This is a genomic window from Photobacterium frigidiphilum, from assembly GCF_003025615.1.
GTDB lineage: Bacteria > Pseudomonadota > Gammaproteobacteria > Enterobacterales > Vibrionaceae > Photobacterium > Photobacterium frigidiphilum.
This window is the reverse complement of the sequence record NZ_PYMJ01000031.1, coordinates 1-57,671: the sequence shown is the minus strand read 5'-3', so window position 1 is coordinate 57,671 and position 57,671 is coordinate 1. Positions and strand designations below refer to the sequence as shown.

Sequence of the window (57,671 nt, the reverse complement as noted above, 5' to 3'; positions counted from 1 at the left end):
ATAGGAATATCGTGATCATCAGGCAATGCAGGGGGCATACTCGCAGCCCACATCGACTCACTCTCATTCAACTTAGCCGCAACAAAGTGGTGTAAAAAAGCCAGTGTTTCAAATGTCTCACTTCTCTCATTAACCGCAGGAGTCACTAACTCTTGCTGCGCTTCTGAAAAATCGGTGGTGATGTACGGGAGAGTAAGTGCAGAGCCCAAAGATACAGGGTGTGGTCGTTGAGAAAGCGCCCCATTGGGTGTAATTCGAACCATTTCACGTTCAATTCCACGGCGAACATCACGCAGGGTTTCTTTCGCTTGATCGCTTGCTAAAAATTCCAGCATTTCTATAACTGGTGTCTTAACCTCAGAGGGGATAGCTTCATTTCTCATTTGTCTTATTCGATAAAAATGTTATTCATTCTATTAAGACGCAGAGAAATGAAAAAAGACGCAATTTTTTAAAAAATTCCCCCAAAAAATTAAAATATAGATAGAGGCAAGGTGAAGACGCTCTTCTAAAAGAAGAAAACAACCCAGAAAGTAAGTCGATTTATAGAAAAAAACACCAATGAAATGTTAAAGCTCAGGCTTAACCCACACCGTTACTTTTAGCGAATTCAGCACACTCTGCTTTGGGATAGAAATCAATGATACCTTCGCGTCCCATTTCCACATTACAGCAATTCGTTAGAATTTCTTTAAGCTTAACTCGGCCACGTTGAACCCGACTTTTCGTTCCTGATAATGACAACCCTAATTGTTCAGCGACTGCCTTTTGAGATAATCCATCTAATTCAGAAAGAATCATTGCTTGACGATATTTCTCTGGCAAACAATCAAACATCGGGCGTAAGCACTGCCCCATAGTTTGTAAATTGACAACTTCAGCAGGCACCTCTTCTTCTATTTGGTTATCCATCAGCTCTTCATGGCTTTGGTGCGATCGGTAGAAATCTATAATCGTATTATAAGCAATGCGATACAGCCAATTTTTAAGTTTATCTTTAGCTTCTAGCTGGTGAATTTTCTGGCTTGCTTTAATGTATACCTCTTGCAAGATATCGTCAGCTAAGTCTAGATCACCTGTTTGTTTCACTATGTAACTTCTTAATTGGTCTTTGTGTGTTAACCACTCCGCTAGCATAGCCTTTCCTCAATTTACGATACTTACTTACTATATTTCGATAATAATGGAATTGTAAGTAAATTTAAAGTGTCAAAGACCAAGTAAGTCGATTGTTAGTCTTTATGCAGGTATGGCGGTTACCACCCATCGCAAAGGACCATTCACGCTAACAGTAGTAAAGGGGTAACACGTAATTAAGGTTAACTGCGACCACGGCGTTTGTGCGGCTAACTTTGTCTCTTGTTGATTCACTACCTGTAAACTTGTGACAATGTAACGTACTGTCTTTCCATGCTCACCTTGTACTTCAATGCCATCGCCTATTTTAGCTGTTTCTAACGACTTAAAATGCGTATCGTTATGCCCGTAAATCACCACATTGCCCTGCTCATCTGGCTTTGCAGTGAATAACTGTAAAGTAGGCCCAAAAGCCAAGTTACGCCCACTAACACCCGCCAGTACTGTTTGTTGCTCACCGTTAGGTAAAATCAATTGCGCAATGGGGGAAGTATCTGCCCACGGCCATGGTTTAGTTGGAATACCTGTTGCTGTTTGTTGTTGCCAAGCCTGAGCAATTAACACTTGTGCGAGCCACGCCTTCGCTTGGATATAGCCCCCTCGCCCCATCAGTAACAAGCCAACACTCAATACAACAACCATCAAAGCTGTACGAACATTAGAAAGCGTTAACATCGTTTTACCCTTTTCGTTTTGAACTACGATCTCGTGCGGCGTATCGTGATGCGATTCTTAGAGGTACACCCTATTAATAAAGCAAACAGTGACAATAATGCGCCGAAAAAAATCATGACTTCACTGTTAGTACCCGTTTGAGCCAATTGGTATGGTGCGGGCTGTAAAGACGCCTGTTTCGACTTCCACCCTTTTGGTAGATGCGGTTTCACGTTGGCATCATTAACCTCTTCACCTTCTGCACGGGCTGGGGTTTTATCAACAGCAATCAAACTGGTATACCGCGTTACAATATGGTGCTTCATTCCTAATAGCTCGATATGTTTTTTCTTCTCTTCCATTGATATGTCAGGGTTCATTTGTATGCTGCTAATTTGATTACGCGCCCATATAATGTCTAACCCAATACGCAGTTGAGGTTGTTTTTCGTCTATCGCCAAACCTTGATATACATCTACTTCGTTACGCCATTCATGATCAACTTGTTGGCCTGTAATTATCAAATTAGCGGCATTTTCAGGGATCTTAAATGATACTTGCAGAGGTTCTTGTTGATATAAGTCCGGCATCGGATTTGGCCAATAATCAACAGATCTACCATCAGACCATGTCAGTTTAATATCACGCATTACGGGTTGGCTGATTTTAGAAAACAGTAACCGCATTTTGGTATCAACCTCTTTCACATCACCAATGTAGGTATACGTACCTTTGCCTTTCATTGCTGCACGGGTCATAAAATAACTGTTTGGTGCAGAGCCAATACCGACGGTAAATAAACGACGATCAACCAATTGTTGCTCAATCAAATCAAACAATGCAGTTTCGTTACCAACGCTGCCATCAGTAATAAACACAATTTGATTGAGCCAACGTGTGCTATTCGGTTGATCATGTGTTTTTATTGAAAACGCAGCCTTTAAAGCAGCTGTCATTTCTGTTCCACCATCTGCATCTAACCCATCAACAAAACGTAATGCACGAGCGATTGTTGCCGGGGTGACTGCCAGTAATTGCTCAGAATAGAGCATAGTTTCATGATTAAACGTTACGATATTAAATGAATCTTCAGGCTGTAGTTGCTGTAAACCGTACTTCAAGGCTTGTTTCGCTTGCTCGATAGATTCGCCGTACATCGAACCTGAAATATCGAGCACAAAAATGACAGACTGGTGAAACAAGGCACTGTTCGTCGTACTATTAGCTTGATGATTCACTTGCGGTGGCATGGTCAATAATAATCCATAGCCTTGCCCTTCGACATGTTGAGTAAATAAGGCAGTAGAAGGTAAATCCGTTACTTTCGGTCGCCATGATAAAACCACATCACGATCGGAAATATCAGGCTGCATCAAAGACAGCGTGTAATGATCGTCAGATAACTTCTGCCGAGTAAAAGCATGAGATGGCGTATTAATGACTTCGAGAGGTAACCCAGCATTCAGATCAATATTGAGTGAAAAAGGTAATGTTGGATCATCTTGTGAATCACGTAGAAAAGGAGTAATTGCGTTCGCATCGGGCACTTTATTTAATGGCACAACGGGAATATAACGAGGTGCAATCACTGTGGGGAAACGCAGGCTGAATTCGCCATCGCGGTACAACACAGTTTCTTGGTATTCAATTTCAACAGTGACAGATTCATCAGGCGCAATATTGGCTACCTGAGTTGAAAAAATATTTGGACGATGTTGTTCAACTAAGCTGGCTTTCACGCCTGCCTGTTGCGCCGCTTCATATTGTTTTTTCGCAATAGCTTTAGGCTGAATATCCCCTTCTATAAAGCGTTCACCAATCCACAACCGCAAATGGTCGACAGCCGCTTTATCAGGTAAAGGAAATATGTAGCGACCATGAATCCAATCTGTGCTCGTATTCTTGAATGTCTGACGTACTGTGACCCGATTGACCAAGCCATTCACCGTCATTGTTACATCAGTCGACAATAATGGCGCTGTTTGAGTGCCATGTTCATCACGATATACCAAGCCTAAATCGTCCGCTTGCACAGCCAATGAACACAGTGCCAATATGCCTGTTAGCCCACCCATCGCTAATTTAAACAACCCTTGTTTGGGAAGTCCTTTTTTTAATGGCTTAGACCTATCCCTAAATGCGCACCAATAGGCGGTAATCACCCACGTTTTCATACTTACTCTGATCATGACGTCGCCTTCGCTTAACCCATTAATCGCAAGGAACTGTTTCCTGCTAATAAGGGCATTAAAGCAAACAAGCATGGCGTGAACAGGCAATAAAAGTGATTAATTATGGATGAAAAGTGGCGAAAAAAGGCATTCCCTTCGAAAGGTAGCAATTAATATCTTCTTACAAACAGGTAGAGGTAGGGTTAACGTTAAATATTAACTATAAAGAGGTTTATAATTGTTGATGATGATCATAGCCCACCACTCTGATCTGCGAAAAAACGGAATCTGGTTTTATCATTTTACGTTATCGTCTTCGTAGTGCAAAAGTCAGTTTGTTGTTGCCAAGCCTGAGCAATCGCCTTAAAAAGTAGGCCTTTGGGATAAGTTATGAAGCAGTATATGTCACGTGCTTCATAAGGGCTTTCAAAGTCAGGAGTAAACTGTCGATATTTATTAATAAGTGCAAAAAAAATAATACCCAGAAACAGAATTACTAATATATTTTCATTAGCGTTTTTCTTCACGTTTTTTTATCACTAAATTATTTATCTTTATACTCCCCCCACTTTTATTGTCTAACAACTTATACATTGAATTTTAATATCTATTGGTCGGCTCAAATTATTCTATAGCAATTTAATTTATCAAAGGTGATAAAAGTTACACAAAGAAGACAAAATGGCTAAAAAAAAGTTGTGTCTCATATCTTAACAATCACACATTGATTCAACACTTCAACCCCGATGCAAACCTTAGATTATTACAACTTTTGAGAATCCTTCCAACGCCATTCACCCTATTTTATTTATGACAGCAACTTACAAGTTGACTGGGACTTCAAGCAATTAATGGAATCAAAACTATCATGCTTGAACAACATGAATCATTACATGCAAAGGTGCACAATAATGACTCGATCAAAAATCACAAAAATGGCATTTAAAATCAGTGCTAGAAATAAAAGCAAATCGGCAATGTTAATTGCTTCCGTCGGGTTAGCTATTGGAGTATCTGTCATTTCCAATACCGCCAATGCAAAGTCTGGTTCGGGGGAGTATGATCTTACTTATTTAGAGGAGTTCGGAAAACGGTTATTTTTTGAAAACATTTCTGATCCGAAGCGAATGGCCTGTGCATCCTGCCATAGTCCAGATGCCGGTGGCACCAATGGTCATTCTCAAACTAACCAGACCCAAGTTGCCGTCACTGGTGCTGATCCTAATGGTCAAAATCATGGTCAAAACCCAGATAAAGAAGGCGGTAATCCAAACCCCAGACATCCAAATGCTGGTGCCCTAAAACCGCCGACAAACAAATACGTCCAGTTTTTAGATGAGTATGGGGAGCGCTCTGGCACCCCTAACTTTAGTAGTTCTTGCGCCCCATTTCGTTTACCTTGTGGTGGTGCATTCTGGAATGGACGGGCAACCGGAACCCAGATTGAAGAAGCTGGTATAAAAGTATTTGATGGATTGCCGGATGGCAATAAATACGAAGAGATGTATACAAAATATCTCGGCCCAGTAGCAGATCAGGCTCATGCAAGCCCTTTCATAAATCCAGTTGAGCAGGGTCATAAAAACAAGCAGGCAACCTGCGAACAAGTAGCAAAAACCAAGTGGGGTTCTGAACTGTACTATTTTTCATGGGGTAAAGAACTCGACTGTAAAAAAGATACCGATTCAGCTTTTGGACGGTTTGCTGTTGCCTTGGGCGCCTGGCAGATGTCAGCTGATAATAACGTATTTAACGCCAAGCGAGACACTGCTCTGGAATACGATACAATACACGACAATGGCAAATTTCCGCTCATGGGTTTGACCGATGAAGAAAACCTAGGGCATGATCTTTTCTATGGCGCTCCACGCCCCTTCGGTGGCGCTGGTGCTGGTTGCCTCTTCTGTCACCGCAGTGTCCGTAGTGGAGAAACGAGTGATGGTACGGATAAATTTGAACGCTATGCCGATGATTCCTACCATAATATTGGCGTACCCAAGAATTATGAAGTCCCGGGTATTACTGAAACAACAATACCAGATATGGGTGTAATGTTTTTAACTGATATTGAAAGTCACGAAGGGCTTCATAAAACACCGACCCTACGTAACGTTGACCAGCGGCCAAATAGTAACTTTACCAAAGCCTTTACCCACAACGGTTATTTCAAAACTCTTGGGCAATTAGTACATTTCTATAACACTCGGGATATAAAGCCAAACTGTGAAGTGGAATATGGAATACAAGCAGCGACCGTTGAAGAGGCCATTGCAAACAACTGCTGGCCAACTTCCGAATACCCAGGAACAACTGCAAGAGGTATCACTGGTGACCTGAGGCTGACACCCAAAGAAGAAGCTGCGATTGTGGCCTATCTAAAAACGCTTACTGACACAACGGTGGTCAAATCACCATTACCGTACCATTCATCAAAATATGATGAAAGTCGTTTAAGCCATACTTACCTTCCTAAACCTTGATAGTAACTACCCGATAGCCTAACAAACCAGCTATCGGGTTTTATTGTTATCTCAAAACCACCTATGCCGGTGGTGATTGCTCCTTGGGGCTATAGTCCATAAAAATGCCCATATTAGAAGTAACCTCATAATCACCACTAGTAAGAGGAAACAACGAACATTGACGACTACCGAAATTCATCACATGCCCACCTTGTCGCAACTATTCCACCCAAAGTATCAACTTCATCTTTAATGAGAACGTTAAAAGGAAGAAGTGCAATTCGACTATTTTGGCGGTTGAACTCTCCCCCCTTTTTTTCATAGCCTCGATACGCTAACTCATTCACTTTAGTTCACCATCACTATCACAAATTCATGATAGTGAGCATTTTTCATTATCTAAAAAATATCGTTATGCTTTTCCCACTTAACAATTACACAGCCTGTTTACCAGTAAACATCGTCATGATGTCTCTAATATTGGCATTATGCAGAGAAAACGTACCAAAGTGGAAATACACTATAGTATTCATTACGTTCGCTTATGTTAGCGTTCAATTGTTAAGTCTCACACTCTTATAAAAGGAATGCTCGATGAAAAGCATCAAACCAACTCTTTTGGGACTTATGATAATGACAGCACAATCTGGCTTAGCGCCTTCAGCAATAGCAGCACAGCAAACTGCTGAGACGATTCTAACCAATGCTGTTTTTTATACTGGTCAGCCCGTCAAAGCTGTAGCGATTGCTGACGGAAAAATAATTGCGATGGGCAAACAATCTGACATCAATGCTTACCGCTCACCAAACACTGAGGTTATCGATCTTGAAGGCGCTTTTGTATTACCTGGCTTCGTCGATAACCATAATCACGTTTTTGAAGCAGCATCAGAAGCGGGTGGTAATTGCGAACTGAGTATGGATGCATCACTTGAAGAGCAAATCCCGTACTTACTGCAATGTCGTAAAACCAGTCAAAAAAATGCGTCGTCAAAAAATGATTGGCTAATGGGGTACGGCTTTTCACTCGATATGACGTTGAGCGATGACAACACTCGTACACCGCTTGAAGTACTGGATGAGATTTTCCCCGATCAACCCGTTGTGTTGATGGAACAAACATCGCACTCCATGTGGGTGAACTCCCAGGCTTTAAAACTGGCTGGCATCACGAAAAACAGCCCAGAACCGCAAGGTGGCAAGATACTCACCGACCATGAAACCGGCGAACTTAATGGCATTTTGTTTGATAATGCGGGTGACGTCGTGATGGAAATGGCGTGGAACAGTTTAGCTGATAAATTTAACCAAAGTTACGACGGGCTCATGAACGGATTAGAAGAAGCCGCTGTACACGGTATCACTACCATTGGTGACGGACGCTTGTATTGGAAGCGCGGCTGGTATGACGTATGGAAAGCGGCAGAAAAAGATGATGCGTTAACAGCGCGTGTGTCGTTACGTCCGTGGATTTACCCATCAGATAGCATTGAAGCTCAACTTCCCTATTTAAAGCGTATTCAATCTCGGGATCCTGAATCACGCTTGATCGTCGATCAGGTCAAAATGTATAGCGATGGTATCTTGATCAATGGCACTGCTAAAACACTGGCACCGTATCTGTCTACTTACATCGAAGATGAACCATACGGCATTAACTACATTGCCCCAACGGTAATGAAATCATGGTTAAAAGCACTCGATAAAATTGGTTATGGGGCGCATATTCACGCTATCGGAGACGGTGCGATCAATGAATCTTTGAATGCCATTGAATCTGTAAGACAAACACATTCAAACCGTGATTATACGCTGACCCATGTCGAGATGGTGCAAGATGCAGACTTACCGCGTTTCAAAGCCCTCAACGTGACGGCTGATTTTCAGGTAGGTTCAGATTACATCGTTGAACATGACCATGAATGGGCTGTTCCTTTTATTGGCGAGAAACGTGCCAACAACATGATGCAAGTGAACCGTTTATACCAAACTGGCGCGAATGTCAGTCTAAGCAGCGATTGGAACGTGCACGATATCAACCCATTAGTGGGCATCAGTAATAGCCTTTTAATGGGAAAAACAGGCTTACCTGATATCAAAACAGCCATCGATGCTTATACGATTAATGCAGCGGTCAGTTTAGGCTTAGACGATATTACAGGCAGTATTGAAGTCGGAAAATCGGCAGACTTTGTAGTGCTAGATAAAGACATTCGCACCATGAAACCTAAAAACATTCCGAATGCTTTTGTTATGCTCACCATGCTACAAGGTGAAGTAGTGTTCAATAGTGAGGACGAATAACATAATCGGGAGTAACGCAATTAGGGGTAACAAATAGCTTACTACTCGACGAGTAAGGCATGTTCTGTTTTTATCAGTGATAATAACAGCTTGCCTTGCTCGGTTTGTGACAACCCATGTTGCCATACTGCTTCAACACGACGGCTCATCGCTGCTTGTTCAAAATCGGTCGATAATACCTGTAAGCGTTGATCTGCCTGATTAGTCGCTAGATATGGGGCGATCTGATCATACGGCAACATTGCATAACCCACACTGTTTTGAAGTACCGCCACTAAAGAAGCTAACTCGGTAAAGGTTGCATACGTTGGGCTATAACCGACTTCTTCATCATCAGTCATTGCTTCTCGAGTCCAGATCAGCTCTCGATAGGCTGACAAATGATCGGCTGTTACTACAGATTCAGACGCTAACGGGTGCGATATCCCTGCCACCAGCACATCTCGGTAACAGCCCAATCGACAATAATCAAAATCACTGTAATGCAGTGTGGTATGTTCGGTGAGCAATGTAATGTCTAGCGAGCCATCATCTAGCCCCACCAATAACGCTTTACGGCTATTGGTCGACACTTCAAGATTAACATTCAGTTGCTGCAACGCCTTCACCCACACCGCTTGCAAACACGATTGGGGAATATAATTATCAATACCAATCCGTAACAAGGTAGGTTCTTCAAGGGATAACGCTGATGCACATGCTGTTAGCTTGTCTGCTTGGCTCACGGTATGCACCATCATTGGCAGCAGCTCTTCCCCCGCTGCACTTAGGCGAATACTGTTACCTGTTCGCTCGAGTAAAGTAACCCCAAAATCGATCTCTAGATCTGAAATCCACTGGCTAACCTGCGACTGACGCTTCCCCATAGTGCGGGCAGCTGCGGAAATAGAACCCAGCTGGTGAGCAAGTACAAACGCTTTTAAATGTTGAATATTCATGACACTTTATTCCTACTCACAAACAGAACCATTCACACTCAGTAACGTCGACCTTTAGCGCGCGCGATAACGATCAAACGGTTCACCAACACCTTTTGCTTGGCATCATCTTCATTCTTGATCGCCGATTTCAAATCCCGTAAAACACGAGCCAGTTCGGTTTCAAGGTATTTAATGGTTTTCGTTTTAACCATTGAGCGAATAAGTTTTTCGCCATTAGCTGGAATAGGCTGTTCTATTGCCCATTTATAACTGTACCCTTCCTTGACTGAAGGAGCGGTTATTACAGGCTCTGGCGGTGCTTCTGCCATATCATCTAAACGGCCTAAATGTTTACAGTAACCCTGTGCGATCGGTGATTTATGATAGGGGATCGGTTGTGACTCATACAGCATAGGGCCCAAAGCTTGCGCCACTTTCATATTCGCTTCTAACACGAATTGGCTGGCATTTTTATCTGGCCTTACGTATGTGCCTTTTTTAACAGGTTCAACGGTATAGTAAATTTTAGCCTGCTCTTTAGCCCGCGTTATACCGACGTAAGCTAAACGGCGTTCTTCTTCAGTATCTGCAGAAATACCCGCCGACGAACGATTAACATACGGGAAAGCATCTTTATCCCAATACGGTAGATATACATGGTTATACTCGCAGCCTTTAGCACGGAAAATTGTGGTGAGCTGAACTGGTTGTACAGCTTCTTCTCCCCCACCGATTACACCTTGTTGCTGCTGTTGTTGACTTGAATTTGAACTTGGATTTTGATTTTGATACGAATTACTACGGGAGTTTGACGCCGACTTCTGAGAATAATACTCAAAGTATTGCAGTGCTTTACCACAATCTTGATCCATTGAATCTAAAACGGTTTCGATACTGTCTAAGCGCTCAATGGCTTCTTCAATTTCTGATGCGGTCGATTCTGTTTTCCAAATCCATGCATCTAGTTGGCTTTCAGCACGGTACTGACGGTATACACTAACCGCTTTCACGCTACCTTTTTGTTGTAATCGAGCCAACAAGTTCACTCGCTCAATAAGCGTATCTAACTTGCCGTCCCCTTTCGCTTTTTCCAACTTCTTAGCGTGTAATTCCCATTGCGTCGCAGGCATGTTTGCCAATTCATCACAAATCGGACGTAACTGCGCATTAGGTACATAGCAATGTGGAAAACACAGCAAATTAAACAATGATGTCGCACGAATATGAGGTTCGTTTTCATTGAAGCGCCCCGTTGCCAAGCTCATAACATCTAGTAACAGTTTGACCTCTCGGCTGTGGGCTAACACTGAAGGCACTGGCATATGATAAGGAATTTGCTTAGTCAAAAAAGCCAATTCAAATAGTAACGTTTGTGACCAACGACGTACTAAAATCGCCACTTCAGAAGGTTTTCCACCTTGCGCTAAATACTGCTGGATTGATTGTACGATTTCGCCCACTTGGCGTTCACTGCCAATCACTTCCACCAAGGTATCGTCAACATTATCGTGAGATACGGTTAAAAAATCATGGAAACGTTGCTTATTGTTTGAAATCAAATGGCTAGCAGACAGCGCTAAACTGTGCCCAAAACGGAAAGTTCGCGATAAGGTATAAGTTGTCGCAGGTGCGAAATCTTCATCGAAATTGAGCATAAACTGTGGTGCACTGCCGCGCCATTTGTAGATACACTGATCCACATCGCCCACCGCCACCAGCTGAGCGTTCGGTGCGAGTAAATGTTTTAGCAACCAATATTGCGCTGTGTTGATATCTTGAAACTCATCAACCACGATAAATTTAAAACGTTGATGATAGAAATCGCGAATATTGGTATTCGTTTTCAATACATGTACAGATTCAACCAACCAATCATCAAAGAACAACAGCTTCTGCTCTTTTCGTATGGTTTCAAACTGCCAATATGCATCAATAATAAACAGGTATTCGCGGTTAATGTCCGACATCTCGAACACTTCTTTAGGCGGTAACATGTAAGCTTTAACCAAACCAATGAAGCTCATTAAAAGCTCAATAGTTTTGGGATCTTTAATCAACTGCTGACGTTGATAACTTTTTTCACCCGCAGCGACAGTGCGTAAGATGGATTTAGCGATAGTTTTGTCGCGATCGCCTTCATTAAAACTGAGCTGAAAACCAGTTTCATTCAAATAGCCTGTTTGCTTAAGCAATTGCATACAAAAACTGTGAAAGGTATGAACAGGAACAGCACTGTTAATATCTTTCGCCTGCAACTTGGCTTGGAAATCAATTCGAATGTCACGGTTAAACATCATCACCAACATTTCGTTGGCAGGCACGGTATCGAGTTTATTTGCAATTAAGCCGACTAACGTGGTGGTTTTACCGGTGCCCGCCCCCGCAACACACAAGGCATTGCCTGATTGGTGATTAATGAAGGCTGTTTGTTCTGGGGTAAAACTCGTCATGCTTTGATTCAGCTCTTAAATATAATAAACAAAATGGACTCGATAAACGCGCTGTATTTGAACATGATATAACATTGAAAGCAGCAAACACCGCGTCTTTTATCTTCACACCACTCACCAGTGCATAATAATTAACCTTATTACACATACAAAACAAATCGCCATAGACGATAAACAAATATATCCCCTTACAAGATACTTCTTATTGTCAGATTTCGTTCAAAAATCGCTCAAGCTAATTCCAACGTTCATTTATGAAATCCTATAACTCACCCACAAAAGGCAAACGTTTGCTTTTTTACTGGCGACCGCTGTAAATTCTGGTATTATTCTCATCAGAATTCGGCTAAAGGGCTTATATCTCAGTCATTAGCCGCGAAGTGCTTTTATCATTATATTGATTATTGAAATAGGAATTTCACCATGAGCCTTGCTGATCAAGTTCTTGCCGTAAATGATGACCTACCAATCCGTACCGACAAACCTGTTCACAGTGGCAAAGTACGCTCTGTTTACTGGTTAACTGAAGCGGACAGTCGTCGCCTGATCGAAGAAAAAGGGTATAACGTTGCACCGGATGCACCGCTTGCCATCATGGTAATCAGTGACCGTATTTCAGCTTTCGATTGCATTTGGCATGGTGAAGGCGGAATGAAGGGCGTACCAGGTAAAGGTGCTGCATTAAACGCTATCTCAAATCATTGGTTTAAGCTTTTCCGCGACAATGATTTAGCAGAAAGCCATATTCTAGATATTCCGCACCCATTCATCTGGATTGTACAAAAAGCAAAACCAGTAATGATTGAAGCGATTTGCCGTCAATACATTACTGGTTCAATGTGGCGTTCTTACAGCAAAGGCGAACGTGATTTCTGTGGTATTGAAGTACCAGAAGGTCTAAATAAAGATCAGAAATTACCAGAACTATTAATTACACCGTCAACGAAAGGTATTCTGGAAGGTATTCCAGGAGTTCCAGCAGTTGATGACGTAAACATTACGCGTACAAATATTGAAGAAAACTTCGAAGCGTTCAATTTCCGTAAAACTGATGATATTAATCATTACGAGAAACTGCTAAAAGAAGGCTTCAATGTTATTAGCTCTGAGCTAGAAAAGATTGATCAAATCTTCGTTGATACCAAATTTGAATTTGGCTACGTAACAGATGCGAGCGGAAAAGAAAAACTCATTTACATGGATGAAGTCGGTACACCAGATTCATCTCGTATTTGGGATGCAGCAGCTTACCGTGATGGTAAAATTGTAGAAAATTCGAAAGAAGATTTCCGCCAATTGCTGCTTAACCATTTCCCTGATCCAGATATTCTTTTGAATAAAGATCGTATGGAAGAGCGTTCAGCTTTAGCACGCGATAATGCGCTACCTGAAGAAGTATTGATGCAAGTATCTAAAATTTACACTGATATTGCAGAAAAAATCACAGGTAAAAAAATCGTTCTGAGCAAGAACCCTAAGGCAGAAATTACCGCTATTCTACGTGACCAATATGGTTTAGTAGATTAACAGATGTAATTAAGCTTACAGTTACATCTTAGGGTAGCATTGCGCTACCCTTTTTTATTTATATGTATAGCCACGCTTTATAGCGTTCAGCATTCATTCAGGTAGACATGCTATTAATAATGAATACTTATAAAAAAGTTCAGTCGTCACCAGAACAGCTATTCATTACTTTTCTAAATAGATCTTAATATCTGTAGTTCCGTAAATTGTTACCGTATTTCTAAGATATAAATTACCATCTTGTTAATCATCGTGTTTCATATTTTATTTCAGCTGCAAAATAACCTTTTATTTACTGTGGATAGCAACACCTCGATACATTACCGCTACAAATAAAACAAACTGAAAACATTAAGCCACAAAAAGTCACTCTTCATATCTTTTCATATTTATTCTTACTTCTTATTATTTATATATAAAACAGCACATTAGATCGTATCGTATTAATAATTCTGTACAGCATCAAAAAACTTATTAAATATAAGGTTAACCCCTAAGTATTAATTGAACTATAGGGAGTGACTACTTTATGATCTGCGTATGAATAGTTTGTTACATTTTGAAATGCATTCTATTTAAATAAAAACATAAAAAATAGCAGGTGGTGTTTATGAGTAGTGTTACTAATAACGGTGATGGGGAAACGCGGTCTCGCGAGTGGAAATCCTTCCTTTTTATCACTGTCTTTTTATTTCCAATTCTTAGTGTGATGTTTGTAGGTGGGTACGGTTTTATTATTTGGATGCTGCAAGTGTTCCTTTTAGGTCCTCCTGGTCATGGTGGCTAAGCAACTTACCAATAAATATAACTGAATTAGTTTAGAAAGAGCACATTATGAAATCATTCTTATTAAAAGCTTGGAAGACGTTTGCTCGTCCAAGTGTACATATCAGCCTAGGTGTCCTAACCCTAGGCGGATTTTTAGCAGGCATTATCTTCTGGGGTGGGTTTAACACGGCACTAGAAGCAACTAACACCGAAGAATTCTGTGTTGGTTGTCATGCTGATAACATCGCACCAGAATACGCGGGCACTATTCACGATAAAAACCGTTCTGGTGTTCGTGCTACTTGTCCTGATTGTCACGTTCCTCACGACTGGACATCAAAGATTTCTCGTAAGATTCAAGCAAGTAAAGAAGTGTTCGCTCACTTTGCTGGCTTTATCGATACACCAGAAAAATTTGAAGAACGCCGAATAACACTTGCCCAGCATGAATGGGATCGCTTTAGCGCCAATAAATCATTGGAATGCCGTAATTGTCACGATTACGACGGCATGGACTTTACTAAAATGTCCCCTACTGCTCGTATTCAAATGAAGCAAGCGAAAGAACGAGACCAAAGCTGTCTTGATTGCCATAAAGGTATTGCACACCACCTTCCTGAAAATATGGATTCAAGTGGCGGCATGATCTCTGAACTAGAGCAATTGGCATCAAACACTAAATATGAAAAAGATGAAAGCTACACCAGTGTTCGTCATTTACCTATTTATGAAGATAAAGCGTTAACCGTTGAAGCAGGCCTTCTAAACCCTGCGTCTTCAGTAAAAGTTGTTGCTGAATCTGGCGATGTTATGCAAGTTGAAATTGCTGGCTGGCGTAAAGACAAAGGTTACGGTCGCGTCATTCAAGAAGACTTTGGTATGAACATCGCGGTTGCTTCTTTACTAAAAGAAAGTGCACAGAACGATGCGGTTGTTGATAAATTCGAAATTAAAGAAGACGACTTAACTGGTCTACCATGGCAGCGTGTAAACGTGAAAGTGTGGATGAAGAAAGATGCAATGCTAGCCGATGTTCAACCTATTTGGGACAAAGCTAAGCAATCTTACCAAACTAACTGTTCTGTTTGTCACACTCAGCCTGCTGAAGAGCACTTCGATGCCAACACATGGCCTGGTATGTTCAACGGTATGATGGCATTTGTAAACTTCGATACAGACAGCAAAGCGCTGGTATTGAAGTACCTACAAAAACACTCTTCAGATTTTTCTGATAACAAACACTAAGCGATTGATGGAGTAATTTGAATATGTCTGTTAGCAGAAGAAGTTTTCTTAAAGGCTTAGCGACAACAAGTGCAGTATCTGTAATTGGTCCTAGCCTACTAGCATCATCAAAAGCGATGGCAGCAGAAACAACAGGAACATGGAAAACATCCGGTTCTCACTGGGGCGCATTCCGTGCCCACGTTTATGCGGGTAAAGTACAAGAAATTAAGCCATTAGAAATGGATAAGTACCCTACTGACATGCTGAACGGCATTAAGGGAATTATCTACAGCCCATCACGTGTTCGTTACCCAATGGTGCGTCTAGATTGGTTGAAAAAACATAAATACAGTGGCGAAACACGTGGTAACAACCGCTTCATCCGTATGACATGGGATGATGCGCTTGATTTGTTCTACCGCGAGCTAGAACGTGTTCAAAAAGACTACGGCCCATGGGCATTGCACGCTGGTCAAACTGGCTGGCGTCAAACAGGTCAGTTCCACAGCTGTACTAGCCACATGCAACGTGCTGTCGGCATGCACGGTAACTTCATCACAAAAGTAGGCGACTACTCGACGGGTGCAGGCCAAACCATTCTGCCTTACGTATTAGGTTCGACAGAAGTGTACGCTCAAGGTACATCTTGGTCTGAAATTCTAGACCACAGTAAGAACATCGTACTGTGGGCAACAGATCCAGTGAAAAACCTACAAGTTGGCTGGAACTGTGAAACACATGAATCGTTCGCATACCTTGAACAACTAAAAGAGAAAGTTGCAAAAGGCGAGATCAACGTACTGTCTGTTGACCCAGTGAAAAACAAGACACAACGTTTCTTGGGCAACGACCACATGTATATTAACCCGCAAACTGACGTAGCATTCATGCTAGCAGTTGCACATACTTTGTACACTGAAGATCTTTACGACAAAGAATTCATCAAGATGTACTGCTTAGGCTTCGATGAGTTTGTGCCTTACTTCATGGGTAAGAGCAAAGATAACATCGAAAAAACACCTGAGTGGGCAGCGGAAATTTGTGGCTTACCTGCTGATGAAATCCGTGACTTTGCCCGTATGTTGGTTTCTGAACGTACTCAGATTCTATTTGGTTGGTGTATTCAACGCCAAGAGCACGGTGAGCAGCCTTACTGGATGGGTGCTGTAATCGCGGCAATGGTAGGTCAAATTGGTTTACCTGGCGGCGGTGTTTCTTACGGTCACCACTACAGTTCAATTGGTGTTCCATCAACCGGTTTCGCGGCACCTGGCGGCTTCCCTCGTAATGTTGACGAAGGTCAAAAGCCTAAATGGGATAACAACGATTTTAACGGTTACAGCCGTACTATTCCGGTTGCTCGTTGGGTTGACTGTTTGCTTGAACCTGGTAAAGAAATCAAATACAACGGTTCTAAAGTTATCTTGCCTGATTACAAAATGATGATAATCAGTGGTAACAACCCGTGGCATCACCACCAAGATCGTAACCGTATGAAGCAAGCATTCCAGAAGCTTCAAACAGTTGTGACTATTGATTTCGCTTGGACGGCAACTTGTCGTTTCTCCGATATCGTACTGCCAGCTTGTACACAGTTTGAACGTAACGATATTGATGTTTACGGTTCATACAGTGGTCGTGGTTTGGTTGCGATGCACAAATTAGTTGACCCGTTATACCAATCTAAAACTGACTTCGACATATTTACTGAGCTGTCTCGTCGTTTTGGTCGTCACAAAGAATATACCCGTGGCATGGATGAGATGGAGTGGGTTCGCTCATTGTACTCTGACTGTCGCGACGCAAACAAAGCCAAGTTCGATATGCCTGAGTTTGATGAATTCTGGGAAAAAGGCGTACTTGATTTTGGTGAAGGTACACCATGGGTTCGCCATGCTGATTTCCGTGAAGATCCTGAAATCAATGCACTAGGCACACCATCAGGTTTCATTGAAATTTCAAGCCGTAAGATCGACCGTTTCGGTTACGAACACTGTCAAGGCCACCCTATGTGGTTCGAAAAGAGTGAACGTTCTCACGGTGGCCCTGGTTCGAAGAAACACCCATTCTGGATGCAGTCTTGTCACCCTGATAAGCGTTTGCACTCTCAAATGTGTGAGTCTGAAGAAATGCGTGCAACTTACGCAGTGAAAGGTCGTGAGCCTGTCTATATCAACCCGAAAGATGCCGCAGAAAAAGGCATCAAAGACGGTGATATCGTTCGCGTATTCAATGACCGTGGTCAACTACTTGCTGGTGCAGTGCTTAGTGACAGTTACGCTCGTGGTGTTATCCGTATTGAAGAAGGTGCATGGTACGGCCCGCTAAACGAAAAAGTAGGTGCAATTGATACCTATGGCGATCCAAATACCCTGACTCAGGATATTCCGTCATCAGAGCTTGCTCAGGCAACCAGTGCAAACACCTGCTTGGTTGACTTTGAGAAGTTCAAAGGTGAAGTGCCACCTGTTACTTCATTCGGCGGTCCGATCGAAGTAAGTTAATTGGTACTACTGCGTTGAGCTATATCACTGCATATAGCTAACCAGTCAATAAAGGGGATTCATGACATTACTTATTCAAGTAAAGCATGAGTGCCCTTTTCTTTTTCATACCGGTAATGATTCTCTGGCCCCCCTTAATTTCATTTCTACCAATCCCTAGCCCACCATTCATTGACCATTACATTCACCTTGACACATATCGTCATTTGGCACTTATTATTAAGAATATCAATTACCCCACAAATTAAACCTGAAGCGGCATCACATCCCCTTACATAAAGTACAAAGCATGTATTCTTTTTTCACATATTTCTTACATTCAACCTATAGAAACCAGCCTTATTGCCGATAAAAAGAACATAAGAATAGAAATACACTGTATTTGACATTTGCTAAAGGAATAACCCGATGAAATTTAATCACAAAATTGTGGCGACCTCTTCCGCCATTCTCTTGGTTGCGCTGTCTGCGCTCTCTGCTAATCAATATTTCAATATAAAATCGCAGATCCACTCACTGGTTACTAAAAGTGTGGAAGAGATTGTATCGGGTATAGGAAGTACCGTTAATGCCGAATTAAACAGTCGTAAAGCGCTAGCCACCTATGCCACCAGCATGGCAGAAGAAAATCTAACGCCATCTGAGATTGAAACGGTGATTAGCCAACCTATCGTAAAGAATACTTTCTTACTTACAGGGTTTGGTTTTGAGTCGGATGGGAGCTTTGTGAGTAACGATCCTAACTGGGATCCTGGTGCATCATGGGATCCGCGTAGCCGCCCTTGGTATAAAGATACCAAACAAGCCAATAATATTATAATAACAGCACCGTATGCTGATTCGGTAACCAATGAAATATTGGTATCAATTGCGACACCAGTGATGCAAAACAATCAATTTAAAGGGGCCATCTTCTTTGATGTCAGCTTATCTGGTTTAGCGGAATTAGCGAACAAGGTTTCTTTGCTTGATGCAGGCTACATCTTCCTTGTTTCGGCTGATGGCATTATCATTTCACACCCAAATGCCAAATTAAATGGCAAACCAATGTCGAGCTTCTTAGGTAACACATCAATTTCTGAGCAATCACAGAGTTTTGTAGCTGACGGAAAAGATCTAGAGGTATCATTCGACAAAATTGATGGTCAAGACTGGTACGTAGGTGTTGTGCTCGATGAAAGCATCGCATTTGCTGCCGTTGATGAGCTGAAAAACGATTCTATCATCTATTCGTTGGTGGCATTGTTCGCTGGCATCATCGCTTTGTTGTTAGTATTTAAAGTCTTAATGCGCCCACTGCGCGAATTAAACGATGCGATTCAAGATGTCGCATCAGGTCAGGGAGACTTAACCCGTCGCCTCGATACCAACACCGATGAAGAGTTTGCAGAATTAGCAAAAGGCTTTAATGCCTTCACTGAAAAGCTGCAGCACTTAATTATCGAAAGTAAGTCGCTAGGTGAAGATATTATGGCAGGCACCGAGCAAACGGCAGAAGGTGCAAAGCAGTCGGCTAGCGCGATGTCGACCCAGCTGCAAGAATTAGAACAACTCGCGACAGCAATGAACGAGATGGCATCAACCTCTTCTGATGTAGCGGGCAACGCCCAAGGTGCAGCAGCGTCAGCCCAAGAAGCCGATAACGCTGTCATTGAAGGAGCAAGTATTGTCTCGCACACCTCATCAGCCATTAACGAGCTTTCAGAGCAAATTGACCAAGCTGTAAACGTGGTTCGCGAACTGGAACATGCAACAAGCAATATTGAAACCATCTTAAAAGTTATTAATGAAATCGCTGATCAAACCAACTTGCTTGCGTTAAATGCAGCCATTGAAGCCGCTCGTGCTGGTGATTCAGGCCGAGGTTTTGCTGTGGTCGCCGATGAAGTGAGAACGCTTGCACAACGTACTCAGCAATCAACCACAGAAATCCGCCAGATGATCGAGCAGTTACAATCTGGATCAAGCTCTGCCGTGGCTGTTATGAGCCAAAGCAAAGAAACAGCAACCAATACGGTAACGAAAGCCCAAGAAGCAGATGGTGCGCTAGAGCGTATACGTGTGGCCATTCAGCAAATCAGCGACATGAACATGCAAATTGCCTCTGCTGCAGAAGAACAAAGCTTGGTAGCAGAAGAGATCAACAGTAATACCATTAAGATAAAAGATTTATCGGAACAAGTCGCAAGTGCTGCGGATGGAGCCAACGACGCGATGGCGATTCAAATCAATACCGTACGGGCCCAAGATGAAATCATGAACAAGTTTGTGGTGTAATATCTAGCTTAAAGTAAAAGACCGAACTGCATACACAGTTCGGTCTTTTTTATTTTTCAATTAACAGTGTTATATATCGTCTTGAAACTCGCCTCTCGACTCGCGTCACTAGGCGTTCAAAGTCTGCTTCAACCGTTTCATACCGTCATCAATACTTACCAAGGGTGTATAGCCTAAATCACGCTTAGCAGCACTAATATCAAAGTAATGACAGGTAGACAGCTGACGCGCAACAAAGCGAGTCATTATCGGCTCTTCTTTCTTATTCAATACGCCATATAGCCATTCTAATAACGCACCTACCTGATACGCTAATCCCGCAGGCACACGCTTTGTCACCTTAGGTAAATCAGCACACGATAAGATTTTATTGAACATGGCTGCCATTGTTATGGGTTCATCATTACTCAAAAAGTAAGCCTTCCCAGCACAAGTACTGCTTGGTTCGGTTAAACGTAATGCCGCTAAAATATGGGCATAGGCTGCATTATCAACATAAATGGTATCAACTAATTTATCTTCATGCCCCACAAGCTTTAAACGCCCCGCTCTTGCACGTTCAATCACTCTAGGTACAAGATGTGGATCGTTCGGCCCCCAAATAAGATGAGGACGCAATGCGACAGTTTTTACTGACTTTCCGTTGGCTGCCAGTACTATTTGTTCGGCAATGGCTTTAGATTCTGCATAGAAATTAAGATAACTAGCGGCATACGGTGCCGATTCATCAATTCCAGCCTCATCACTGCCTGCAAAGGTTACACTTGGCGTGCTGGTATAAACCAACTTATCGATACCAAGTTCTTGGCATGCCTCTATAATATTACGCGCACCGTCTACATTTGGGCTGTAGTAATCGCTTTTAGATCCCCACACCCCTGCTTTTGATGCGACATGAAACACAAGATCACAACCTTGCATCGCTTGTAATAAATCAGACTTAGTACTGATATCACCTTTCACCATGGTGACACCCATTTGCTCTAAATCAGGGTAACTGCCACGGGCAAAACCCGTAACTTGAATACCAGCAATACGCAGATATCGGCAAATTGCCTTACCTAAAAAACCACCTGCGCCCGTTACAAATGCATGTTTTACATTTGAAGATAGCGAGAGTAATGCCGTTTCTTCAGCCAGTGAAAGACTCATGATGCTTTCCCTTCTTTTTGCGCCCATACAGCCAGTTTTTCTCTAAAAATCTTGGCGTTATGGCGTATATCAACCGGAAAATCAGAGTGAATTAGAAAATCGACAATACCCACAGTTTGCTGATGTTTAGCACCAATCGTTTTAAGCTCGGCAAAAAACGTATTACGGGCAGTATCATCCGTCAGGCTTGTGCCTTTATTAAGCTCAACACACAGCAGTGGTACGGTTTCACCATTACGTTCAATACCTACCAATGCGGTACGCTTGACTGAAGAGTGAGTATTAAATATACGTTCACAAGGAATAGAGAAATACGGCAGCTTGTCTGACGCTTCCGCAACGCGATTGGCTTCAACACGGTGAGCTTTACGACCACACATCCACAGTTGCCCGTTTTCGTCTAAGTAGCCCAAATCCCCCATGCGGTGACGTACAGTATCCGCCCCATCGGTAATTTTAGCCTGAACGGTTGCATGGTCACGGTGATAATACGCACGGCTCACCATGGGACCTTTTACAACGATTTCGCCAATTTGGTTTACAGGTAGACGTAACGTTTCGTCCCACGTAGTAATTGGATCGTCGGTGATCGCAATGATCGCAATATCTACGCCATCAACAGCTTGACCGACACAAATACCACCACCGTTATCAGTGATATCCGTGGTTTTCATTAACTGATCACTACCAATCATAGTAAGGGGTAATGATTCTGTCGCACCATAAGAATTCAGTACTTCAACCCCGCTATTTAGCATTGTGCTAAAACGTGAAATTGACGAAATAGTAGCTGGTGCGCCAGCAGAAATAACACGTTTGATACTGGGTAATGTATGAGGTTTATGACGCTGTGTACCCGCTTTCCCTAAACGCTCTATCAACGCAGGATTCACAAACATATTGGTACATTGGTATTGTTCAATCGCCGCAAACAAACTGTCGGGATTAGCCGTTATTGGTTTACTGGCATCCATATCAGGCACAATCGATGCCATGCCTAAAGCTGGACCAAAAAGAGAGAATAACGGGAAGGTAGCAAGATCACGCTCGCCGTGGGCGATACCATAATCATTTTTCAATACACTGATTTGTGCTTCAAACATTGCATGGGTATACACTACACCTTTCGGCGTACCCGTACTGCCACTGGTAAATAAAATGGCTGCCATTTCATCATTTTTAAGCTTGGCAATATCATAATCAATCGCTTGATGCATTTTACTGCGCGGCTTAATAACAGTATTACGTTTAAGTAATGCTTTTAGTGTTGTGCCACCAAAAATATTGGCAAATACATCATTCCCACCAACGGTGAGTAAACGTCGAACACTCGGTTTACCCCAACCAAATAAACAACGGGCAATATGTGCTTTAGGAATACCAATAAACGCATCGGGCTTAGCTTCATCAAAGCACTGTTTGAGGTTTTTAACCCCCATACCGGGATCAACCAAAATAGGAACAATACCCGCTTTGAATAACGCAAATGTAAGGGCAAAAAAATCAAGACTAGGCGTTACCATCAGTACCGCTTTCATGCCTCGTTTAATACCATGATCATTCAACGCTTGTGCAATTGCGTTACTGTCAGTATTTAACTGTTCGAACGTTAATTCTTCATACCGTAGTTTGCCGAATAATGATCGTTTTTGAACAGCAACAGCGAGCGAAGCTGGTATTTCTTTTGCCGCGCGTGTTAAATGGCGACATATATTGGCTTTAGAGGCATCAATCTCATGCCCTTTATCCATCACAAATTTGCCTCGCTTGGCTTGTTATCAGTTGCTAATGGCGTCTTCATAAAATCTGAAATAAGCGGTACAACTTCATCGCTGGCATCTTCTAATATGTAGTGTCCGCAATCTTCGAACTCATGCACTATCGCATGTGGCATTTTTTCACGCCATACCGCTAAAAAGTGCTTATCAAATACAAAATCTTTCAAGCCAAAACAAATAAGCGTTGGAACGTGTGAGAACTTCGGCAAACTTGCTGCGATCTCAGAGACTAACTCGTAGTTTCTGTCCCCTTTTCTCAGCGGTATATCTTGTACAAAACGTAACGTAGAAATACGGTTTGCCCAAGAATTAAAAGGAGAAACATACGCTTTACGTACTTCAGGGCTCATTGGTTTACGTTTAACACCAATATAAGAAGCGATGGATGAGAATGCATTAAAACCACGCACTAAACCTGTGCCTAATAGCGTATTGCGACAAATCCATAATGCCCATGGAAAAGGTTTAGTGTCAGGTAAATGGAAAGCACCTGTATTAAGTATCACTAAACGTTTAATGCGGTCAGGATAACGAGCCGCATAACCCATGCCGATCATTCCACCCCAGTCATGTACGACAAGGGTAATATTTTCACGCACTTCAAGGTGTTCAAGCAATGCTTCGAGATCATCGATACGGTTCTTTAACGTATAGTCATAACCCGCATCATCGGGTTTATCTGATAAACCACAACCGATATGGTCAGGTACGATACATTGGTGGTTCTGGCTTAATTCCGTCACCAAATTACGGTAATAGAAAGACCAGCTCGGGTTACCATGAACCATAACGACAGGCTCACCCTGCCCTTCATTTACGTAATGGAGTTTGTGCCCATTGCGGCTAAGAAAATTACGTTTAAAGGGAAACAATGTGTCTAACATGACCAATCCTTGACTATTATCAGGATGGAATTACCCATCCTGTTTTTTGTAACTATTTGGTATTTATACTCAGTATGAACAGTAACCATCGACTCAAGAAGATTTGATTACCACTTAAGGCCCAACATCATACAGTTAAGCCCACTACCTATACCTAGAAAGCTCACATTATCACCTGATTTTAAGAAACCATGATCATGGGCCATTGCAGCGGTAGCAGGTAAAGAAACACTGCCCATATTGCCCATTAGCTTATAGGTAGGAAATTCTTTATTTACTGGAATATTAAGTGCGTTAAGAACTTGTCGACGATTAGATGCACCAACTTGGTGACAAATAACTTTATCTACATTTTCAACGACCCAGTCACGCTGCGCTAAGAAATGTGACCATGTATCACGCGCCAGTTGCACACCTTCTTTCAATAGTGTTACGCCATCTGTTCGCATAAATTCACGGTACAGCTGAGGCCCGACTTCTTGTAAGCCCCACTGACACAGATCATGATGTTCTGGTGCTGATAAGTGGCTAGCACCTAATAGCTGATGCTGGCGCTCATTGTGAAGAGGAAGACTGCCATCTGTTAAGATCACAGCAACAGCACCTGAACCACCCGTTAAGGTTGCTAAAGATTGCGCAAAATTTTGCATCGTCGGTTCGGCAAGCATGTGGTCGATAGTAATATCAACAATATGACGAGCAGATTCACATGAAACCACTAATCCAGCTTTGATTTGCCCTAGTTCGATACGATTTGCGATATCTAGAATGCCCGAAAGTACGCCTAAACACGCATTGCTGATGTCATAGATAGCCGTATTCTTTGATACGCCTAGTTCAGCGGCAATACGGCAAGCCGTTGCGGGTTCATGTTGATCTCGGCATACACCGGTGTACACAACAGCACCTAAATCTTCAACATTGATGCCCGTTTCATCAATCGCTTTACGGGCTGCTAATAATGCGCCATCAGATAAAACGTGACCTTTCGGCCACCATCGACGCTCTTCTATTCCAGTAAGTGCTGCCAGTTGGCCCATAGGAATGCGGAATTTTTGATATAAAGGGGCTAAACGGGATTCTAACTCAGAACTCGAAACCACTTGTGGTGCTAACTCGTAAGCTAGACTATTGATAAACACGCTAGAATATTTCATTAAGCTATATAACTTGCTCACTATCTCGGCGAAAAGTGCCGATCATCGTTATTATGGGTTTATACCAAAACAACCTCAATACATCGTAAGAACTTGGCTGGAGACCCAGTAAAAAGCAAATAAATGGCATTAAACCACCGATTTTAATCTCACAGATCCCTGCGACTTGAGGTAACTTGGGTATAGTAACGCGCCATTTGAGCAAGAAAACCCGCATGATTCAATAAAAACTGTCATATAACGAGATGTTGCTAGCTTGTACGACCAGTTTTAAATCATTTGAATTTACAGACTGTAACCATCAAAGTAGATAAGTTCATATTGAGTTACACCACTTTGGTGATTCTACTTAATGATGAACACCAATTAGCATATTATTATGTTTTTTATCCCGCCCGCATGAGAGTTGTTGCAACAATGAGCAAAATTTATCACCACCCAGTGCAAATCTATTACGAAGATACCGATCATTCTGGTGTGGTTTATCACCCAAATTTTTTAAAGTATTTTGAACGTGCACGCGAACACGTTATTGATAGTGATAAACTCGCCACATTGTGGAATGACCACGGATTAGGCTTTGCCGTATACAAAGCGAATATGATTTTTCAAGATGGTGTGGAATTTGCTGAGATCTGCGATATTCGCACATCGTTCACATTGGATGGCAAATACAAAACACTGTGGCGTCAAGAAGTCTGGCGACCAGATGCAAGTCGTGCAGCCGTTATTGGTGATATTGAAATGGTATGTCTAGATAAAGAAAAACGCTTACAACCTGTACCTGCTGATATTCTCGCTTCGATGATGGCTGATTAAATTCACATTTATGCACTGTCTGCCATTCATATGTATACCCAAGTTACCGCTGTTATTAGCGGTAAACTTCCTACCACAGTTGTTAGCCTTTACTTGGCTCGTACAAATAACGCACAACTCATTTCGTCAACTTTACGATAACAAGTCACTTTAATTAACTCGTTATGGCTCAGCCTTTTCCTGCTTTTTTCTAACAACTCACACAATTTACAAGTGTCAACAACACCAATTTTGCTAATATCACCGATACGTTAATGCCGAAGACAGAGCCATAGCTGAATAGCACTTGAAGATGACAAAAAAATATCCTTTCGAGTAATCAGCCGTATCTTTTATATCCACTCACATCCTGCCAACAAGTTACCTGTTTATGAGGGTAAAAAAGTGTAATCATCTACTATATTGCCTAAGAACTTTTTGTTGCAACGAAGCTCACAAACCCGTTGGTATCAGCTGTTACATCACACTTATTTACAAAAGTGCGGTATAGGTCATATTTTCAATTGCATTTGAGTATTTACACTAATTTAGTGGAATTATAGGTATATAATCAATAACTTAATAACCTAAACATTACAAATGCTCGGAAATTGCTTTTTAAAACTGGTCTGAAGTGATCCAACCTCTTGCTCCAGTGATTGTAACGAAAAGCGTCCTCGGGTAGTCTGCTCAACCATTAACTGATTAAGCATGCTTTCATTACGGATGGTAAGTGCCTCCTTATTTGATAATCGCAGCAGTAGTACAGCAGGATTACGATGGATATTACCGTTACGAATGAAAGCACAACTGTGCATCGTCGAATGTCAAAAAAATGCAGTCATAAATATGCATAATCTTTCTACTCGTACATTCCGAAGCCATGACGCTTCCAATCAATTTTTAGCGCCTGTACTCACACATGCGTTATGTCATTTTTTCACTCTTATTTTTCAACAGTTGCCTAATCGCAACGCCCACACCGAATATATGACGCCCAGCTCTTGGGTGTTAAGCGGAGACTCATGATGAGCCAAACCCCGAAAACCACGTCTGAATCGCAGGAAGATACGCGACTCAATAAACGTCTTAAAGACATGCCAATTGCGATTGTTGGTATGGCGAGTATGTTTGCGAATTCCCGTTACTTGAATAAGTTCTGGGATCTTATCAGCGAGAAAATTGATGCTATTACAGATGTGCCTGAAACTCACTGGCGCCCAGAAGATTATTACGATGCAAACAAAAGCACACCGGATAAGTCTTACTGTAAGCGTGGCGGCTTTATGCCGGAAGTTGATTTCAACCCAATGGAATTCGGGCTTCCGCCTAACATTCTTGAACTAACTGACACGTCACAGCTACTTTCACTGATCGTAGCAAAAGAAGTATTGGCTGATGCTAATCTTCCTGAAACGTACGACCGCGACAAAATCGGTATTACCCTTGGTGTGGGTGGTGGTCAGAAGATCAGTCAAAGCCTTAACGCTCGTCTTCAATACCCTGTTCTCAAAAAAGTATTCAAAAACAGCGGTATCACTGACGAAGACAGTGAAATGTTGATTAAGAAATTCCAAGATCAATACATTCACTGGGAAGAAAACTCATTCCCAGGTTCTTTGGGTAACGTTATCTCCGGTCGTATTGCTAACCGTTTCGACCTTGGTGGCATGAACTGTGTCGTTGATGCTGCATGTGCGGGCTCTCTTGCTGCATTGCGTATGGCATTAAGCGAGCTTGTTGAAGGCCGCAGCGAAATGATGATCACAGGTGGTGTGTGTACCGATAACTCACCAACTATGTACATGAGCTTCTCTAAAACGCCTGCATTTACCACCAACGAAACAATTCAACCATTCGATATTGACTCGAAAGGTATGATGATTGGTGAAGGTATCGGCATGATTGCGCTTAAACGTCTTGAAGACGCAGAACGTGATGGCGACCGTATCTATTCAGTAATTAAAGGTGTTGGCGCCTCTTCAGACGGTAAGTTTAAGAGTATTTATGCGCCTCGCCCTGAAGGTCAGGCTAAAGCACTTAAACGAGCTTACGACGATGCTGGTTTTGCACCGCACACACTTGGTTTACTTGAAGCCCACGGCACAGGTACAGCAGCTGGTGATGTGGCAGAATTCAGTGGCCTAAATTCGGTATTCAGTGAAGGTAATGACGAGAAGCAACACATCGCATTAGGTTCAGTGAAATCTCAGATTGGTCACACTAAATCAACAGCAGGTACTGCTGGCCTAATCAAAGCGTCTTTAGCACTGCACCATAAAGTACTGCCGCCAACAATCAACGTAACAAGCCCTAACCCTAAACTGAATATTGAGGACTCACCTTTCTACCTCAATACACAGACGCGTCCATGGATGCAACGTGTTGATGGTACGCCACGTCGTGCTGGTATCAGTTCATTTGGTTTCGGTGGTACAAACTTCCACATTGTATTGGAAGAATACACACCAGAACATGCACGCGGTGACAAATACCGTCAGCGCCAAGTCGCACAAACGTTATTGTTTAGCGCAGCGTCTCGCGAAGCACTGATTGCTAGCTTAAAAGAAACGTCAGCAAATCTTGCAAACGATAGTGTGAATCTTGAAACACTGGCTGAAAGCCATGGTTTACGCAGCATCGAAGCATCACATGCACGTTTAGGTCTAGTTGTTAAAACAAGCGAAGAGCTAAACACTCAGCTTGCTCAAGCGATTTCAAACCTAGAAAGCCAAACTAAAACGCATTGGCAGCTTCCTAGTGGTACAAGCTACCGCGAATCAGCGCTTGTAAGCGGCAATGATTCAGCAAAAGTTGCGGCATTGTTTGCAGGTCAAGGTTCACAGTACCTCAACATGGGCCGTGAGCTAGCGTGTCACTACCCTGAAATGCGCCAACAGTTAGCGAAAGCCGATCAAGTATTTGGTCAGAGTAAGAAAACAGCACTGTCACAGATTCTGTTCCCTATTCCAATGTTCAATAAAGAAAGTACACAAGCACAAGAGGCTTTACTGACTAATACCGCTAATGCACAAAGTGCAATCGGTGTGATGTCGATGGGACAGTTTGAACTGCTAACGCAAGCGGGCTTTAAAGCCGACATGGTTGCAGGTCACAGCTTTGGTGAGTTAAGTGCCCTATGCGCTTCTGGTGTTATCTCTCAAGATGATTACTACCAACTTGCTTTTGCTCGCGGTAACGCAATGGCAGCAACACCAGCAAAAGGTGATAGCGGCACAATGTACGCTGTTATTCTTGACGCTGATAAGCTAGCAGACGTTGAAAAATGCATTAGTGCATTTGAAGGCGTAAGCATTGCTAATTACAACGCACCAACACAACTAGTTATTGCGGGCCCTACCGACAGTGCTCAACTTGCTGCAAAAGCACTAACAGAGCAAGGCTTCAAAGCGATTCCTCTTCCTGTTTCTGGCGCTTTCCACACGCCATTAGTTGCTCACGCACAAAAACCTTTTGCGACTGCAATTGATAAAGCAACGTTCAGCACCCCAGCATTGCCGTTGTATTCGAATGCAACCGGTGAACTGCATAAGAGCGATGGCAAGGTCATTAAGAAAGCGTTCAAGCAACATATGTTGCAATCTGTTCGTTTCAGCACACAGCTTGAAGCTATGTATGATGCTGGCGCACGTGTATTTGTCGAGTTCGGACCAAAGAACATTCTACAAAAGCTGGTTGAAAAGACGTTAACTAATAAAGCCGATGAGCTTTGCACGATCAGTATTAACCCGAACCCTAAGGGTGATAGTGATCAGCAATTACGCTTAGCTGCAGTTCAGCTCGCTGTTGTGGGTATCTCGCTAGATAATATCGACCCGTATCAAGCAGAGATTGCACCACCAGCAGCAACATCACCAATGAACATCAAACTAAACGCAGCGAATTACATCAGTCCAGCTACTCGTGCAAAAATGGCTAAGTCATTAACAACTGGCGAAGTAAGCACTAAAACTGAAATCGTTGAAAAAATCATTGAAAAAATTGTGGAAAAAGAAGTGATTAAAACGGAAATTCGCGAAGTACCTGTTGCTGCAGCGCCAACGCAGGCTGTAACTGTACAGTCAACAGCACAAGCAGCGCCACAGCCATCGGTAACAGCAGCTCCAGCTCAAGTTGTTACACAAGCAACGTCACAACTGCCAGTCGGTGATGCATCGTTGCATGCTTTCTTCAGTGCACAACAGCAGGCCGCTGAACTTCATCAACAGTTCTTAGCAATTCCTCAGCAATACGGTGATACGTTCACGGCATTGATGACAGAACAAGCTAAAATGGCAACGGCTGGTATTACAATTCCAGAAAGCCTACAACGTTCAATGGAGCTATTCCATCAGCACCAAGCTGAAACGTTAAAAGCACATGCCCACTACCTTGAGTTACAAGCAAACAGCAATAACTCTGCATTAGGTATGTTGACTTCACAAGCGCCTGCTCATCAGGTTCCGGTTTATCAGACGCCAGTTCAGCAAGTATCAGTGGCTCCTGCTGCACCAGTAGTTACGCCAATAGTTGCTACGCCAGTCGCGACACCTGCGCCGGTTAAGACTGTTGTTCAAACTCAACAATCAGCGCCTGTTGCTTCAGCGCCAATCGCGGCACCTGTTGCACAAACAGTTAAAGCAACACCAGTTGTTCAGGCAGTAGCACAAGCGGCTGTTCAAACTGCGAATCCAGAACAAGTTATGCTGGAAGTGGTTGCAGAGAAAACTGGCTACCCTACTGAGATGTTAGATCTTGATATGGATATGGAAGCAGACCTAGGTATCGACTCAATTAAACGTGTTGAAATTCTAGGTACAGTGCAAGACCAAATGCCAAATCTGCCAGAGCTAAGCCCTGAAGATTTAGCTGAGTGTCGTACGCTGCGCGAAATCGTGACTTACATGAACAGTAAAATGCCAGCAGCCTCTTCTGTTTCAGCAACGGTTGCTTCCGCTCCTTTAGCATCAAACGGCTTAGACGCAACACAAGTTCAAAGCACAATGCTTGAAGTGGTTGCAGATAAAACTGGTTACCCAACTGAAATGCTTGATCTAGAAATGGATATGGAAGCAGATTTGGGTATCGACTCTATTAAGCGTGTTGAAATTCTAGGTACGGTTCAAGAGCAGCTACCGACGCTTCCTGAGTTAAATCCTGAAGATTTGGCTGAATGCCGTACGCTAGGCGAAATCGTAAGCTACATGAACAGCAAGCTTCCTGCAGCTTCTGCTGTAGCAGCACCAGTTGCTTCTGCTTCTATCGCATCAGTATCAGTATCAAATGGCTTAGACGCAACGCAAGTTCAAAGCACAATGCTAGACGTTGTGGCTGATAAGACTGGCTACCCAACTGAAATGCTAGACCTTGCGATGGACATGGAAGCAGATTTGGGTATCGACTCTATCAAACGTGTTGAAATTCTAGGTACAGTGCAAGACCAACTACCGGGCTTACCAGAACTGAACCCTGAAGATTTAGCTGAGTGTCGTACGCTAGGCGAAATCGTTGATTACATGAACAGCAAATTACCTGCTGTCTCTGTACAAAATGTAGCGGTTCAAACAGCGGCACCTGCATCAAACGGTTTAGACGCAGCACAAGTTCAAGGCACAATGCTTGAAGTGGTTGCCGATAAAACTGGCTACCCAGCAGAAATGCTAGACCTTGCAATGGACATGGAAGCTGACCTTGGTATCGACTCTATCAAGCGTGTTGAAATTCTAGGTACTGTGCAAGATCAACTACCGGGTTTGCCTGAGCTTAACCCTGAAGATTTAGCTGAGTGTCGTACACTGGGCGAAATCGTTGACTACATGAACAGCAAACTACCTGCTGTCTCTACACAAAATGTAGCAGTACAAACAGCTGCGGTACAAAATGAAGCTGTAGCTACGGCTCCTGCATCAAACGGTTTAGACGCTGCACATGTTCAAAACACGATGATGAATGTGGTTGCCGATAAAACAGGTTACCCAGCAGAAATGCTAGACCTTGCAATGGACATGGAAGCTGACCTTGGTATCGACTCTATCAAGCGTGTTGAAATTCTAGGTACCGTGCAAGACCAACTACCGGGTTTGCCTGAACTTAACCCTGAAGATTTAGCTGAGTGTCGTACACTGGGCGAAATCGTTGCTTACATGCAAAGCAAGCTTTCTAACACTTCAGCAGTAGCAGCACCTTCTACGCCCGTTGTTGAAGTTATTGCAGAAACAAGCAATGTAGAGCTTCCTCCTCACAGCGAGGTGGCGCTAAAAAAGTTACCAGCGGTAGATAAATTAGTAGACTGTTTTTCCAAAGAAGCTTGTATCGTGATTACCGATGATGGTCACAATGCCGGTGTTCTAGCAGAAAAGTTAAGTGCAAACGGCCTTCAAGTTGCTGTTGTACGTAGTCCTCTATCTGCCGCGTCACCGTTAAATAGCGAAATCGCGAGCTACACATTAGCAAGCATTGATGACGCTAGTATCAAAACTGTCATTTCAGACATTGAGAGCAAGCAAAAAGCAATTGGTGGATTCATTCACTTACAACCTCTTGCAACCGATGCTAAAACAGATAAAGCAACTGCTGTAACATTGCATGCAACTGCAAAAGAAAGCATTTCTATGGCTTTCCTATTCGCGAAATTGCTTAAAACTCAGTTAAACGCAGCAACAAACCGCAGTGCCTTCTTTACGGTAAGCCGTATTGATGGTGGTTTCGGTTACTTGAATGCAGAACAGCTTATCAATGCAGAATTAAACCAAGCGGCATTATCTGGTTTAACGAAAACATTGAGCCACGAATGGTCAACAGTATTCTGTCGCGCACTGGATGTTGCACCAACGCTTGATGCTCGTCATCTTGCAGAAGCAGTAACAGCCGAATTATTCGATATCGATACTCACACTGTTGAAGTGGGTCTTGCTGATGCGAATAACGGTGAATCTGGTCGAGCAACACTGATTGCAACCGATGCTGGTAATGCTCTAACAAAAAACACCTCAGCCAAACTAGACAAGAACGATAAAGTGCTTGTGACTGGCGGTGCTAAAGGCGTTACGTTTGAATGTGCATTAACACTGGCTAAACAGTGTAAATCACACTTCATTCTTGCAGGCCGTAGTCAGCATATTACGGTAAACGAACTGCCAGAATGGGCACAAGGTAAACAAACCAACGAGCTAAAGCCGGCAGCCATTCGCCATATTCAAACGTCTGGTGATAAACCAACACCGAAGAAAGTAGACGCGTTACTCAAGCCTGTATTAAGCAGCCTTGAAATTAACACTGCTCTTTCTGCATTTGCTAACGTGGGTGCGAGTGCTGAATACATAAGCCTTGACGTATCAAACCGTGACTCTGTTGCTAAAACATTGTCTCAGTTCAATGATATTACGGGTCTGATTCATGGCGCAGGCGTACTCGCTGATAAGCATATTCAAGATAAGACACTTGATGAGTTAAACCTTGTTTATGGCACAAAAGTAGGCGGCCTTGAAGCTGTGCTTAACGCATTAAACAGCGACAAGCTAAAACTGGTTGCGATGTTCTCATCAGCTGCTGGCTTCTACGGCAACACTGGTCAAAGCGATTACGCGATGTCCAATGAAATCTTGAATAAAGCTGCATTACAGCTATCTGCACGTAACCCTGAAGCAAAAGTAATGAGCTTCAACTGGGGACCGTGGGACGGTGGCATGGTAAACGCAGCATTGAAGAAAATGTTTACTGACCGTGGTGTATACGTGATTCCTCTTCAAGCGGGTGCTGAACTATTTAGCTCTCAGCTGCTAAGTGAAACAGGTATTCAACTGCTTGTGGGTACAAGCATGCAAGGTTCAGACAACAAGGAAGCCGCTGTAAAAAAGCTTGATGCGGAGTCTATGCTAGTAGCAAAGAGTCCGCTGAATTCAAGCATTACTGTAACACGCGATCTTGACCCGAAAGCAATGCCTTTCATCAATGATCACTGCATTGCCGGTAACCCAGTGTTACCGACAGTGTGTGCCATTCAATGGATGCGTGAAGCAGCAGAGCAACTGTTAGGAGCGAACGTTACTGTTCGCGACTACAAACTGCTTAAAGGCGTGATCTTTGATACGAATGAAATACAAACGCTCACATTAACACTGACGCCAGACGAAAAAGCAACGGATCAAATCAAAGCATTGATCAGCTGCCAAGGTCGTCCTCAGTACAAAGCGATGCTGGTTGTAGAACCCGTATCCGTTGCACAAGCTAAAACTTTTACAGCAGATTCAAATGAACCCGTAACAACAGCTAAAGCCTTATACAGTAATGGCACCCTGTTCCATGGCCCAAGGCTGCAAGGCATTACAACGGTTGAACGTTTTGATGATGCTGGTTTGCTCGCACAGTGCCAGTTGCCAACAGTGGCAGATACAGACTGTGGCGCATTTGTTCCAACCCAACACCTTGGTGGTTGCCAGCCTTTCGCTGAAGACTGCTTATTACAAGCAATGTTGGTGTGGGCGCGCTTGAAGTACGGTGCTGCAAGTCTACCTTCTACCATTGGTGAATTTGTTTCTTATGAACCAATGCAAGCGGGTGATAAAGGTTGGTTAGAACTCGACGTAATTAAAAATACGACGCGTTCACTACAAGCTAACATCTCACTTTACCATCAAGATGGTCGTTTAAGTGCTGTTATGAAAAGCGCTAAAATAACGATCAGTAAAAGCCTAAATGAGGCATTTTTGGTGAAGTCTGAGCCAGAGAAGGAGCTTCTGTCATAGTGGCTGATTCTTCTAATAAAGCGATGCCATTGCGCATCGCTCTTTTAGCCCAAGCAGCAGATGCTGCTGGGCTTTCTGCCGATATTTTAGCGTCATTACCTGCAGTTCAACATATTGCGGTTAATGATGACTTCAATGCCGCGCTTCAAACTGCGATTCAAGCGGTAAACCAAGGTCAGTTAGTTCAACTTACCTCTCAGTGTAAGCCGAACGAACCACAACATTGTTTACTGATGCTTAGCGGTTTAGCTGCAGCTAAAAACAAAATCCACCCCCACGCGTACCTTGCAGGCTTTGCTGAAGGCTCTGTTAATAGCATAGAAATAGCCCTCACCCAGTCTCGTCGCCAAAAGGCCGATCTCAGTCATCAACAAACATCTGAAACATTAGCTGCCGATCAGCAGTTTCTCGCTTTCTTTAACATGGTTGATGATATTGCTCGCCGTACAGTCAATGCGACAGCTCATGCTGCAAACAATACGGCAAACAATAAAAACCATTACTGGTTTACTGAGCCCCATAAAGCACGCGTGGCAAGTTTAACGTTTAATGCCCATTCTGATTCAGAAAGTAGCTTGGTATTAACGCAAGCAACAGGGTTACAAAAAGCGCAATCATTACTGAACGCCTCTCGCTTATTCTTCGTCCTCTCAGGGCTGAATGAAACAGAATTATCAGTGCAATTAGAGCAGCTAAAGCAACGTTTAACAGGCTTCCCTGATAACTTGACTGCAAATGACAACGCCACGCTTATTTCTTTAATGGCGGAAAACTTAAAGCAATTTCAAGCTGATATTTCGTCTGCAATTTCCCTGACATCAGTAAACGCATCACTACCGACTATCGTGCTTCAAGGCGCTTCTGTTGCCGCTGTTTTGCAGGAAATATCTGCAATCAGTAATACTTTACCAAAAGTAATAGCAGAGAAAAGTCATTACAAAACACCAGCCGGTAGTTGTTTCTCGCCAGCACCCAATAGCAAAGGTGGCGTTACTTTTGTGTATCCAGGCGTTGGTACTGTATACCCTGGCATGTTCCGCGAATTTCATCAGTATTTCCCCGCACTTTTTGCACAACTAGAGCGCGAAGGAAACCTGAAAGAAATGCTACAAGCTGAAAAAACATACGGTGAAAATCCAGCCGAAATGACACTCGGTGAATTAGCGATTGCTGGTGTTGGTAGCAGCTATTTGTTAACTCAATTACTCTACGAAGAATTTGCCGTTAAGCCTGATTTTGCTTTAGGTTACTCTAAAGGTGAAGCATCGATGTGGGCGAGTTTAGGTGTGTGGAAAAATCCGCACGCATTAATCGAACTGACCCAAACGAGCCCAATATTCACAACTGCTATTTCAGGTAAACTAACTGCAGTACGTGAAGCATGGCAATTAACTGATGCAGAAGAAATTACGTGGAATAGCTTTGTTGTTCGCTGTGATTCGGCGTCCATTGAAGCATTATTGCCTGAGTTCCCACGCGCCTACCTTGCGATTATTCAAGGTGATACTTGTGTATTAGCAGGTTGTGAAGCGACGTGTCGTGCTTTACTCAAAAAGCTTGGTAAACGCGGTATTGCAGCGAATCGTGTAACCGCCATGCACACCACACCAGCGTTAAGTCAGCATTCACAAGTCACCGAGTTTTATACTCAGCCATTATGTGATCAGCTACCAACGAACATTAAGTTCATCAGCGCAGCTGGGCTGTTACCTCAAAATCAAAACGTGCCTGTGAATATCGATAGCCAAAGTATTGCTAATTCCATTGCTGATACCTTTTGCACAACACTCGATTTTACCGCTTTGATTCGCACCGCTCGTGAACAAGGCGCACGTTTATTTGTTGAAATTGGTGCCGACAGACAAACCAGTACGCTTATCGATAAGATAAACCGTACAGATAACGTAACAACTGAGAGTTGTACTGTCGCGGCGAATGCAAAAGGCGGCGAAGATATTGTTACTTTGCTTAAGTGCATCGCCCAGTTAATTACGCACCAAATACCGCTGTCACTTTCTCCCCTGCTTCAAGGGTTAGAAGAACAAGTGAATACACTGAAATTACGCAGTGCATCTTCAGCGAATACCACACCGAACACTACACAAGGAGAGCCAGTGTGAGTTCTCAACACAGTACTGCTTCCCAAAGCAAGAAAATTGCCATTGTCGGTTTAGCGAATCAATATCCTGATGCGGATACGCCAAAGGATTTCTGGCAAAACCTGCTCGCTAAAAAAGATTCTCGCACCACGTTGAGCCCTGAAAAATTAGGGGCTAACCCTGATGCTTATCAGGGTATACAAGGTGAATCAGATCGCTTTTATTGTGATAAAGGCGGCTACATTCAAAATTTCTCTTTTGATAGCAACGGATACCGTTTGCCAGCAGAGACATTTGAAGGTTTAGATGAAAGCTTTCTTTGGGCACTAGATACCAGCCGCAAAGCACTGGCTGATGCTGGCATTCCATTAGATGACGCCGTACTTGAACGTACGGGTGTTATTATGGGTGCCCTTTCGTTCCCGACTAAGCGTTCAAATGACTTATTCCTACCGATTTACCATTCGGTAGTAGAGAAAGCATTACAAGCCAAACTGGGAAATGAACACTTTTCATTAACCCCATCAAACGCAAATATTACTAGCCTTAACCCTGCGAACGGTTCTGCGGCGCACAATGCATCTAAGCTCGTTGCCGATGCGCTTGGTTTAGGCAGCGCACAGCTTAGCCTAGATGCTGCATGTGCAAGTTCAGTCTATTCACTAAAGTTAGCCTGTGATTACCTAAGTACAGGTAAAGCAGACATGATGTTAGCGGGCGCGGTTTCTGGTGCAGACCCATTCTTCATTAACATGGGTTTCTCTATCTTCCACGCTTACCCTGACCATGGTGTATCGGTTCCATTCGATACCAATAGTAAAGGGCTTTTTGCCGGTGAAGGCGCTGGTGTTTTAGTACTAAAACGCCTAGAAGATGCAGAGCGTGATGGCGATAATATTTATGCCGTTGTTAGCGGTATTGGCTTATCTAATGATGGTCGTGGCCAGTTCGTACTGAGCCCGAACAGCAAAGGACAAGTCCAAGCATTCGAACGTGCTTATGAAGCGACAAATTTATCACCAGAAAGTATTGAAGTCATTGAGTGCCATGCAACAGGTACACCTTTGGGTGACAAAGTTGAGATGACCTCAATGGAGCGCTTCTTTGCCGACAAACTAAACGGTTCTCAAGCGCCGCTTATTGGTTCTGCAAAATCGAATTTAGGCCACTTGTTAACGGCTGCGGGCATGCCCGGGATCATGAAAATGATCTTTGCAATGAAAGAAGGTGTGTTACCACCGAGCATTAACCTTTCAACGCCATTATCATCACCTGAAGGTTTGTTCGGTTCACACACTCTACCGACTCAAGTTCAAGCTTGGCCAGACAAAGCAGGTAATACTGAACGATGTGCTGGCGTGTCAGTATTTGGTTTTGGTGGCTGTAATGCCCACCTATTACTTGAAGCTCATTCAGCTAACTCGGCAGCAAATAGCTCAGCGACGAATAGCCTTGTAAAACCAGTAGCTTCTGCAGCATTGAAAGTAACAGGCCTCGCGTCACATTTCGGTTCATTAAAAACCATTAGTGCCCTACATAACGCCATTACAACGAATACTGATGCCTTTGTTGCCTTACCAAAAAAACGCTGGAAAGGCTTAGATCAACATCCAGAACTATTAAGCCAGTTTGGATTAGATACGATTCCACATGGCGCATACATTGATCAGTTTGAATTGGATTTCTTACGCTTTAAAGTGCCACCGAATGAAGATGACCGTCTAATTTCACAACAGCTTTTGTTGATGAAAGTTGCCGATGAAGCCATTCGCGATGCAAAGCTTGAAGTCGGTCAAAAAGTTGCTGTATTGGTTGCAATGGAAACGGAACTCGAAATGCACCAGTTCCGTGGACGTGTAAATTTACATACCCAACTTGCTGACAGCCTAGAAAACATGGGTGTTCAGCTTACAGATAGTGAATACCAAGCGCTTGAAGCCATTGCGATGGATAGTGTTCTGGATGCTGCAAAGCTAAACCAGTACACCAGTTTCATTGGGAACATAATGGCGTCGCGTATTGCCTCATTGTGGGACTTTAATGGTCCAGCCTTCACTATTTCAGCCGCTGAACAATCTGTTGCGCGTTGTATTGATGTTGCACAAAACCTCATGTCGCAAGAATCATTAGATGCAGTGGTTATTGCTGCCGTTGATTTAAGTGGTAGCGTTGAACAAATCATCCTTAAAAACAGCGTTACACCTGTTGCATTACATGCGCAAGATAGCGGCTGGAATGTAGGTGAAGGTGCAGGAGCTATCGTTCTTGTCGATACGGATAACGCATCAACGAAAAACAGCTACGGCGAAATCACCGCGTTGGATTTTGGTTCTGTCGCTCAAAGCAATATCATTAGCGATCGCCTGCTAACTACTGCGGGTATTGCAGCAAACAACGTTAACCTATTGGAGCTAAACCAAGCACCAGAAAGTGTTGATGCTGTGCAGTTCCCACTGCCATCTGCTACACACATTCAGGCTAATCAACGTTTAGGTCATTGTTACGCGGCATCAGGTATGGCAAGTATTCTTCATGGCTTGCTAAGCCTAAATGCTACGGTAACGGCTGCGGTAACTAAAGCGGCTATCGTGGCTAACGTCAGCGAAAACCAGTGTTCTCAACTGTTGTTAACCCAAACCAATGCCGAAACTCAGTCGTTAACAACACGACTAAGTAGCGAGTTGGCTAACGACTCAAAACGTCAATTAATTAAGCAAGTTACCCTTGGTGGACGCGATATTTACCAACATATCGTGACAGCCGAACTTTCTGACATTCAACACATTCAGCAGAAAGTCGCGAATACGGAGCCGAAGATTAAACAGCCTCGCATTCAAGCTATTGCTAAACCCGTTGCTCAACCACAAAGCATCGTACAGCCAGCAGCAATTCCATCAGTATCCCCGATTCTGACAACACCTCGTCAGACGCCGATTACAGGTATTCAAAGCAATATGACCAATGTCCTATCCGCTAAAAATAAGCATGATTTAACTGCATTCCAAAGTTCTGCGTTTGTTGAAAACCAACAACTCGCTCAACAAGTTCATCAAGCATTCCTTCAAAACCGTGAACAAGGTTTGAAGATGGCAGATGCCTTATTAAAGGCACAATTGAACGAAGTAACGGCTCAGATGAATGCCGCTACAGGTCAAGTATTTGATCACCAGTCCGCACCATCTCCAGCACTAACAGAAGCATCAACGGCAGTGCCAGTGAATGTGGCTGCAACGCCTGCGGTTGTTAACCCTATTCGCAAGCCTTGCATCTGGGATTACGAAGATTTAGTGGAATACGCTGAAGGCGATATCGCTAATGTGTTTGGTCCTGACTATGCAGTGATCGATAACTATTCTCGCCGTGTAAGACTACCAACCACAGATTACCTGTTGGTATCTCGAGTAACAAAGCTTGATGCAACCATGCTTGAGTACAAGCCAAGCACAATGACGACAGAATACGATATTCCTGTTGATGCACCGTATTTGGTTGATGGTCAAATCCCTTGGGCTGTTGCAGTAGAATCAGGTCAGTGTGACTTGATGCTAATAAGCTACTTAGGTATCGATTTTGAAAACAAAGGCGAGCGTGTATACCGTCTATTAGATTGTACGCTGACCTTCCTTGGTGACTTGCCTCGTGGTGGTGATACGCTACGTTACGATATCTCTATTAATAACTTTGCTCGTAATGGCGATACCTTGCTGTTCTTCTTCTCTTACGAATGTTTCGTCGGCGATAAGATGATCCTGAAAATGGATAACGGCTGTGCGGGTTTCTTCTCCGATGAAGAGCTGGCTGACGGTAAAGGTGTTATTCGCACTGAAGATGAAATCAAATCAAGAAACCTAGCGGTTAAGCAGCGTTTCAACCCGCTTCTGCATTGCCAGAAAACACAATTTGATTACCAGACACTGCATAACTTGTTAGACGCAAATATCGCTGGCTGTTTCGGTGAAAGTCATATTTCAGACCGTCATCAACCATCACTGTGTTTCAGCTCTGATAAGTTCATGATGATTGAACAAGTTAGCCATGTTGATCCACAAGGTGGTACATGGGGACTGGGTCTAATCGAAGGTCACAAGCAACTTGAAGCTGATCACTGGTACTTCCCTTGTCATTTTAAAGATGACTCAGTGATGGCTGGTTCATTAATGGCAGAAGGTTGTGGTCAGTTACTACAGTTCTTCATGATGTACTTGGGCATGCACACACAAGTGGAAAATGGTCGTTTCCAACCACTTGAAAATGCACCGCAGCAAGTACGTTGTCGTGGTCAGGTTCTACCTCAATCAGCAGTATTAACTTACCGCATGGAAGTGACCGAGATTGGTTTAAGCCCTCGCCCATATGCAAAAGCAAACATTGATATCTTGCTTGATGGCAAAGTTGTGGTTGATTTCCAAAACTTGGGCGTGATGATCAAAGAAGAATCAGAATGTACTCGCTACCTTGGTTCATCAGGCTATGTTACAGAAAGTACGCCAGCTCAAGCAGACGTTATTGCGCCTGTTGAAGCACCTATCAGCCAACAAGCATCAGCGAATGCGCCCTTAATGGCACAAGTACCTGACTTGAATACTGCGCCCAATAAAGGTGTTATCCCTCTTCAACATATTGAAGCACCTATCGTCCCTGATTACCAAAACCGTACACCTGACACAGTACCGTTCACGCCGTACCATATGTTTGAGTTCGCAACGGGTGATATTGAAAAGTGTTTCGGTCCTGATTTCTCTATCTATCGCGGAATGATCCCACCACGTACTCCGTGTGGCGATTTACAGCTAACAACTCGTGTTATCGAAGTTAACGGTACACGTGGCGATTTTAAAACGCCGTCATCATGTATTGCTGAATATGAAGTGCCAGAAAACGCATGGTACTTTGATGAAAACAGCCACAGCAGCTTGATGCCATATTCGATACTAATGGAAATTTCATTACAACCAAACGGTTTCATCTCTGGTTACATGGGTACAACACTTGGCTTCCCAGGCTTAGAGCTGTTCTTCCGTAACCTTGATGGTAGCGGCAAGATGCTGCGCAATGTCGACCTGCGTGGTAAAACTATCGTCAACGATTCGCGTCTACTGTCTACGGTAATGATGGGTACCAACATCGTTCAAAGCTTCAGCTTCGAGCTAAGTACCGACGGTGTACCTTTCTATGAAGGCACGGCAGTATTTGGTTACTTCAAAGGTGCAGCACTAAAAGATCAGCTTGGCCTAGATAACGGTCAAGTCACCTACCCATGGCATGTTGATAATAACCGTACGCCTGACGTAAGCATTAACTTACTGGATAAAGAAAGCCGTTACTTCAACGCGCCACTTTCAGCAACAGGTGAAGCACAACCGCACTACCAGTTAGCTGGCGGCCGTTTGAACTTCATCGATAAAGTCGATATTACCAGTGATGGTGGTAAAGCTGGCTTGGGTTACTTATATGCCGAGCGTACTATCGACCCAAGTGACTGGTTCTTCCAATTCCACTTCCACCAAGATCCTGTAATGCCTGGATCACTAGGTGTAGAAGCAATTATTGAACTGATGCAAACTTATGCCCTAAACAAAGATTTAGGCGCAGGTTTCCGTTCACCGAAGTTTGGTCAAATTCAATCTGAAGTGAAATGGAAATACCGTGGTCAAATTAACCCACTGAACAAGCAAATGTCATTAGATGTACACATCACAGCGATTAAAGATGAAGACGGTAAACGTATCATCGTGGGTGATGCCAACTTAAGTAAAGACGGTCTGCGTATTTACGAAGTGAAAGACATTGCAATCTGTATTGAAGAAGCCTGAAGTAAGGGTAAATAGAATATGACAACGCAAACTATGAATAATGAAAAGCTGTCGCCATGGCCGTGGCAGGTTGAAGAAAACGCGACCCACTTTGATAACGCTACAATGGCTAAAATTTTAAAAGATTTGAGCCTAGGTTGTTACGTCGTGAATCACCCTGAAAAAGGGGTTGGCATTAGCCAGCAGGCTGAAATCACATCTGGTGATAGCGCAAGTGCAAGCCATGTACACCCAGTAAGTGCTTTCGCACCAGCATTAGGCACCCAAAGCTTAGGCGACAATGATTTCCGTCGTGTACACGGTGTTAAATATGCTTACTACGCTGGTGCAATGGCTAACGGTATCTCTTCTGAAGAGTTAGTTATTGCATTAGGTCAGGCGGGCATTTTATGTTCGTTTGGTGCCGCAGGTCTGATTCCTTCTCGTGTAGAGCAGGCAATCAACCGTATTCAAGCAGCGCTGCCTAATGGCCCTTACGCGTTTAACTTGATCCACAGCCCAAGTGAACCCGCACTAGAGCGCGGTAGCGTTGAGCTGTTTTTAAAACACAAAGTGCGTACCGTTGAAGCGTCTGCATTCTTAGGCCTAACGCCACAAATCGTTCAGTACCGTGCAGCAGGCTTAAGCCGTGATGCACAAGGCGAGATCGTTATCGCAAACAAGGTGATTGCGAAAGTAAGCCGTACTGAAGTGGCGATTAAGTTCATGGAACCTGCACCCGCTAAGCTGCTTCAAGGTTTAGTTAATGAAGGGCGTATCACAGCTGAACAAATGGAATTAGCACTGCTTGTACCAATGGCTGATGATATTACAGCAGAAGCTGATTCTGGTGGCCATACCGATAACCGCCCTCTTGTTACGCTATTACCTACTATTTTAGCGTTAAAAGAAACGGTTCAAGCGAAGCACCAATTCAAAACACCCCTGCGTGTAGGTTCTGGTGGCGGTATCGGAACCCCAGATGCAGCACTCGCTGCCTTCAATATGGGCGCTGCTTATATTGTGACAGGGTCAATCAACCAAGCTTGTATTGAAGCAGGAGCAAGTGAACATACTCGTAAACTGCTTGCGACTACCGAGATGGCTGATGTTGCAATGGCTCCTGCAGCAGACATGTTCGAAATGGGTGTAAAACTACAAGTTGTGAAGCGCGGTACATTGTTCCCAATGCGTGCTAACAAACTGTACGAAATCTACACACGTTACGATTCAATTGAAGCGATTCCAGCAGACGAACGCCACAAGCTTGAAACTCAGGTTTTCCGTTCAACGCTAGATGCCATTTGGGAAGGAACCGTTGCTCACTTTAACGAACGTGATCCTAAGCAAATTGAACGTGCACAAGGCAACCCTAAGCGTAAGATGGCACTGATTTTCCGCTGGTATCTTGGTCTTTCAAGCCGTTGGTCAAATACCGGCGAAGCAGGCCGTGAGATGGATTACCAAATTTGGGCAGGTCCTGCTCTGGGTGCATTCAATGCATGGGCAAAAGGCAGTTACTTAGATAATTACCAAGACCGTCGTGCTGTTGATTTAACTAAGCACCTAATGCACGGTGCAGCTTATCTTGCACGCATTAACCTACTTGCAGCTCAAGGTATTAGATTACCTGCTGAGCTCGCACGTTGGAAGCCTGTTGAGAAAATGATTTAAAGCTAAATACTAGAAACTAGAAACTAGAAACGCTTATGAGCCCCTGTTGTTATGACTGGGGCTTTTTTATTTTTACGTTATTCCTGCCTCAACGACTATGAACTCCATACCAAGCGGCTTCAGGCTAAGACCACTGGTTTTACAAATATAACGGTTAGTTACACCCTTTCAACCTCTCTCCACCATTTTATTAGTTCTGTTTGCTACAGTCAGCAGACAATAGTTTGATCACACTGTCAGACAGGATTCACTGACACGTTAATGGATAGAAATGATTTAGCTTATTCCCTTTGACTAACAGTTTCACATAAGAAAAAGTAAGCCAAAGTTCAATTTGGCAAAGATCAAGACCTGACCCTAGCTCTCCTAACTATCTAGCTCAAAACTCGTTCATCCCTGTAGCTATCACCTCCTCACAATCAAACCACCTAATCTCCCACACGCTCCCAACTCATTACACTGTCATAGTTCTCGCAGGTTTGTGTCGCATCAGACGCGTTGGTAATAAAAACCTGCTGCTTCTCCGAAACTGGGTAACTTAAATACTCAGAACATTTGGCGCTCTGGCCATTTCCCACCACAACGCTTGTTCCTGGCTTCAAGGTACATCGTGTGAGCTTATCGAGTGGAGACCATTGATAGCAGATTTCATAGTCTTTTCTATAGTCTGCTGTCTTACCTAACGGACGGGTAAACGACCACCATTGACCAAGTTGGCTGCCGGGATTAGTGCTGTTCCAAGCTCGGTAAATCGTCACTTCTTGAGTGCTTTGATAAACCGTTCCCTGACATAACTTCCCTTCAAGAGGTTCACTGAGTAGTTTAGTTTGTCTGGAGGCATAGACAGGAAGATACCTGTCTATGCCTATGATGAAAAGTAAAACTAATAGGCCGTTTGTTTTACTTTTTAATTAGTAGTCATGTCCAATTTCAGGCTCGCACCTTCACTGAAAGGGGCGCTGACAACAGTGACATATTGCCAACCAGTTCGCGGGTTGTTGAGCGTCAGAGATTCCTGATTACCTGTATTGGCTGACTTCTCAGAGAAGTAATTTGTTTCCGCCCAAGTATATGGGCTGTAGTAAAGATCAATATTACCTTCGCCGTGATCAGTATTGATATCAATGCTTACTACATCATCGTTCACGTAGAAGTAATAGTAGGCTTTACCGTCTCGGCTGCTTACACAAACAGTATCGCCATCGTTAACCTGACCGTAGCCATATGGCCCCTGGTACTTACAGCTGTCTGGCACAATGCTCGGTGTTGGAGTGGTACCTCCAAGTGGTGTATCATCGCTTTGAACGGTCAGCAACCAATTGTACCACCTTTGATCCAGTGAATAACCGATTGATGTGTTGATGTAATTCAGCCAGCCCATAGCATCGCCAGCGCGAGTGTATTCCATCAATTGATCAACCATTTCAGGTGCTTCTTCAAATATGAAGCGAACAGCCAAGTAGCCCCAACGGTAAATACGATCTTGATCGCTAGAGTAATTGTTGTTCAACACCTCACTCAGGCTATAGTTGCGCTGACGTGCAAATTCAATCGCTTCGTCATAAAGGTTCTGGTGAGAGATATACTCAGCCAAACCTTCTGACCACCAAACAGACTTACCAGTATCAGTACGGAAGTAATTGAACGGACCGTACATATTGAAGCGACCATCCAGATAGTGGATGTATTCATGGCGCAGGTTCCACACCAGAATGTCATCACGCCAGGTCGCTTCGTGAGCAATAAAGCGGGCTTGGTTGCCTTCGACTGAAGGATCACCTTCTAGATACATACCCCCGTTATCTGTGCTGATGCCGAACAGAGTACCTGCATAGTTACGGTATTCATCAGCAGAATCGAAGATATTCACTTCCAGATTAGTATTGAAATCATCAGTCACCGGTTGGTTGCCTGTTTTCAATATTTTGTGGAACAGTGTTTCTTCTGCTGCTAACAGATCACAGGACTGCTGCAGCTCAGACTGCGTCATATTCTGAGCTCGGATTTTGATGGTGTCACTGCATGAGTAGTGAATGCTCAGTACCTGATTTGCCAGACCTTCCTTCCAGCCGCAGATGTTAAATTTTTCACATTCTCCCTGGTTGTAAGTATCCAACTGCCCAGCAGCTATCGCCCAAGGATTTGAATAACGCTCAAAATGGGTCATAAAGTCCACGATGCCGTTATTAATTTCATTTTTAAATTCATCTGACAGCTTCCAGTAGCTCTGGTACTCAAGGAAGCGCGCGTATTCTCTAAGCGCATCAGTCGATTCGTAACTGTATTCAGAGTTATAGATATATTCTGAATTCGCAACTTTTAATAACGCCTGACGAAGAGCTGTATGCTGCTCTGCTGCCTTGGTGTATGTCGCATTCCAGCTGGCACGGTACAACACAGTTAATGCGCTTGTCAGTGCATTACGGTGTGCCCAGCTCTGCAAATGCTCAGGGCTGAATTCATTCAGGTAACGGGTAACAGCATCAACACTCTGGAGATAATTCTTGCTGCTATCCCAGGTTGTGAAGAATTCGCTCAAGGTGCTTCCCTGCTCTTCAGTCACTTCAGAAATATGCGGATTACGGCTATATGCTTCTAACAGCGGAAGCATCGCCTGATGCGGTTTATTCTCTTGATAAGTCAGCTGATCATTATTGTATTCTACGTAGAATGCACCACGTAAATAATAGAACAAGTTATACATATCATAGCCAGTTGATGAATCATATGTCTGAGCGATTTGAGCCGCTCTTCTTGCAACATCAATAACCTTAGATGACTGATAAGTATTTATAGCAACTGAATCATTACGACGATAAAGTTGACCGATGCATTCACCCGAAGTTTTCCTGATAAAGTTAAATAACGCCTCGCCAGACAGAGAGGCAAAATTATTATAATCAGGGCAACTGTTGGGATCGGTAAATTCCATCAAAGAGCGAGTTTTGATTGGTGTTTTCTCGCGAAGCTCGGCTTGTGTTGGCGCCGGAATTGTAATCGGCGCCATAATATCAGCAGGAAGCTGAACTTTCTGCACCGAAATATTCTGCTCAAGATTAATGACGCCAGATGGTGGTAATGGTTGATGATTCTCAGCATTATTCGCGAAAACCGGACTGCTAGCTAATAATGATATCATCAATATTGACAACTTTTTTCTTGTAATAGCCATACTGATTCCTTTGCTTTTTTTAAGAACAGATCTAACACTCACGTTTTAATGGCTATTTCGCTATCACTGCAAAATGGCCTTAAAGGGAAGAGTCATGACGGTATGGGCGCTTTGTCATGCTCAAGACGATCCATTGATGTTATTTACTGATTAAAAACCGATACAACAGTACAGTGAGTGGTAAATGTTGATTATTATCGGCATTGGAGAAAGTTGTTATCTTTTATTGTTTGGTCTTTCCTTACTGTATTTTTTTCTTTTCTTGTACAGTTTGTTTTCGTTGTAAATAGTCAATGCCGTTGCTTGTTCACAAATTACCTCGCGTTAAACAAGTGCATTGAGTAATCGTTCATCATCAATGGCCATACTAGAATGTGATGGCATCACATCAACAGATGTTGTCGTTGGTATAGCCGCTACCACAGTCATGGATACGAAAGCAGAAACAAAAATAGAGTTCGTGAATAAGATAAAAGATAGAGACTTCACGAGTATCTCCTTGTGGTGAATGTTTACAAAGGTTAGTAATTCATTGAGGCAATATCAATTGACTTTTAATTTGCGGAGTGAATATTTTACCATTATTACAGCAAGGTCACATATTCAACTTGATGCGCATCATTGCAGGATGCAAAAAATCAGCCCTGTATACCTAGACTAAACCTGAGTGTGTTAGAGAAAAGGCCACGGACGTGACCTTTTTGCTTGTTTATCCGCTGTTTATCCCAATTTAAAATGTCCTGCTTTATTCCCAGATTAAAATGTCTCCTTTCAAGGTAGTTCATCCCGCTTAGAAATAGGCTAGAGAGTAGGGACGTCAGCCTTTCTTGGTGCTCGGTTTGAAGTCTTCAGGGCTGGCTAAGACTGGGTTGAGCGCCCGTAATTGTTGTACCGCACGCTGTTGAGCGGTTCGTTTAGGGGCTTTTTTACTGCGACTGCGTTTGTGTTGTTGTTCGAACTCTTGTTGTTTCTCTTGGGCAAATTTCAATACCGCGCCGAGGCGTTTATTATCAACAATTTGGCCTTGGTCAACGTTAGCCAACTTATCGAAGATTTTAAATTCCAACGTTCGATGACCGTATTGAATGGCTATGGTGCCATCTGGCCGGTCGATAACGTTGACCACTTGATTGATCAAACGTTGATTTTGTTCTGTTGGGTCAATTAAATAAATCACCTTGTCGTACTGGAATGTCAGTGATTTAGACAGCTTACGCAGTTCTTGCCACGCGAAGATATTGTCCAACTCTTCGGATGATTCGCGTGATGGTCGGTGCATGTTTTTGGGATAATTCGCCGGCTTTGCAAAACGGCGGTTAAAATCAGCGATGAAGTCGGGTAGCCAAGCATTCGCGGCTTCCATTGTATCAATGCCTTGCAATCTCATCTCTTTCACTAAGCGATCCTGTAACGTTTTGTTCGCACGCTCAACGCGGCCTTTGGCTTGTGAGCTGTTGGCGCAAATCAGCTCAATGTTTAAGTCATTGAGCACACGGCCAAACTGGGTGAGTCGCTTGGTTTCGGCATCGCGTTTACTGACATGGAATACTGCATGGCGATCGCTGTAAAAGGCCGACGGTTTGCCGTGTTGATTGATGTATTCGCGGGTTGCAGCCATATAATCAAAGGCGGATTCTGTTTCACTGAAGCGCAGGTTCATTAGACGACCGGTGGCATCGTCGATGTATACCAGCAGACAGCATTTATTGCTGCGACCTTCAAACCAGTCATGGTGTGAGCCGTCGATTTGGATCAGTTCACCCAGGCAATCACGACGGTGACGAGGTTGGTAAATCCGCGGCTTGCGTTTGGCATGTGGCACCCAAAGGCCATCGGCAATCATCCATTGGCGCAAAGTTTCTAACGAGATATGAACGTCATGAACTTCAGCCAATTTCTCATGAGCAAGCGTGGGCCCAAAATCGATGTAGTACTCATGGATGATGGCTAATGTCCGTAATTTTAATCTCTCATCATGACGATGATTACTGGGACGGCCACGTTTGAGTGACAGTAAACCGCCAGAGCCCAGCGCTATAAAACGCTTAACTAAACGATAAATTTGTCGGCTACTCAAACTGAGAATACGAGCAGCCTCGACGCCAGTGATACGTTTATCACAAATATCTTGGATCAGTTTTATCCGTAGTAATTCGTTATCAGTCATAGTCAGCAACATCTCATTGGCTCCAGAGCACACATTAAGTAAATGGTGTTTTGAAGTTAGTTCAGCATGACATTTCTATCTGGCTCAAACCTGACACTTCTAAATGGTTCTAACAAGCCCAGTGCGCATTATGTGCCGCGTCATTATGTTGAGTGGTCTGCTTGCCTAGCTGCATAGCTACGTGGGCGAGGGATATGCTACTACGGGCGTCTGCTTGCTGGCGCTCTGTAAGCTCATCGAGAGAATCGTCGGTAAAGGCTAGCCCGTAACATAATGTCGAATAATGCGCATTGCAGGCACTTCATGGCGTAGCCATATAAGACCACGCGATATATTCAAATTTTGGTCCAGGTCGAAACTGGTCGAAACTCCGCGCAGCGGCTCTCTACTTAAAAATCACTAGAAACCTTCCTTCCTGCTAAGCCGCTTTTTCTTTTCGTTTAGTTTGGAGGTGGGATGTGGAGGGCAAGCGAAGCGCCCCGCATCACTCCTCGCGTATATCTCCGAAATTTTGAAAAACCCCCGTCTAGTAATACGGGGGTTATTACCTATGAACTTTCAGCGTCTGCGGTTATCTTTTGATTTTCATTGCAGCTCTCTCCATAGCCATTTTGTGTATTTTTTAACGTTAGCTATTTTCTTTTTTTCTTGTGGATTATGTCTTGTACTGCTTCTTCTGTGTATTCGTCGATTAAGTAATTGATGATGTCAGATATTTTGAGCAGCTCACCTGTTTCGTTGCCTATCTTTATGGCGCTTCTTTGAAGTTTTAGTTTTCGGTTTTCATTTATTCTTGCCGTTGTATCACCACGTTTGTTCATTTTGCTTACCTTTTTTTGTGACTCTAGCTTCATTTTATGACATTTTTTATGCGTGCATGCGTGTATGTGTATTTACAGCGTGCTTTATTTGTTGTTAGTATGCACGCATGCAATAAATATATGGACATTTTAATGACTACTTCTCCTAAATTACATCCAGTTTTGGAAGCAAAGATTGTTGTTCCTGCGTTAGCTTCTGAACCTGTTGCATGTAAGAAAAGGGAAGTGGCTTGTGATTGGTTGAGTTGGTCTTGTCCCATTTCAAACTTTAAGACTATTCACAAGGCGGGTAAGTCTGGAATAAAAGTTGAAGATAATCCTGATTTTACCCCTATGCCAAAACCTGATTATAAGTCTATGTCTGGCAAGTCTCGCACTGCGGCTTCTGAATTGTACAAACGACAATATTTATTGATTTTGATGGCTCGTATCCGTCAGTTTTGCACTGGTGTTTTGGGGTTTGATTGTGGTCCCAATAATGGCAAGGGTAAGAATTTTTATACTGACTCTTTTGCTTTGATTACCCCTGATGGTTTGCGTGCCGGTACTGTTAATTTTGGTGGTAATAATAATACTGTTTTTTTTGAATTATCTGGTGTTGGTTCGTCTTATGTATTCGATAACAATCGACGTAGGGTGTGTGATTCTCGTTATTTGTCTCCGTTTACTTTGCATTTTTGGTTGTCCGTGGTTTTGGATGTTCAGGTATTAAGCCGTATTGATTTATGTATTGATTTTTTTGATGATTATTTAACGGTTGATTTGGCTCGTAAAGCCTACATTGAAGGTGCTTTTAGGCGCTGTACGGGTAAGTATCCCAAGTGTAGTAATGTTTATTCAAACTCTATCGATGGTGAACTTCTTGGTGACACATTTTATGTGGGCTCTCGGCAATCAAATGTATGTTGGCGTATTTATGACAAAGGGCTTCAAATGGAGTCGGATGTTAATTGGGTTCGTGCTGAAGTTGAACTTAAAAAAGTGTCCGTTGCTATTTTATTGAATATGTCAGGCACATTTTCAGGTTTGTGTGAGTTTGCTGCAAGTTTGGAATCTGCAAAACCTGTCAAGTTATCTATACCAAAGAATGTAAAAAAAGCCGCTTTAACGTTGGTACAAAAAACAAATTGGTTACGTCATATGTGTAGTAGTTCTTTATCTGCATTATTGACGCATTGTGGTGGTGATATAGGCCAAGTGATGGGGTTGATTTTACGCCCCACTGATTTGGATGATTTAGTTATGCATGAGGTTCTGGATAGAATTTCCGTTCCTCCTTCGTATTCAAATTTAATTAATTTTTCTCGGGGATAATATGGGTAAGAAGATTTTGATTTTGGGTTGTCAGCATTCCGCTGGTATTGGTAAAGAATCAGGCAAGGCTTATAGCATGGGGTCATTTCTTGTTGCTATGCCTGTGCGTTCTTGGAAAAACGATAAAGGTGAGGGGTTTGGTTACGGTTTTCAATGTAATCCAAAAACAGATAAGTTTGATTTTATTAAGTCAGATGCTTTGTTAGAAAAAATCACTAAGGTTCATTTTCCTGCACGCTTGGATTTGGAAATGGAGCCTGACCCTGAAAACCCGCTGGTTGATGTGGTTGTTGATTTTACTGTTATTGGTTCTATGTCATTTTTAGATGACAACCTAGTAAATAAAAAATAAATTAATTTAAATAAAGGAAATAACCATGCACACGGAAGTGCCAATATATAAAATGGAACAAAAAGTTGCTGCTCGTATTCTTGGTAGAATTGCTCAAAACCATGCCGAAAAAGTTATTTGCCAAGATTGTGAAAAAGTAATGCTGTTTACTTTTGCTCGTCACGATGGTGTTGAACTTTGTGTTTGTGGTGGTGACTTTTTAATGCTTAACAATAATTAATAGGGATTTTAATTAATCATGTATCTACCAGCTTGCTCCGTTCCTTTAATTAATGGTGATTGTCCTGCGGGGTGGGCTGTTCAATATATTGCTGAAATTGCATTTACTGCAACTGATATTAAGCAATTAATGGCTGCTGGTATAGCTCCGCTTGCTACAGCTTATGTTTTTAAAGCTATTCGTAAATCTATTGGAGATTAAAATCATGTCACAAAAAACAACTACAGCTCAAAAATTACTACTTGGTATTGGTGTTATGGCGATTGGTGCACCCGCGTTCGCTGTTGAAGGGGCCATTGATGTATCTGGTGCGGTATCAATTATCGGTGGTTTAACTGCTGCTGTTGCTGCAATCGGTGCTGCTAAACTTGCTCCTGCTGCAACTTCTGTTGCATTTAAGTGGGTTAAGGGTGCCATCTTCTCTTAATACTCTTCCTTTTGGATGTTTTGAATATAGGCGGCTTCGGTCGCTTTTTTTGTAGGTGAATATTATGGATACGTCTTTGATTCTGTCGGCTTATGTTCTGGCGCTTACGTTAATTTCTTTTTCAATATTGTTGGGGGGGTGAATATGCGAAATTTAAAACGCTTTGTTTTATTACTTTTTATTTTATTTGCTCCCAATTCATTTGCCGCTTTTATTTCTGTTAGTTCGGGGGGGCAGCCTTGTGAGGGTACTTATAAAGATGTTGGTGCCTTTTCTTCTTGTTATGTTGGTGCCGATACAGTTCCTTGGAAGCCGGGTGAATACGTTGTTAAGAGTATTTCTGCCAGTGGCGGTTTTGCTCACGTTGTAATGGTAAGTGGCTATCGAAAATCATTTCCTTATGGTTCTCCAGCGGGGTGTCCTGATGGTGAGGGATTAAATAGTGATGGTAAGTGTGAAGAGCTTAAATATTGTGATACATCCTCGGGGCGAAATGCGTTAAGTAGTGCAATTAGTTCTTGTGTGGATAATCCTTCCGTTGGTTATGAGAATACACACACTTATCAGTGTAATAATGACGCTCGGGCTATTTTAGGTGGTTGTAATTCAGTGCCTATTAATAAACCTTGTACGGGCGATGCCTGTGGTACTGGCGGTGATACTGGAGGCGGTGATACTGGCGGTGGTGATACTGGCGGTGGTGATACTGGCGGTGGTGATACTGGCGGTGGTGATACTGGCGGTGGTGGTACTGGCGGTGGTGATACTGGCGGTGGTGATACTGGAGGTGGTGATACTGGCGGTGGTGATACTGGCGGTGGTGATACTGGAGGTGGTGATACTGGCGGTGGTGATACTGGAGGTGGTGATACTGGTACGGAAACCCCCATTGATTTAAGTGGGCTTACAAATGCAATTAAAAAGTTAGGTATTGATAATAAAAAAGGTTTTAGTGATTTTGATAGAAGTCAGAAAGTTGTTGCTGATAAGCTGGCTGATTTAGATGCAAGTTTTGGGGTTGGTAATGCAGCGTTAGATAAAAGTAATGATTTATTAAATGATATTTCCTCGTTAACTTCTGAATTAAGTGCTGATAGTAAGTTCTCCAAAGAAGATCTAGATGCTATTCGTCAAAATACTATGGGTCAGCTTGATAAAGCATTTGCTCAATTTGATGAAGCAAAAAAACAAACTAATCAAATGGCAGCTACTAATAATAATATCGATGAAACCAATGCCGAATTAAAGAAAATACTTTCAGCAATTAAAAATAATAATAATAACGCTGAATTTAAGGCTATTGTCGATAAGTTAAATGCTATTAATGAATCATTAAATGCAGGTGATGAAGATGAAAAATTAGATACTATTAATGAAACATTAATGGCGAATGAAGATAAAAGAAATAATCATATGAGTGATTTGATGGCACAGTTGGCGGCGACTGATGCGGCAAATAGGGAAAATGCAAAGAAATTAATAGATTTAAGTAAGTTTAATCACGATGGCACATTAAAAGATCTTGAAAACATTAGTGATGGTATTGGTGATTTAGTGACAGAGGCGGGAATAGGGTTTTGTGAAAAGAATCCTGATCATGAATCGTGTGTAGAAAAAACGGTTACTTCAGCTTGTGAGCAAAGTTTTGAATGTGACGGTGACGCTTTGATATGTATGCTTCTTGAGCTGGAACATACAGACCGTTGTGAAGAAATTAAAACTGATTCGTTAATTAGTGGTATTGATGGAATTATTGGTTCAGGCGGTGTAGACCAATTAATTGGTGAGACTGTTGATTTTTCATCGGTTGATAATAAATATTTAAATGGTGCTGGCGTTACATTGGTTGCTGAGTGTCCTGCGCCTTCTAAATTTAATGTTTTAGGTGAGTCTCTTTCTTTTTCATATCAACCGCTTTGTGATTTAGCTTCATTGTTGCGACCATTTGTAATTGCAATGTCGTGGGTAATGGCGGCGGTTACTGTTGGTCGTGGAATTTCAACATTATAGGATTTGAATTATGCAGGTTTTAGCTTGGTTTGTTGCAACATTAACTGCTTTTTTACCGCGTTTAATTCCGTTTCTTATGGCATTTATTGTTCAGGGGGCGTTAATGCTTGGGTTTTCATTGATAGCGGTCGAAGGTATTAATATTGGTTTTGATTGGTTTGTGAATATGTTAGATGGCAATTTGAAATCTATCACATCAGATATTACTGGCGTTCTTGGGCTGCTCGGAGTTGATGAAGCAATTAATGTCATTCTAACGGGTCATTTATTTGTTATTGGCCTGAAAGGTTTGTCTGCTAAAAAGTGGCTTCCATCATGGCGCAAACCAGTATAAAGGGGTAGGTCATGTTATATGGAATTTCAGGTTTACCCGGTGCTGGGAAAACTCTTAACACGGTAGCTATGGTTAGTCGTGAGGAGGTATTTTTAGGGCGTGAGATTTACTATCATCGTATTCCGTGTTTAATGCTTGATTATGATGTTGTGTGTTCGTTTCAGGGTTGGTTTTACGGCTGGTACATGCACAACAACAAAGTTAACAAGGCATTAAATCGTCGTGTTAGTCAAATTCATAAAAGTGAAGATCGATTAATAGAAATAGAAGATTTTCAATATCTTGAAATTGATTTTAATCAAACCAACCCTATGGAGGTTTGGCTTTACTGGTTGCGTCGTATATACAGTAAAGAACGTTTAGCGGTGTTGGATGAAATGTTAGAGGTTCGCAGTCTTAGTGAGTCTGACCTGACTTTTGAAGATGTTAAACCGCTTAATCTCCATTGGACTGAATTTGCAAATCCAAAGGCTTGGACTGAATTACCTAACCAGTCAGTTATTGTTGTTGATGAAGTTCATCACTTCTGGCCTACGCGTTCTCGTGGTGATGTGCCTCCTGAGTTAAATGCGATTTCTACCCATAGACACACGGGTAAAGATTTGGTGTTTATTACTCAGGATTGGAGTCATTCCGATATTTTTATTAGACGAATGATGAACTTTCATCGTCACTACGAATTGGTAGGGGCTGACCGAATTGCTCGTTTTCAAAAGAAAAAGTATATCGATATAAGCAATCCGTTTGATAAAAAAGATGCTGACAAGGATGTTATAAAACGTCCAACTGAATTATATGGTTCTTATTATTCGACTGAATTAGATACTAATGACAATAAGTTAAGCAAGAAGGCTAAACGTGGCTTAACGGTAATGGCCGTTTCGATTGTTGCTTTTATTTTGACTTTGTTTGTTGGTATTCCTTATGTCATGGCTGACTTTTTTGGTGATGAGGAAACAACGGTTGATCAAGTTGAACCAGGTGCAACAGAAACTCCAATTCCTATGACTATCTTAGAAGCTGAGATTTCAAGTTATCAGCCAGTTGTACCATCAATGCCGTGGACGGCTCCCGTTTATGCCAATGTTCTCGAGCCAAAATCCTATCCTGATTTAATGTGCTTTACGGTTGGTGATGAGTGTAAATGTGTTACCCAACAATCGACGGCTTACAGTATGGATTTAGATTTCTGTTTGGCTGTTGCTGCTAATGGTTTGTTTGACCCGCATCTTCAAGATAAGAATCAAAAATTAGCCAAGAAACGAGAATCAAAAGGATTGTTTAAATGAGAAAGTTAATATTTTTACTGATGTTGCTCCCGTTCTCCGTCTTCGCGAACGTTTCGGTTAATGCTGGCGGTAAAACCTTAGACCAGTTTTTTGTCATGGCATCGGAAGTTTTTTCCAAGGCTGTAGTAGTAGACCCGGGCGTTAATGGTCGTTTGAAGGTTTACGGTGTGAGTAAGTCTGATGATTTTAAGCGGGTGTTTTATTCAATACTTCGTGTTCATAAGTTGAGTTCGTTAGAAACAGAGGATTTAATTCAAGTTTTCCCGTTAACTAACGGGCAGCTTCGGGCAAATATGACAGACCGCCAAGCCCTTAATGATTTTATTGCTTCCAGTATTTCAGATGTTTATATCTCTGGTTCTATGAGTTATTTCAAAGGTGATACGCGTCCTCGTTATGAATACTCGTTTGTGCAGGGCCAAACACGCAAAATCTTTGACCCTGACAGCCTTGGGTTGATGATTGTTCCGGTTAATGAGTGTCTGGTTCAGCTTAAGTGGCAATCTTATTCAACGCTTGTTACGTGTGAGCCGTATAGAGATCATCTTAAGCCTGAAAAAGATCGTGAACGTGATGCAGTGCCATCAATTTTTGATGATGAAGATAAATCGGAGCTAAGTGGCAAGAAGGAAAAACGGGAGCCTAAAAATGCATGAGGTTAAGATGGGTTTTGTTGTAAGTCATTGGAACCATAGTAATTATCATGATTACTGTGATTATGATAATTACAGTGAGTAAATTATGGAGATAGTAAAATGGAGTTATTAGTGGTGTTTTTTTTAGTGTTTCTAGCTTGGTTTGTTAAAGACAGTGTTGAACTTTGAGTGTGAGAATCAAAACTTTCAGTGCCGGTGCGCGCTATGGAATTCATGCCAGGTTCTTTAGGTTGTAAGTTGTTGATTTAACAGAGGTCAGTAGTTCAAAAAATGCATTTTTAGCATTAAAAGCCAAAATCTTTTAGTGCGCATTATGTGCCGCGTCATTATGTTGAGTGGTCTGCTTGCCTAGCTGCATAGCTACGTGGGCGAGGGATATGCTACTACGGGCGTCTGCTTGCTGGCGCTCTGTAAGCTCATCGAGAGAATC

General features: G+C 42.8%; 35 protein-coding genes and 2 pseudogenes (1 of these 37 running past the window's edge). 22 read left to right on the top strand and 15 right to left on the bottom strand.

The features are described 5' to 3' along the window. The 4 genes from C9J12_RS22875 to C9J12_RS22860 all read right to left on the bottom strand — a co-directional run. On the bottom strand, positions 1–383 hold the 5' portion of the coding sequence (locus C9J12_RS22875) for a glutamate--cysteine ligase family protein (RefSeq protein WP_265416161.1). The gene continues 43 nt to the left of window position 1, outside the view; only the first 383 of its 426 coding nucleotides appear in the window; its start codon is at positions 381–383; its stop codon lies beyond the left edge, outside the window. Between the two features lie 199 nt (positions 384–582). Next, on the bottom strand, positions 583–1,137 hold the full coding sequence (gene sigZ / locus C9J12_RS22870; protein WP_107244813.1) for an RNA polymerase sigma factor SigZ: 555 nt from the start codon (positions 1,135–1,137) through the stop codon (positions 583–585). Between the two features lie 102 nt (positions 1,138–1,239). After that, on the bottom strand, positions 1,240–1,812 hold the full coding sequence (locus C9J12_RS22865; RefSeq protein ID WP_107244812.1) for a class GN sortase: 573 nt from the start codon (positions 1,810–1,812) through the stop codon (positions 1,240–1,242). Between the two features lie 23 nt (positions 1,813–1,835). Beyond that, positions 1,836–3,980: a marine proteobacterial sortase target protein gene (locus C9J12_RS22860; RefSeq protein WP_170111857.1), complete on the bottom strand. Its 2,145-nt coding sequence runs from the start codon at positions 3,978–3,980 to the stop codon at positions 1,836–1,838. A gap of 893 nt (positions 3,981–4,873) precedes the next feature. Between C9J12_RS22860 and C9J12_RS22850 the strand changes: the two genes are divergently transcribed. From C9J12_RS22850 to C9J12_RS22840, 3 genes and pseudogenes are all read left to right on the top strand, one after another. Next, complete coding sequence (locus C9J12_RS22850) at positions 4,874–6,442, top strand: cytochrome-c peroxidase (protein ID WP_107244809.1); 1,569 nt, start codon at positions 4,874–4,876, stop codon at positions 6,440–6,442. Between the two features lie 183 nt (positions 6,443–6,625). Beyond that, positions 6,626–6,715 (top strand): annotated as a pseudogene (locus C9J12_RS22845) (transposase); the annotation flags it as partial. Positions 6,716–7,018: 303 nt separating this feature from the next. Then, on the top strand, positions 7,019–8,728 hold the full coding sequence (locus tag C9J12_RS22840; RefSeq protein WP_107244808.1) for an amidohydrolase: 1,710 nt from the start codon (positions 7,019–7,021) through the stop codon (positions 8,726–8,728). 41 nt (positions 8,729–8,769) lie between these two features. On the opposite strand, the gene C9J12_RS22835 is transcribed toward C9J12_RS22840, so the two are convergent. Next, positions 8,770–9,666 carry a LysR family transcriptional regulator gene (locus tag C9J12_RS22835; RefSeq protein WP_107244807.1) on the bottom strand — a complete coding sequence of 299 codons (897 nt, stop codon included), beginning with the start codon at positions 9,664–9,666 and terminating at the stop codon, positions 8,770–8,772. Positions 9,667–9,704: 38 nt separating this feature from the next. After that, entirely contained in the window at positions 9,705–12,098 is a 2,394-nt protein-coding gene (locus C9J12_RS22830) for an ATP-dependent helicase (protein ID WP_107244806.1), read from the bottom strand. A gap of 423 nt (positions 12,099–12,521) precedes the next feature. On the opposite strand from C9J12_RS22830, the gene purC reads away from it, so the two are divergent. The 5 genes from purC (at position 12,522) to C9J12_RS22805 (ending at position 20,401) form a co-directional block, all read left to right on the top strand. Next, on the top strand, positions 12,522–13,625 hold the full coding sequence (gene purC / locus C9J12_RS22825) for a phosphoribosylaminoimidazolesuccinocarboxamide synthase (RefSeq protein WP_107244805.1): 1,104 nt from the start codon (positions 12,522–12,524) through the stop codon (positions 13,623–13,625). 610 nt (positions 13,626–14,235) lie between these two features. Further along, positions 14,236–14,412, top strand: a complete 177-nt coding sequence (gene torE, locus C9J12_RS22820; RefSeq protein WP_107244804.1) for a trimethylamine N-oxide reductase system protein TorE — start codon at positions 14,236–14,238, stop codon at positions 14,410–14,412. Positions 14,413–14,459: 47 nt separating this feature from the next. Further along, positions 14,460–15,638, top strand: a complete 1,179-nt coding sequence (gene torC, locus C9J12_RS22815; RefSeq protein ID WP_107244803.1) for a pentaheme c-type cytochrome TorC — start codon at positions 14,460–14,462, stop codon at positions 15,636–15,638. Positions 15,639–15,661: 23 nt separating this feature from the next. Continuing rightward, complete coding sequence (gene torA / locus C9J12_RS22810; protein WP_107244802.1) at positions 15,662–18,124, top strand: trimethylamine-N-oxide reductase TorA; 2,463 nt, start codon at positions 15,662–15,664, stop codon at positions 18,122–18,124. 408 nt (positions 18,125–18,532) lie between these two features. Beyond that, positions 18,533–20,401, top strand: a complete 1,869-nt coding sequence (locus C9J12_RS22805) for a methyl-accepting chemotaxis protein (RefSeq protein ID WP_107244801.1) — start codon at positions 18,533–18,535, stop codon at positions 20,399–20,401. 108 nt (positions 20,402–20,509) lie between these two features. On the opposite strand, the gene oleD is transcribed toward C9J12_RS22805, so the two are convergent. The 4 genes from oleD to C9J12_RS22785 all read right to left on the bottom strand — a co-directional run bounded on the left by oleD (position 20,510) and on the right by C9J12_RS22785 (position 25,372). Continuing rightward, entirely contained in the window at positions 20,510–21,553 is a 1,044-nt protein-coding gene (gene oleD, locus C9J12_RS22800) for a 2-alkyl-3-oxoalkanoate reductase (RefSeq protein WP_107244800.1), read from the bottom strand. Beyond that, entirely contained in the window at positions 21,550–23,304 is a 1,755-nt protein-coding gene (oleC, locus tag C9J12_RS22795) for an olefin beta-lactone synthetase (protein ID WP_170111856.1), read from the bottom strand. Before oleC ends, oleD begins: the two co-directional genes overlap by 4 nt. Further along, positions 23,304–24,215 (bottom strand): alpha/beta fold hydrolase, encoded by a 912-nt coding sequence (locus C9J12_RS22790; protein ID WP_107244798.1) that lies wholly within the window; start codon positions 24,213–24,215, stop codon positions 23,304–23,306. The genes oleC and C9J12_RS22790 overlap by 1 nt, the downstream gene beginning before the upstream one ends. A gap of 107 nt (positions 24,216–24,322) precedes the next feature. Then, the gene (locus tag C9J12_RS22785) at positions 24,323–25,372 is read right to left on the bottom strand and encodes a 3-oxoacyl-ACP synthase III (protein ID WP_107244797.1); all 1,050 of its coding nucleotides are present in this window, start codon (positions 25,370–25,372) and stop codon (positions 24,323–24,325) included. 417 nt (positions 25,373–25,789) lie between these two features. On the opposite strand from C9J12_RS22785, the gene C9J12_RS22780 reads away from it, so the two are divergent. The 5 genes from C9J12_RS22780 (at position 25,790) to pfaD (ending at position 44,479) form a co-directional block, all read left to right on the top strand. After that, entirely contained in the window at positions 25,790–26,191 is a 402-nt protein-coding gene (locus C9J12_RS22780; RefSeq protein WP_107244834.1) for a thioesterase family protein, read from the top strand. A gap of 1,007 nt (positions 26,192–27,198) precedes the next feature. After that, positions 27,199–34,914 carry a type I polyketide synthase gene (locus C9J12_RS22770; protein ID WP_107244795.1) on the top strand — a complete coding sequence of 2,572 codons (7,716 nt, stop codon included), beginning with the start codon at positions 27,199–27,201 and terminating at the stop codon, positions 34,912–34,914. Then, entirely contained in the window at positions 34,914–37,034 is a 2,121-nt protein-coding gene (locus tag C9J12_RS22765; RefSeq protein WP_170111855.1) for a PfaB family protein, read from the top strand. Before C9J12_RS22770 ends, C9J12_RS22765 begins: the two co-directional genes overlap by 1 nt. Then, positions 37,031–42,826 (top strand): hotdog fold thioesterase, encoded by a 5,796-nt coding sequence (locus C9J12_RS22760; protein ID WP_107244794.1) that lies wholly within the window; start codon positions 37,031–37,033, stop codon positions 42,824–42,826. The genes C9J12_RS22765 and C9J12_RS22760 overlap by 4 nt, the downstream gene beginning before the upstream one ends. An 18-nt stretch (positions 42,827–42,844) precedes the next feature. Then, positions 42,845–44,479, top strand: coding sequence for an eicosapentaenoate synthase subunit PfaD (pfaD, locus tag C9J12_RS22755; protein WP_107244793.1), 1,635 nt, complete (start codon positions 42,845–42,847; stop codon positions 44,477–44,479). A 428-nt stretch (positions 44,480–44,907) separates the two neighbouring features. Here pfaD and C9J12_RS22750 read toward each other — a convergent pair. The 5 genes and pseudogenes from C9J12_RS22750 to C9J12_RS22735 form a co-directional block, all read right to left on the bottom strand. After that, a pseudogene (locus tag C9J12_RS22750) lies at positions 44,908–45,306 on the bottom strand (hypothetical protein); the annotation flags it as partial. An 80-nt stretch (positions 45,307–45,386) separates the two neighbouring features. Next, positions 45,387–47,651, bottom strand: a complete 2,265-nt coding sequence (locus C9J12_RS22745) for a M9 family metallopeptidase (RefSeq protein WP_107244791.1) — start codon at positions 47,649–47,651, stop codon at positions 45,387–45,389. Positions 47,652–47,975: 324 nt separating this feature from the next. Continuing rightward, positions 47,976–48,140 (bottom strand): hypothetical protein, encoded by a 165-nt coding sequence (locus tag C9J12_RS30810; protein ID WP_170111854.1) that lies wholly within the window; start codon positions 48,138–48,140, stop codon positions 47,976–47,978. A gap of 328 nt (positions 48,141–48,468) precedes the next feature. Beyond that, positions 48,469–49,818 (bottom strand): ISNCY family transposase, encoded by a 1,350-nt coding sequence (locus tag C9J12_RS22740; RefSeq protein WP_107244832.1) that lies wholly within the window; start codon positions 49,816–49,818, stop codon positions 48,469–48,471. Between the two features lie 632 nt (positions 49,819–50,450). Then, the gene (locus tag C9J12_RS22735; RefSeq protein ID WP_107244790.1) at positions 50,451–50,639 is read right to left on the bottom strand and encodes a hypothetical protein; all 189 of its coding nucleotides are present in this window, start codon (positions 50,637–50,639) and stop codon (positions 50,451–50,453) included. A 132-nt stretch (positions 50,640–50,771) separates the two neighbouring features. On the opposite strand from C9J12_RS22735, the gene C9J12_RS22730 reads away from it, so the two are divergent. The 9 genes from C9J12_RS22730 (at position 50,772) to C9J12_RS22690 (ending at position 57,241) form a co-directional block, all read left to right on the top strand. Then, positions 50,772–51,953: a replication initiation factor domain-containing protein gene (locus C9J12_RS22730; protein ID WP_170111853.1), complete on the top strand. Its 1,182-nt coding sequence runs from the start codon at positions 50,772–50,774 to the stop codon at positions 51,951–51,953. 1 nt (position 51,954) lies between these two features. Beyond that, positions 51,955–52,305, top strand: a complete 351-nt coding sequence (locus C9J12_RS22725) for a hypothetical protein (protein ID WP_107244788.1) — start codon at positions 51,955–51,957, stop codon at positions 52,303–52,305. Positions 52,306–52,330: 25 nt separating this feature from the next. Then, complete coding sequence (locus C9J12_RS22720) at positions 52,331–52,525, top strand: hypothetical protein (protein ID WP_107244787.1); 195 nt, start codon at positions 52,331–52,333, stop codon at positions 52,523–52,525. Between the two features lie 18 nt (positions 52,526–52,543). Then, positions 52,544–52,726 (top strand): hypothetical protein, encoded by a 183-nt coding sequence (locus tag C9J12_RS22715; RefSeq protein ID WP_107244786.1) that lies wholly within the window; start codon positions 52,544–52,546, stop codon positions 52,724–52,726. A 4-nt stretch (positions 52,727–52,730) separates the two neighbouring features. Next, entirely contained in the window at positions 52,731–52,952 is a 222-nt protein-coding gene (locus tag C9J12_RS22710) for a major capsid protein (RefSeq protein WP_107244785.1), read from the top strand. A 144-nt stretch (positions 52,953–53,096) separates the two neighbouring features. Continuing rightward, positions 53,097–54,962, top strand: coding sequence for a virulence factor TspB C-terminal domain-related protein (locus tag C9J12_RS30805; RefSeq protein WP_107244784.1), 1,866 nt, complete (start codon positions 53,097–53,099; stop codon positions 54,960–54,962). A 10-nt stretch (positions 54,963–54,972) separates the two neighbouring features. Continuing rightward, positions 54,973–55,296, top strand: coding sequence for a DUF2523 family protein (locus C9J12_RS22700; protein ID WP_107244783.1), 324 nt, complete (start codon positions 54,973–54,975; stop codon positions 55,294–55,296). Between the two features lie 11 nt (positions 55,297–55,307). Next, positions 55,308–56,585, top strand: a complete 1,278-nt coding sequence (locus tag C9J12_RS22695) for a zonular occludens toxin domain-containing protein (RefSeq protein ID WP_107244782.1) — start codon at positions 55,308–55,310, stop codon at positions 56,583–56,585. Next, entirely contained in the window at positions 56,582–57,241 is a 660-nt protein-coding gene (locus C9J12_RS22690; protein WP_107244781.1) for a hypothetical protein, read from the top strand. The genes C9J12_RS22695 and C9J12_RS22690 overlap by 4 nt, the downstream gene beginning before the upstream one ends. The last annotated feature ends 430 nt before the right edge of the window (positions 57,242–57,671 follow it).

Excerpts from the sequence above, each read along its gene's own strand:
- sigZ (WP_107244813.1), bottom strand. The coding sequence starts at position 1,137 with ATGCTAGCGGAGTGGTTAACACACAAAGACCAATTAAGAAGTTACATA.
- C9J12_RS22840 (WP_107244808.1), top strand. The coding sequence starts at position 7,019 with ATGAAAAGCATCAAACCAACTCTTTTGGGACTTATGATAATGACAGCA.
- C9J12_RS22865 (WP_107244812.1), bottom strand. The coding sequence starts at position 1,812 with ATGTTAACGCTTTCTAATGTTCGTACAGCTTTGATGGTTGTTGTATTG.
- C9J12_RS22790 (WP_107244798.1), bottom strand. The coding sequence starts at position 24,215 with ATGTTAGACACATTGTTTCCCTTTAAACGTAATTTTCTTAGCCGCAAT.
- C9J12_RS22850 (WP_107244809.1), top strand. The coding sequence starts at position 4,874 with ATGACTCGATCAAAAATCACAAAAATGGCATTTAAAATCAGTGCTAGA.
- C9J12_RS22715 (WP_107244786.1), top strand. The coding sequence starts at position 52,544 with ATGTATCTACCAGCTTGCTCCGTTCCTTTAATTAATGGTGATTGTCCT.
- C9J12_RS22830 (WP_107244806.1), bottom strand. The coding sequence starts at position 12,098 with ATGACGAGTTTTACCCCAGAACAAACAGCCTTCATTAATCACCAATCA.
- C9J12_RS22700 (WP_107244783.1), top strand. The coding sequence starts at position 54,973 with ATGCAGGTTTTAGCTTGGTTTGTTGCAACATTAACTGCTTTTTTACCG.
- C9J12_RS22835 (WP_107244807.1), bottom strand. The coding sequence starts at position 9,666 with ATGAATATTCAACATTTAAAAGCGTTTGTACTTGCTCACCAGCTGGGT.
- C9J12_RS22740 (WP_107244832.1), bottom strand. The coding sequence starts at position 49,818 with ATGACTGATAACGAATTACTACGGATAAAACTGATCCAAGATATTTGT.
- C9J12_RS22710 (WP_107244785.1), top strand. The coding sequence starts at position 52,731 with ATGTCACAAAAAACAACTACAGCTCAAAAATTACTACTTGGTATTGGT.
- C9J12_RS22730 (WP_170111853.1), top strand. The coding sequence starts at position 50,772 with ATGACTACTTCTCCTAAATTACATCCAGTTTTGGAAGCAAAGATTGTT.
- C9J12_RS22780 (WP_107244834.1), top strand. The coding sequence starts at position 25,790 with ATGAGCAAAATTTATCACCACCCAGTGCAAATCTATTACGAAGATACC.
- torC (WP_107244803.1), top strand. The coding sequence starts at position 14,460 with ATGAAATCATTCTTATTAAAAGCTTGGAAGACGTTTGCTCGTCCAAGT.
- C9J12_RS22690 (WP_107244781.1), top strand. The coding sequence starts at position 56,582 with ATGAGAAAGTTAATATTTTTACTGATGTTGCTCCCGTTCTCCGTCTTC.
- torE (WP_107244804.1), top strand. The coding sequence starts at position 14,236 with ATGAGTAGTGTTACTAATAACGGTGATGGGGAAACGCGGTCTCGCGAG.
- C9J12_RS22805 (WP_107244801.1), top strand. The coding sequence starts at position 18,533 with ATGAAATTTAATCACAAAATTGTGGCGACCTCTTCCGCCATTCTCTTG.
- C9J12_RS22735 (WP_107244790.1), bottom strand. The coding sequence starts at position 50,639 with ATGAACAAACGTGGTGATACAACGGCAAGAATAAATGAAAACCGAAAA.
- C9J12_RS22725 (WP_107244788.1), top strand. The coding sequence starts at position 51,955 with ATGGGTAAGAAGATTTTGATTTTGGGTTGTCAGCATTCCGCTGGTATT.
- torA (WP_107244802.1), top strand. The coding sequence starts at position 15,662 with ATGTCTGTTAGCAGAAGAAGTTTTCTTAAAGGCTTAGCGACAACAAGT.
- C9J12_RS22745 (WP_107244791.1), bottom strand. The coding sequence starts at position 47,651 with ATGGCTATTACAAGAAAAAAGTTGTCAATATTGATGATATCATTATTA.
- C9J12_RS30805 (WP_107244784.1), top strand. The coding sequence starts at position 53,097 with ATGCGAAATTTAAAACGCTTTGTTTTATTACTTTTTATTTTATTTGCT.
- pfaD (WP_107244793.1), top strand. The coding sequence starts at position 42,845 with ATGACAACGCAAACTATGAATAATGAAAAGCTGTCGCCATGGCCGTGG.
- C9J12_RS22860 (WP_170111857.1), bottom strand. The coding sequence starts at position 3,980 with ATGATCAGAGTAAGTATGAAAACGTGGGTGATTACCGCCTATTGGTGC.
- oleD (WP_107244800.1), bottom strand. The coding sequence starts at position 21,553 with ATGAGTCTTTCACTGGCTGAAGAAACGGCATTACTCTCGCTATCTTCA.
- C9J12_RS22720 (WP_107244787.1), top strand. The coding sequence starts at position 52,331 with ATGCACACGGAAGTGCCAATATATAAAATGGAACAAAAAGTTGCTGCT.
- purC (WP_107244805.1), top strand. The coding sequence starts at position 12,522 with ATGAGCCTTGCTGATCAAGTTCTTGCCGTAAATGATGACCTACCAATC.
- C9J12_RS22770 (WP_107244795.1), top strand. The coding sequence starts at position 27,199 with ATGAGCCAAACCCCGAAAACCACGTCTGAATCGCAGGAAGATACGCGA.
- oleC (WP_170111856.1), bottom strand. The coding sequence starts at position 23,304 with ATGGATAAAGGGCATGAGATTGATGCCTCTAAAGCCAATATATGTCGC.
- C9J12_RS22785 (WP_107244797.1), bottom strand. The coding sequence starts at position 25,372 with ATGAAATATTCTAGCGTGTTTATCAATAGTCTAGCTTACGAGTTAGCA.
- C9J12_RS22695 (WP_107244782.1), top strand. The coding sequence starts at position 55,308 with ATGTTATATGGAATTTCAGGTTTACCCGGTGCTGGGAAAACTCTTAAC.